At 74.3% G+C, this 55,672-nt stretch carries 59 protein-coding genes and 1 tRNA gene (2 of these 60 only partly in view); 33 read left to right on the top strand and 27 right to left on the bottom strand.

The genetic code is table 11. The annotated features are described in order from the left end of the window. On the bottom strand, positions 1-188 hold the 5' portion of the coding sequence (locus tag RTG05_RS16890) for a WhiB family transcriptional regulator (protein ID WP_166526083.1). 64 nt of this gene lie to the left of the window's left edge; only the first 188 of its 252 coding nucleotides appear in the window; it begins with the start codon at positions 186-188; the stop codon falls past the left edge of the window. Positions 189-605: 417 nt separating this feature from the next. Then, positions 606-1,628, bottom strand: a complete 1,023-nt coding sequence (locus RTG05_RS16885) for a diacylglycerol/lipid kinase family protein (RefSeq protein ID WP_315911977.1) — start codon at positions 1,626-1,628, stop codon at positions 606-608. Between the two features lie 132 nt (positions 1,629-1,760). Between RTG05_RS16885 and RTG05_RS16880 the strand changes: the two genes are divergently transcribed. Next, complete coding sequence (locus RTG05_RS16880) at positions 1,761-2,243, top strand: hypothetical protein (protein ID WP_315911976.1); 483 nt, start codon at positions 1,761-1,763, stop codon at positions 2,241-2,243. Between the two features lie 8 nt (positions 2,244-2,251). On the opposite strand, the gene RTG05_RS16875 is transcribed toward RTG05_RS16880, so the two are convergent. From RTG05_RS16875 to sodN, 6 genes are all read right to left on the bottom strand, one after another. Next, entirely contained in the window at positions 2,252-2,695 is a 444-nt protein-coding gene (locus RTG05_RS16875) for a GNAT family N-acetyltransferase (RefSeq protein ID WP_166526082.1), read from the bottom strand. Positions 2,696-2,718: 23 nt separating this feature from the next. After that, positions 2,719-3,501, bottom strand: coding sequence for an HAD-IIA family hydrolase (locus RTG05_RS16870; RefSeq protein ID WP_166526081.1), 783 nt, complete (start codon positions 3,499-3,501; stop codon positions 2,719-2,721). A 54-nt stretch (positions 3,502-3,555) separates the two neighbouring features. After that, positions 3,556-4,116 (bottom strand): GNAT family N-acetyltransferase, encoded by a 561-nt coding sequence (locus tag RTG05_RS16865; protein WP_208104624.1) that lies wholly within the window; start codon positions 4,114-4,116, stop codon positions 3,556-3,558. Then, positions 4,113-4,940, bottom strand: a complete 828-nt coding sequence (pssA, locus tag RTG05_RS16860) for a CDP-diacylglycerol--serine O-phosphatidyltransferase (RefSeq protein ID WP_166526080.1) — start codon at positions 4,938-4,940, stop codon at positions 4,113-4,115. Before pssA ends, RTG05_RS16865 begins: the two co-directional genes overlap by 4 nt. A gap of 11 nt (positions 4,941-4,951) precedes the next feature. Further along, positions 4,952-5,629, bottom strand: coding sequence for a phosphatidylserine decarboxylase (locus RTG05_RS16855; protein ID WP_166526079.1), 678 nt, complete (start codon positions 5,627-5,629; stop codon positions 4,952-4,954). Between the two features lie 119 nt (positions 5,630-5,748). Beyond that, positions 5,749-6,150: a superoxide dismutase, Ni gene (gene sodN / locus RTG05_RS16850; RefSeq protein WP_166526078.1), complete on the bottom strand. Its 402-nt coding sequence runs from the start codon at positions 6,148-6,150 to the stop codon at positions 5,749-5,751. Between the two features lie 51 nt (positions 6,151-6,201). On the opposite strand from sodN, the gene RTG05_RS16845 reads away from it, so the two are divergent. Next, the gene (locus RTG05_RS16845) at positions 6,202-6,576 is read left to right on the top strand and encodes a S26 family signal peptidase (RefSeq protein WP_315911975.1); all 375 of its coding nucleotides are present in this window, start codon (positions 6,202-6,204) and stop codon (positions 6,574-6,576) included. Here the strand turns inward: RTG05_RS16845 and RTG05_RS16840 are convergent. Continuing rightward, entirely contained in the window at positions 6,567-7,178 is a 612-nt protein-coding gene (locus RTG05_RS16840) for a dTDP-4-dehydrorhamnose 3,5-epimerase family protein (protein WP_166526077.1), read from the bottom strand. The two genes, RTG05_RS16845 and RTG05_RS16840, sit on opposite strands and share 10 nt — an antisense overlap. A gap of 77 nt (positions 7,179-7,255) precedes the next feature. Here RTG05_RS16840 and RTG05_RS16835 point away from each other — a divergent pair, with 77 nt between their 5' ends. After that, on the top strand, positions 7,256-8,443 hold the full coding sequence (locus RTG05_RS16835; RefSeq protein WP_166526076.1) for an NAD(P)-dependent malic enzyme: 1,188 nt from the start codon (positions 7,256-7,258) through the stop codon (positions 8,441-8,443). On the opposite strand, the gene RTG05_RS16830 is transcribed toward RTG05_RS16835, so the two are convergent. The 6 genes from RTG05_RS16830 to RTG05_RS16805 form a co-directional block, all read right to left on the bottom strand. Beyond that, entirely contained in the window at positions 8,433-9,149 is a 717-nt protein-coding gene (locus RTG05_RS16830; protein ID WP_166526075.1) for a metal-dependent hydrolase, read from the bottom strand. The genes RTG05_RS16835 and RTG05_RS16830 overlap by 11 nt on opposite strands. A 174-nt stretch (positions 9,150-9,323) precedes the next feature. Further along, a complete protein-coding gene (locus RTG05_RS16825; protein WP_166526074.1) occupies positions 9,324-9,506 on the bottom strand; it encodes a DUF6104 family protein in 183 nt (60 codons plus the stop codon). Between the two features lie 5 nt (positions 9,507-9,511). Further along, positions 9,512-13,414, bottom strand: a complete 3,903-nt coding sequence (locus RTG05_RS16820) for a multifunctional oxoglutarate decarboxylase/oxoglutarate dehydrogenase thiamine pyrophosphate-binding subunit/dihydrolipoyllysine-residue succinyltransferase subunit (protein ID WP_315911974.1) — start codon at positions 13,412-13,414, stop codon at positions 9,512-9,514. A 184-nt stretch (positions 13,415-13,598) separates the two neighbouring features. Further along, on the bottom strand, positions 13,599-14,408 hold the full coding sequence (locus tag RTG05_RS16815) for an ankyrin repeat domain-containing protein (protein ID WP_166526072.1): 810 nt from the start codon (positions 14,406-14,408) through the stop codon (positions 13,599-13,601). A 56-nt stretch (positions 14,409-14,464) separates the two neighbouring features. Continuing rightward, entirely contained in the window at positions 14,465-15,247 is a 783-nt protein-coding gene (locus RTG05_RS16810) for an ABC transporter permease (protein WP_315911973.1), read from the bottom strand. Next, positions 15,244-16,278 (bottom strand): ABC transporter ATP-binding protein, encoded by a 1,035-nt coding sequence (locus RTG05_RS16805; protein WP_315911972.1) that lies wholly within the window; start codon positions 16,276-16,278, stop codon positions 15,244-15,246. Before RTG05_RS16805 ends, RTG05_RS16810 begins: the two co-directional genes overlap by 4 nt. A 133-nt stretch (positions 16,279-16,411) precedes the next feature. Here RTG05_RS16805 and RTG05_RS16800 point away from each other — a divergent pair, with 133 nt between their 5' ends. The 3 genes from RTG05_RS16800 to RTG05_RS16790 all read left to right on the top strand — a co-directional run bounded on the left by RTG05_RS16800 (position 16,412) and on the right by RTG05_RS16790 (position 19,717). Then, positions 16,412-16,870 carry a universal stress protein gene (locus tag RTG05_RS16800; RefSeq protein WP_166526070.1) on the top strand — a complete coding sequence of 153 codons (459 nt, stop codon included), beginning with the start codon at positions 16,412-16,414 and terminating at the stop codon, positions 16,868-16,870. A 35-nt stretch (positions 16,871-16,905) separates the two neighbouring features. Then, positions 16,906-18,003 carry an adenylate/guanylate cyclase domain-containing protein gene (locus RTG05_RS16795; RefSeq protein ID WP_315911971.1) on the top strand — a complete coding sequence of 366 codons (1,098 nt, stop codon included), beginning with the start codon at positions 16,906-16,908 and terminating at the stop codon, positions 18,001-18,003. A 76-nt stretch (positions 18,004-18,079) separates the two neighbouring features. Beyond that, positions 18,080-19,717: an ABC-F family ATP-binding cassette domain-containing protein gene (locus RTG05_RS16790; RefSeq protein WP_166526069.1), complete on the top strand. Its 1,638-nt coding sequence runs from the start codon at positions 18,080-18,082 to the stop codon at positions 19,715-19,717. On the opposite strand, the gene RTG05_RS16785 is transcribed toward RTG05_RS16790, so the two are convergent. The 4 genes from RTG05_RS16785 to RTG05_RS16770 form a co-directional block, all read right to left on the bottom strand. Then, on the bottom strand, positions 19,701-20,423 hold the full coding sequence (locus RTG05_RS16785; RefSeq protein ID WP_166526068.1) for a hypothetical protein: 723 nt from the start codon (positions 20,421-20,423) through the stop codon (positions 19,701-19,703). The two genes, RTG05_RS16790 and RTG05_RS16785, sit on opposite strands and share 17 nt — an antisense overlap. Positions 20,424-20,550: 127 nt before the next feature. Next, positions 20,551-21,090, bottom strand: coding sequence for a GNAT family N-acetyltransferase (locus RTG05_RS16780; RefSeq protein ID WP_166526067.1), 540 nt, complete (start codon positions 21,088-21,090; stop codon positions 20,551-20,553). Beyond that, a complete protein-coding gene (locus RTG05_RS16775; RefSeq protein ID WP_315911970.1) occupies positions 21,083-22,213 on the bottom strand; it encodes an alpha/beta fold hydrolase in 1,131 nt (376 codons plus the stop codon). Before RTG05_RS16775 ends, RTG05_RS16780 begins: the two co-directional genes overlap by 8 nt. Next, positions 22,119-22,535, bottom strand: a complete 417-nt coding sequence (locus RTG05_RS16770) for a hypothetical protein (protein ID WP_166526066.1) — start codon at positions 22,533-22,535, stop codon at positions 22,119-22,121. The genes RTG05_RS16775 and RTG05_RS16770 overlap by 95 nt, the downstream gene beginning before the upstream one ends. A 155-nt stretch (positions 22,536-22,690) precedes the next feature. Between RTG05_RS16770 and RTG05_RS16765 the strand changes: the two genes are divergently transcribed. Continuing rightward, entirely contained in the window at positions 22,691-23,461 is a 771-nt protein-coding gene (locus RTG05_RS16765) for an SDR family NAD(P)-dependent oxidoreductase (protein WP_208104623.1), read from the top strand. Positions 23,462-23,726: 265 nt separating this feature from the next. Then, positions 23,727-24,116, top strand: coding sequence for a hypothetical protein (locus tag RTG05_RS16760; protein ID WP_166526065.1), 390 nt, complete (start codon positions 23,727-23,729; stop codon positions 24,114-24,116). Here RTG05_RS16760 and RTG05_RS16755 read toward each other — a convergent pair. From RTG05_RS16755 to RTG05_RS16735, 5 genes are all read right to left on the bottom strand, one after another. Further along, entirely contained in the window at positions 24,073-25,368 is a 1,296-nt protein-coding gene (locus RTG05_RS16755) for a hypothetical protein (RefSeq protein WP_166526064.1), read from the bottom strand. The genes RTG05_RS16760 and RTG05_RS16755 overlap by 44 nt on opposite strands. A gap of 154 nt (positions 25,369-25,522) precedes the next feature. After that, entirely contained in the window at positions 25,523-25,789 is a 267-nt protein-coding gene (locus RTG05_RS16750; RefSeq protein ID WP_166526063.1) for a hypothetical protein, read from the bottom strand. A gap of 213 nt (positions 25,790-26,002) precedes the next feature. After that, positions 26,003-26,077, bottom strand: a tRNA-Arg gene (locus RTG05_RS16745). 59 nt (positions 26,078-26,136) lie between these two features. Beyond that, the gene (locus RTG05_RS16740) at positions 26,137-26,820 is read right to left on the bottom strand and encodes a DUF305 domain-containing protein (RefSeq protein ID WP_166526062.1); all 684 of its coding nucleotides are present in this window, start codon (positions 26,818-26,820) and stop codon (positions 26,137-26,139) included. Next, complete coding sequence (locus RTG05_RS16735) at positions 26,817-27,590, bottom strand: thioredoxin-like domain-containing protein (RefSeq protein ID WP_166526061.1); 774 nt, start codon at positions 27,588-27,590, stop codon at positions 26,817-26,819. The genes RTG05_RS16740 and RTG05_RS16735 overlap by 4 nt, the downstream gene beginning before the upstream one ends. A 204-nt stretch (positions 27,591-27,794) precedes the next feature. Between RTG05_RS16735 and argS the strand changes: the two genes are divergently transcribed. The 23 genes from argS to RTG05_RS16620 all read left to right on the top strand — a co-directional run bounded on the left by argS (position 27,795) and on the right by RTG05_RS16620 (position 50,336). Beyond that, on the top strand, positions 27,795-29,456 hold the full coding sequence (gene argS / locus RTG05_RS16730; protein ID WP_166526060.1) for an arginine--tRNA ligase: 1,662 nt from the start codon (positions 27,795-27,797) through the stop codon (positions 29,454-29,456). Further along, positions 29,453-30,943, top strand: a complete 1,491-nt coding sequence (lysA, locus tag RTG05_RS16725; RefSeq protein WP_208104622.1) for a diaminopimelate decarboxylase — start codon at positions 29,453-29,455, stop codon at positions 30,941-30,943. The genes argS and lysA overlap by 4 nt, the downstream gene beginning before the upstream one ends. Further along, positions 30,940-32,235: a homoserine dehydrogenase gene (locus RTG05_RS16720; protein ID WP_208104621.1), complete on the top strand. Its 1,296-nt coding sequence runs from the start codon at positions 30,940-30,942 to the stop codon at positions 32,233-32,235. Before lysA ends, RTG05_RS16720 begins: the two co-directional genes overlap by 4 nt. Continuing rightward, on the top strand, positions 32,232-33,317 hold the full coding sequence (thrC, locus tag RTG05_RS16715; protein ID WP_166526059.1) for a threonine synthase: 1,086 nt from the start codon (positions 32,232-32,234) through the stop codon (positions 33,315-33,317). Before RTG05_RS16720 ends, thrC begins: the two co-directional genes overlap by 4 nt. Continuing rightward, complete coding sequence (gene thrB, locus RTG05_RS16710; RefSeq protein ID WP_166526058.1) at positions 33,314-34,276, top strand: homoserine kinase; 963 nt, start codon at positions 33,314-33,316, stop codon at positions 34,274-34,276. Before thrC ends, thrB begins: the two co-directional genes overlap by 4 nt. A 245-nt stretch (positions 34,277-34,521) precedes the next feature. After that, positions 34,522-36,666 carry a transcription termination factor Rho gene (gene rho / locus RTG05_RS16705; protein ID WP_315911969.1) on the top strand — a complete coding sequence of 715 codons (2,145 nt, stop codon included), beginning with the start codon at positions 34,522-34,524 and terminating at the stop codon, positions 36,664-36,666. 175 nt (positions 36,667-36,841) lie between these two features. Beyond that, complete coding sequence (rpmE, locus tag RTG05_RS16700; protein ID WP_166526057.1) at positions 36,842-37,066, top strand: 50S ribosomal protein L31; 225 nt, start codon at positions 36,842-36,844, stop codon at positions 37,064-37,066. An 82-nt stretch (positions 37,067-37,148) separates the two neighbouring features. Continuing rightward, on the top strand, positions 37,149-38,228 hold the full coding sequence (prfA, locus tag RTG05_RS16695; RefSeq protein WP_166526056.1) for a peptide chain release factor 1: 1,080 nt from the start codon (positions 37,149-37,151) through the stop codon (positions 38,226-38,228). Next, the gene (gene prmC / locus RTG05_RS16690; protein ID WP_208104965.1) at positions 38,225-39,085 is read left to right on the top strand and encodes a peptide chain release factor N(5)-glutamine methyltransferase; all 861 of its coding nucleotides are present in this window, start codon (positions 38,225-38,227) and stop codon (positions 39,083-39,085) included. Before prfA ends, prmC begins: the two co-directional genes overlap by 4 nt. A gap of 14 nt (positions 39,086-39,099) precedes the next feature. Continuing rightward, positions 39,100-39,741: an L-threonylcarbamoyladenylate synthase gene (locus RTG05_RS16685; RefSeq protein WP_208104620.1), complete on the top strand. Its 642-nt coding sequence runs from the start codon at positions 39,100-39,102 to the stop codon at positions 39,739-39,741. A 285-nt stretch (positions 39,742-40,026) separates the two neighbouring features. Then, a complete protein-coding gene (locus RTG05_RS16680; protein WP_166526054.1) occupies positions 40,027-41,295 on the top strand; it encodes a glycosyltransferase family 4 protein in 1,269 nt (422 codons plus the stop codon). After that, complete coding sequence (locus RTG05_RS16675) at positions 41,292-41,768, top strand: Cg1360 family ATP-synthase-associated protein (RefSeq protein ID WP_166526053.1); 477 nt, start codon at positions 41,292-41,294, stop codon at positions 41,766-41,768. Before RTG05_RS16680 ends, RTG05_RS16675 begins: the two co-directional genes overlap by 4 nt. Before the next feature lie 71 nt (positions 41,769-41,839). After that, a complete protein-coding gene (locus RTG05_RS16670; RefSeq protein WP_315911968.1) occupies positions 41,840-42,112 on the top strand; it encodes an AtpZ/AtpI family protein in 273 nt (90 codons plus the stop codon). Further along, a complete protein-coding gene (gene atpB, locus RTG05_RS16665) occupies positions 42,109-42,936 on the top strand; it encodes a F0F1 ATP synthase subunit A (protein WP_166526051.1) in 828 nt (275 codons plus the stop codon). The genes RTG05_RS16670 and atpB overlap by 4 nt, the downstream gene beginning before the upstream one ends. Positions 42,937-43,012: 76 nt before the next feature. Next, positions 43,013-43,249: an ATP synthase F0 subunit C gene (gene atpE, locus RTG05_RS16660; protein ID WP_166526050.1), complete on the top strand. Its 237-nt coding sequence runs from the start codon at positions 43,013-43,015 to the stop codon at positions 43,247-43,249. 46 nt (positions 43,250-43,295) lie between these two features. After that, positions 43,296-43,886, top strand: a complete 591-nt coding sequence (locus RTG05_RS16655; RefSeq protein WP_166526049.1) for a F0F1 ATP synthase subunit B — start codon at positions 43,296-43,298, stop codon at positions 43,884-43,886. Then, on the top strand, positions 43,886-44,758 hold the full coding sequence (locus RTG05_RS16650) for a F0F1 ATP synthase subunit delta (RefSeq protein ID WP_166526048.1): 873 nt from the start codon (positions 43,886-43,888) through the stop codon (positions 44,756-44,758). The genes RTG05_RS16655 and RTG05_RS16650 overlap by 1 nt, the downstream gene beginning before the upstream one ends. 49 nt (positions 44,759-44,807) lie before the next feature. Beyond that, positions 44,808-46,445, top strand: coding sequence for a F0F1 ATP synthase subunit alpha (atpA, locus tag RTG05_RS16645; RefSeq protein WP_166526047.1), 1,638 nt, complete (start codon positions 44,808-44,810; stop codon positions 46,443-46,445). A 2-nt stretch (positions 46,446-46,447) separates the two neighbouring features. Further along, positions 46,448-47,419, top strand: a complete 972-nt coding sequence (locus tag RTG05_RS16640) for a F0F1 ATP synthase subunit gamma (RefSeq protein WP_166526046.1) — start codon at positions 46,448-46,450, stop codon at positions 47,417-47,419. A gap of 49 nt (positions 47,420-47,468) precedes the next feature. Next, positions 47,469-48,905: a F0F1 ATP synthase subunit beta gene (atpD, locus tag RTG05_RS16635; RefSeq protein ID WP_166526045.1), complete on the top strand. Its 1,437-nt coding sequence runs from the start codon at positions 47,469-47,471 to the stop codon at positions 48,903-48,905. 219 nt (positions 48,906-49,124) lie between these two features. After that, the gene (locus RTG05_RS16630; RefSeq protein WP_166526044.1) at positions 49,125-49,304 is read left to right on the top strand and encodes a hypothetical protein; all 180 of its coding nucleotides are present in this window, start codon (positions 49,125-49,127) and stop codon (positions 49,302-49,304) included. 201 nt (positions 49,305-49,505) lie between these two features. After that, positions 49,506-49,895, top strand: coding sequence for a F0F1 ATP synthase subunit epsilon (locus RTG05_RS16625; protein WP_166526043.1), 390 nt, complete (start codon positions 49,506-49,508; stop codon positions 49,893-49,895). Between the two features lie 36 nt (positions 49,896-49,931). Next, the gene (locus RTG05_RS16620) at positions 49,932-50,336 is read left to right on the top strand and encodes a DUF2550 domain-containing protein (RefSeq protein ID WP_166526042.1); all 405 of its coding nucleotides are present in this window, start codon (positions 49,932-49,934) and stop codon (positions 50,334-50,336) included. Between the two features lie 64 nt (positions 50,337-50,400). On the opposite strand, the gene RTG05_RS16615 is transcribed toward RTG05_RS16620, so the two are convergent. After that, positions 50,401-51,009, bottom strand: coding sequence for a cob(I)yrinic acid a,c-diamide adenosyltransferase (locus RTG05_RS16615; RefSeq protein WP_166526041.1), 609 nt, complete (start codon positions 51,007-51,009; stop codon positions 50,401-50,403). A gap of 148 nt (positions 51,010-51,157) precedes the next feature. Here RTG05_RS16615 and murA point away from each other — a divergent pair, with 148 nt between their 5' ends. Further along, the gene (murA, locus tag RTG05_RS16610) at positions 51,158-52,432 is read left to right on the top strand and encodes a UDP-N-acetylglucosamine 1-carboxyvinyltransferase (RefSeq protein WP_166526040.1); all 1,275 of its coding nucleotides are present in this window, start codon (positions 51,158-51,160) and stop codon (positions 52,430-52,432) included. Here murA and RTG05_RS16605 read toward each other — a convergent pair. After that, positions 52,429-52,761, bottom strand: a complete 333-nt coding sequence (locus RTG05_RS16605; protein ID WP_166526039.1) for a hypothetical protein — start codon at positions 52,759-52,761, stop codon at positions 52,429-52,431. The two genes, murA and RTG05_RS16605, sit on opposite strands and share 4 nt — an antisense overlap. A gap of 78 nt (positions 52,762-52,839) precedes the next feature. On the opposite strand from RTG05_RS16605, the gene RTG05_RS16600 reads away from it, so the two are divergent. Continuing rightward, complete coding sequence (locus RTG05_RS16600) at positions 52,840-54,867, top strand: ethylmalonyl-CoA mutase (protein ID WP_166526038.1); 2,028 nt, start codon at positions 52,840-52,842, stop codon at positions 54,865-54,867. On the opposite strand, the gene RTG05_RS16595 is transcribed toward RTG05_RS16600, so the two are convergent. Continuing rightward, positions 54,854-55,672 carry the 3' portion of a Gfo/Idh/MocA family protein gene (locus RTG05_RS16595; protein WP_166526037.1) on the bottom strand. It continues 207 nt past the right edge of the window, so the window shows 819 of its 1,026 coding nt (coding positions 208-1,026); its start codon lies beyond the right edge, outside the window; its stop codon occupies positions 54,854-54,856. The genes RTG05_RS16600 and RTG05_RS16595 overlap by 14 nt on opposite strands.

Genomic DNA, 55,672 nt, shown 5'->3' with positions numbered 1-55,672 from the left:
AGTCCGCCCCAGACACCGGAGTCCTGCCCCGCGCGCAGTGCCCAGTCCAGGCACGACTCGACGACGGGGCAGCGCCGGCACACGGCCTTGGCCTGCTCGATCTGCACGAGGGCGGGGCCGGTCGTCCCGATGGGGAAGAACAGCTCCGGGTCCTCGTCGCGGCACAGGGCGCGGTGGCGCCAGTCCATGGCCGTGTTCTCCTCGATGTCGTCTACGGTCTGGTGCAGCCGTCGTCGGCCGTGGGCCGATCCGCGGGCCGGCACCGGGGTGGCCGGCGCCCTGGCACGGCGACTTCATGCACGTGTTACCGACAGGTTGCTTTCTCCCGCGATGTTTTCACGGCGAGGGGGACTGTCAAGCTGAACGCCGGGATCGGTCGACCCCTCGTGAGCAAGCTCACCATGGGCGTGGTAGGGCTGCCACTCGACCCGTCGGTCACCCCGCGCGCTGCGTTGACAGACCCGTCCACCGCGTGCGAAGCCGCAGGTCCCGGGCCGGTAGCGGAACCGCCCGGTCCACCGGCCCGTCGGCGTCAGACGACGGTGCCCTCAGGTCGTCTTCCGCCGCCGGTCCGCTCCTCGCTCGCTGCGATGCTCGCGTCGGCGTCAGACGAAGACGGCGAGCGCGTCGGGCACGCTGCGCACCCGCAGCCCGGTCGCCGTCCCGAGGTGGTCCCCGTCCAGCTGCCAGCCCTGCGGCCGGCGCGCAGTGAGCGTCAGCTCGGTCAGGTCGTGCCAGCGGTGCACGCCGTCCCCCCGGACGTCCGGGCGCGGGCCGAACGCCTCCCGCACGTGGCGCAGCATCCGCAGGACACCGGTGCGCCCCAGCGCGAAGACGTCCAGGCCGGAGTCGAAGGAGGCGTCCGGCGTCGGGTTGACCGCGCGGGCACCCAGGTAGGTCCACGGCGAGACGTTGGAGACCAGGCAGAGGAATAACCCGTCGACGGCCGGTCGGCCGGGCAGCTGCGCCGTCATCGCCGGGTCGCGGCGCTCCCGGCCGAACACGAACGCGCCGGTCGCCTCCTGGACGTACAGCAGCCCGGTCGAGCGGCGCCCGCGGGCGCGGTGGGCCTCCACCCGGCCGATCACGTCGGCGTCGAAGCCGAGGCCCGCCGAGAAGACGAACCAGCGCGGCTCGGCCCACCCCGGGGAGGCCGCGGCCCCCGCGTCGGCGGCCGCGCGGGCCGCCACCGGGTCCGGCAGCCGGGCCGGTGCCGCGCTGACGCCGCGGGCGCTGGCCGTCGCCAGGGAGATCCGCCGGACCCGCCCGGCGCGCACGGACTCCACCACCTCGGTGGCCGCGGCGACCGGGTCCCGGGAGCGGCCCAGGGCCCGGGCGAACACGTTGGTCGACCCACCCGGGACGACGGCCAGCGGCGGCACGTCCTGGCCGGGCCCGTCGTGCAGCAACCCGTTGACCACCTCGTTGACCGTGCCGTCACCGCCGAGGGTGACCACGACGTCGACGCCGTCCACGCCGGCCTTGCGGGCCAGCTCGGCGCCGTGGCCGCGGTGCGTGGTCTCGGCGAGCTGGACGTCGAGCGAGCCGGCGAGGGCGGCGAGCACGCGGTCGCGCACCCCGCGGCTGGTCGTGGTCGCCACCGGGTTGGCCACCACGAGCGCGCGCATGCCCGTCAGGCTAGCCAGCGGGGACGCCCGTCCCGGCCCCGGCGGAAGCGGGCCGGGCAGCCGGCCGCCGGGCCCGCGGGCGCAGCGTCTCGGGACGGCGGCCCGCCCGGTCCCGGCGCGTACCCTCCGACCGTGACCGAGCAGTCCGGAGCCAGGCCGCCGCGGGACCGCCGCCGGGCCGAGCGGCTGCTCGGGGGCGCCGCCGAGCCGGCCGCGCCGCGCCCGCAGCGGGCACGCCCGGAGGCGCCCCCCGCCGTCCGCCGGGCCGCGCTGGTGGCCGGCCTCGAGGCGGCCGCGCTGGCCGCGGTCGCGCTGTGGCTGCTCGTGCTCACGGTGACCTCCGCGCCCGACAGCGTCTCCCGGGCCCTGGCCGAGGTCGTCTACGTGGGCTTCTTCGCCGCCCTGCTGGGGGCCGCCGCGGTGGGTCTGTGGCGGCTCTCGCCGTGGTCCCGCGGCCCGGTGGTCTTCCTGCAGCTGCTGCTGGGCCTGTTCGGCTGGTACTCGGCCACCGAGTGGGGCGGTGAGTGGGTCGGCGTCCCGCTCCTGGTGCTGGTGGCCACCGAGCTGTACCTGCTGGCCACCCCGGAGGCCCGGCTGGCCTTCCTCGAGCGCTGACCGGGGCCTCACAGCCGCAGCTTGAACCCCTCGTGGGTCGCGGTGAACCCGTGCCGGGCGTAGAAGCGGTGCGCGTCCCCGCGGGTCTTGTCGCTGGTCAGCTGCACGCGGTAGCACCCCCACGCCCGGGCCTGCGCGACGGCCGCGTCGAGCAGCACCGAGCCGACCCCGCCCCCGCGGACGTCGGGGTGCACGTGCACCGACTCCACCTCCGCGCACAGGCCGCCCCGCTCCTGCAGGTGCCGGACGGCGAAGACCTGGCAGACGCCGACGACCTCCCCGCCGACGACGGCCACCAGCACCTCGTCGTGCGGGGCGGCGTCGATCTCGGCGAGCGCCCGCCGGTAGCCGGCCTGGTCGCTGCGGTCCTCCTTGCCCGCGCGGGTGGCGCCGAGGTCGATCAGCTCCACCAGGCGGGGCAGGTCGTCGACGGCCGCCGGCCGCACGGTCACGTCCGGTCGGTGCCCCCCGGCGGTCACACCAGGTCCACGACGTCGGCGATGGAGTCCAGCACCCGCCCCGGCCGGAACGGGAAGCGGGCGACGTCGGCGGCCCGGGTGGAGCCGGTGAGCACCAGGATGGTGTCCAGGCCGGCCTCGATGCCGGCGACCACGTCGGTGTCCATCCGGTCGCCGATCATGACGGTGGTCTCCGAGTGCGCCTCGATGCGGCGCATCGCGCTGCGGAACATCATCGGGTTGGGCTTGCCGACGAAGTAGGGCTCGGCGCCCGTGGCGCGGGTGATCATCGCCGCGACCGACCCGGTGGCCGGCAGCGGGCCCTCGGGGGAGGGGCCGGTGACGTCGGGGTTGGTGGCGATGAACCGTGCCCCCGCGCCGATCAGCCGGACCGCCCGGGTGATCGCCTCGAAGGAGTAGGTGCGGGTCTCCCCGAGGACGACGTAGTCCGGGTTGGTGTCGGTGAGCGTGTAGCCGGCCTCGTGCAGCGCGGTGGTCAGCCCCGCCTCGCCGACGACGAACGCCGAGCCGCCGGGCAGCTGGGTGGCCAGGAAGTCCGCGGTGGCCAGCGCGGAGGTCCAGATCGAGGCCTCGGGCACCTGCAGGCCGGAGCGGGCCAGCCGCGCGGACAGGTCCCGCGGCGTGAAGATCGAGTTGTTGGTGAGGACGAGGAACCGCCGGCCGGCCTCGGTCAGGCGCTGCAGGAAGTCCGCGGCGCCCGGCAGCGCCTGCCCCTCGTGCACCAGGACGCCGTCCATGTCGGTCAGCCAGCACTCCGCGGGCTTGCGCTCGTTCGTCATCGCGTCCTCCACCTCCGCGGCGACCCGGCCGGCCGTCCAGCACCCGGCGTCACCCTAGGAGGGCGCGCGGCCTCCGGCTGCCCACCCACCTGCCGCGGGGCCTCCGCGCACCGCGGCGGCGAAGTGCTCGAGGGCGTCGTCGGTGAGCCGGAAGACCGACCACCCGTCCATCGGCACCGCTCCGGCGGCCCGGTAGAACTCGATCGACGGGGTGTTCCAGTCCAGCACCGACCACTCCAGCCGGGAGTACCCGCGCTGCACGCACAGGTCGGCCAGCGTGCGCAGCAGCTCGCGGCCCAGCCCGCGGCCGCGGTGGGCCGGCTGCACGTAGAGGTCCTCGAGGTGGATGCCGTGGGTGCCGCGCCAGGTGGAGAAGGTGCGGAACCACAGCGCCGTGCCGACAACCTCGCCCTCGACCACGGCGACGTGGCCGAACACCGCCGGTGCCTCTCCGAAGAGGGCCCCGGCCAGCTGCGCCTCGGTCATCCGCGCCTCGTCGGGTGCCCGCTCGTACTCGGCCAGCTCGCGCACCAGGGCCACGACGGCGGGGACGTCGTCCGGGCGCACCGGCCGCACGGTGCCCTGTCCCGCGCGGGAGCTCGCACGCTCGCTCACGTGAGCAGCTCCTTGAGCCGGGCCGGCACCAGGCGGCCGAGCGGGGAGAGGACCGGCACGAGCACCGGTGCCAGCAGGTAGCCGTAGGCCAGCACGCAGCCGGTGACGACGGGGACGGTGGCGAGCCCGGCGACGAGGGCGAGTGCGGCGGCGACCAGGCCGTAGGGTCGCCCGCTCCTCGGGCTGACCAGTGACCGGAAGGAGCGGAACCGGATGGTGCTGACCATGAGCACCGCGGGCACCGCGACGATCAGCAGCACCCACAACCGGTCGCGGCCCTGCATCTGACTCCCGAACGCGGACACCGAGGCCAGCACGACGCCGGCGGCGCCGGGGCTGGGCAGGCCGGTGAAGTACCGCTTGTCCGCGGTCGGGTCGATGGTGGTGTTGAAGCGGGCCAGGCGGATGGCGGCGCAGGCCACCCACAGGCCGCAGACCACCCAGCCCAGCGGGTCCCAGGCGTCACGGCCCTCGGAGAACAGCGTGAAGGCCAGCAGCGCCGGGGCCAGGCCGAAGGAGACCAGGTCGGCCAGGGAGTCGAACTGCAGGCCGAACGGGGTCACCGCGCCGACCAGGCGGGCGACGGCGCCGTCGGCGATGTCGAAGACGACGGAGAACCCGATCAGGACGGCGGCCAGCGTGTACTGGCCCCGGATGGAGACCAGGATCGCCACGAAGCCGCACATCATGTTGGCCAGCGTGAACAGGCTGGGCAGGGTGGCCCGCGCGCGCCGCCGGGAGCCCCGCACCGAGCCCCGCACGAACTCGACGGTGGCCGTCCGCCGGGTCTGCGGGACGCGCGCTCCGGACGCCGAACTGGGCACCGTCGTCCCCCTCACCCGCGGTCGGACCAGCGGGCGATGACGGTCTCACCGCCGCGCACCCGCTGGCCGACCCGCACGAGCACGGTGCACTCCCGGGGGAGGAAGACGTCCATCCGGGAGCCGAACTTCATCAGGCCCATCCGCTCGCCGGTGGCCAGGTGCCGGCCCACGCCGGTGCGGGTGACGATGCGCCGGGCGAGCACGCCGACCAGCTGCCGGAACACCACGGTGCGCCCGCCGTCGCGCAGCCACAGCTCGCTGCGCTCGTTGCGGTGCGCGGACTCCCTGCGGTAGGCGGCCAGGAAGCTGCCCGGGCGGTAGGAGCTCTGCACGACCTCACCGCGGTACGGGGAGCGGTTGACGTGCACGTCGACGACGGACAGGAACACGCTGACCTGCTGCCAGCCGCCCTCGGGGACCGGTTCGGGGGCGACGCCCTCCTGGGCTGCTCCGGCGACCGTCACCAGGCCGTCCGCGGGGGCGAGGACGTCGTCCGGGGCCGCCGGCTCGACGTCGCAGCGGCGGTCCGGGTCGCGGAAGAACAGCGCCATGTAGGCCGACAGGAGTGCGAAGGGCCAGGCGGCGAGCCGCAGCCCGCGCCGGCCGGCGGCCCACCCGGCGGCGGCCAGGACCGCGGCGGGTGCCAGGGGCCCGGTGACGAACGGCCACCCGGCCGGGTCGATACGCATCGAGGTCAGACGGTACCGGGGAGGAGTCGTCACCACCGACGGGTCCGGCGGCGGGCCGGGGACGGCGACGGCCGGCGAGCACGTGCTCGCCGGCCGTCGTCGCGGTGCTGCGTCGTGCGCTATGCCGCGGCCTTGGTCTCCCAGAAGATCTTGTCGATCTCCGCGATGTGGTCGAGGAGCTTCTGGCCCTCGGCGGGGTCCATGCTGCCCTTGGCGCCCGCGGCGCCGGCCTGCTTGGTCGCCTTGTTGAACAGCTCGTGCAGCTGCGGGTACTTCTCGAAGTGCGGCGGCTTGAAGTAGTCGGTCCACAGCACCCACAGGTGGTGCTTGACCAGGTCCGCCCGCTGCTCCTTGATCAGGATCGCGCGGGTGCGGAAGGCCGGGTCGTCGTTGGCCTGGTACTTCTCCTGGAGCGCCTTGACGGACTCCGCTTCGATGCGGGCCTGGGCCGGGTCGTACACGCCACAGGGGAGGTCGCAGTGAGCGGTGGCCTCCACGGCGGAGAACATGCGCAGACGCATGAGCTGAGCCTCCGGTTCTGGGATGGTCGGTCGTCTGCGACCCTACTCCCGGTGAGCAGCGGGGACACGGCCGAGCCGGGGGGCCCGGGAGCGGTCCCGCCGCTGGTCACGCCGTGGGTGCTGGCCCGCGTGCGCGGTCCCTCGATGTCCCCCACGGTGCGCTCCGGCGACCGGCTGCTGGTCCGCCGTGCCGGCGCGGGACGCCCGGTCGTCGACGGTGACGTCGTGCTGGCCCGGTTCCCGTCCCGGCCGGGGCTGCTGGTCGTCAAGCGGGTGCGCCGGGCGGTCCGGGGCGGGCACTGGGTGGAGGGTGACAACGCGTTCGTCACCGACGACAGCCGCGCGTACGGCCCGGCCGTCGTCGTCGGGCGGGTGGTCGCCCGGCTGTGGCCGCGGCCGGGCCGGCTGCCCGGTCCTCAGCGCTGAGCCGACGCGCGCAGTTCCGCGTAGCGGGCCCGGCACTCCTCGTACGTCGGCAGCAGGCCCTGGTCCCGGGCCTCGGCCAGCGTGGGTGCCTGGCGGTCCTTGGCCGACAGCTCGAACTGCACGTCGGCGGGCCACGGCAGGCCCAGGGCCGGGTCCACCGGCGAGACACCGAACTCCCGGGCCGGGTCGTAGCCGCTGGACACCAGGTAGGTGACCGAGCTGCCGTCGGCCAGCGACAGGAACGCGTGCCCGAGACCCTCCGCGAGGTAGACCGCCCGCGGCTGTTCGCTGTCCAGGACGACGGCGTCGTGCGCGCCGAAGGTGGGGGAGCCGACCCGGACGTCGACGACGACGTCGAGCACCCGCCCGGCCGGGCAGTACACGTACTTGGCCTGCCCCGGCGGCACCAGCGCGAAGTGCACCCCGCGCAGCACCCCGCGCGCGGACACGCTGTGGTTGGCCTGGGCCAGCGGCAGGGCGTGGCCGACGGCCTGCGCGAGTGCGTCGGCGCGGTACCACTCGGTGAACCGGCCGCGGGCGTCGCCGTGGGGCACGAGGTCGAGGACGTGGGCGTCGCCGACGGCGAGCGGGCGGGTCTGCACCCCTGGACGGTAGCCAGCCCGTCCCCGGCCGGACCGAGGACGTGCCCGGGTCACGATTCGGTTACGCTCCCGGGCCCATGAGCACCCAGCAGCTGGACGGGACGGCCGACCGGTTCGCCGACGACCCGGCGTTCGCGGTGCACGAGGGCGGCAAGCTGGTCGTCCGCCCCACCCGCGGCATCGAGTCGGTGGCCGACCTGGCGCTGACCTACACCCCGGGGGTCGCCCGGGTGTCCAGCGCGATCGCCGCGGAGCCCGCCCTCGCCGACCGGTTCACCTGGGCCCCGCGCGTGGTCGCGGTGGTCTCCGACGGCACCGCCGTGCTGGGGCTCGGTGACATCGGACCCGCCGCCGCGCTGCCGGTGATGGAGGGCAAGGCCTGCCTGTTCAGCGAGTTCGCCGGTCTGTCGTCGGTGCCGGTGGTGCTGTCGACGACCGACGTGGACGCCATCGTGGAGACGGTCGTGGCGATCGCGCCGTCCTTCGGCGGCATCAACCTCGAGGACATCAGCGCCCCCCGCTGCTTCGAGATCGAGGACCGGCTGCGCGAGCGGCTGGACATCCCGGTCATGCACGACGACCAGCACGGGACGGCGATCGTCGTGCTGGCCGCGCTGCGCAACGCCGCCCGGGTCGTGGGTCGCGAGCTGGCCGACCTGCGGGTCGTCGTCTCCGGCGCCGGTGCGGCCGGGGTCGCCTGCACCAAGATCCTGCTGGGGGCCGGCGTGGGGGAGCTCGCCGTGGCCGACTCCCGGGGCGTGCTGCACACCGGCCGGGAGGACCTCACCCCGGTCAAGCGCTGGCTCGCCGAGAACACCAACGGCTCCGGCTACGCCGGCACGATGGTCGGGGCGCTGGAGGGCGCCGACGTCTACCTGGGGTTGTCCGGCGGCTCGGTGCCCGAGTCGGCGATCGCCTCGATGGCGCGGGACTGCATCGTGTTCTCGCTGGCCAACCCGATCCCCGAGGTCGACCCGGAGATGGCGGCCCGGTACGCCGCGGTGGTGGCCACCGGGCGCAGCAACGAGCCCAACCAGATCAACAACGTGCTCGCCTTCCCCGGCGTCTTCCGCGGCGCCATCGACGCCGGCGCCACCGGCATCACCGAGGAGATGAAGCTGGCCGCGGCGACCGCCATCGCCGACGTCGTGGGCGAGGAGGTGCGCGCCGACTACGTGGTGCCCAGCCCGCTGGACCGGCGGGTCGCCGAGGCCGTCGCGGCCGCCGTCGCCGACCGGGCCCGCGAGCAGGGCGTCACCCGCTGAGGCCGGGCAGGGCCTGCAGCAGCGGGTCGACCGCCCCGCGGACGTCGGTGTTGAGGTAGACGCACCACAGCGTGGCCAGCACGAAGGCCGGCACCAGGACACCGGTCTCCAGCGCCGTCCCGGTGCGCATCGGCGTCAGCGCCACGCGGGCGCGCCGGACCACCCACAGCAGGGGCACCGGTACGCCCTGCGTGGTGATCGCGTCGCCGCCGATGTGGGTGAGCACCCCCAGCGCCACCGCCCACGGCAGCCACCCGGGCTGGGCGGTGTGCTCCAGCAGCAGCCACGCCCCGCACCAGGAGAGCACCAGGTTGCCCACGACGGTGTTCTCTGCGCGTCCGGGGATGACGAAGTGCAGCGCGCGCAGCGCCAGCCCGATCGCCAGGCTCAGCAGCAGCAGGCTGGACCAGTAGGCGTCGGCCGCGGCCAGGGCCAGCGCACCGAAGACGAGGGGCGCGAGGACGGCGTCGTGGGTACCCCAGCGGTGCCCCCGGGCCAGCCGGCCGATCGCACCGGAGGGGACGTCGGTGAGCGGGCCCCACATGTCCGAGACGGTGGACCCGCTGTGGTCCAGGTCGGGCAGCATGGCCATCCCGCCGACGGCGGCGATCCAGGCGACCTGCCCGACGGTGCCGCCGACCGGGGCCCAGGGCAGCGTGGCGGCACCGGCGGCGAGCCCCGACAGCGCGTGCGAGTGACCGAGCACCGACCGAGCGTGCCGGTGCGGGCCGCCGTCCCCCGGGAGGCGCGCCCCTGGAGGGCGAGATCGGCGATCTCGCACGCCTGGACCTGCGCACGCGTGCGAGATCGCCGATCTCGCGGCCCCCTCGCAGGATCCGGCCCCGAGCGTGCGAGGCGCTGGGGGCGAGGGGGTCCTTCGTCAGTCCTCGTCGTCGTCGGTGCCGCCGCGGGCCAGCCAGGTGGCCAGCCGCTCGACCGGCACCTCGAAGTCGGGGTGCTGGTCGACGAAGGCCTGCAGCTGGCCGGCCAGCCAGGCGAGGGTCACCTGCTCCTCGCCCCGCCGGTCGGCCAGCTCCTCCAGGCCCCGATCGGTGGAGTACACGTGCGTCAGTCGGCGAGGGCCTGCGCGACCAGCTGCTTCTGCTCGGCCTCGTGCACCTTCGCCGAGCCCACGGCGGGGCTGGCGGAGGCGCGGCGGGTGACCGGGCGCAGCCGGCGTCCGGCCGGCAGGTGCTCGGGCAGGTTGACGGCCATGAACTGCCAGGCGCCCATGTTGGCCGGCTCCTCCTGCACCCAGACGACGTCGTCGGCCGACGGGTAGCGCTCCAGCTGCCGCACGACCTCCTCGGCGGGCAGCGGGTAGAGCTGCTCGACGCGGACGACCGCGGTGTCGGCGGTGCCGGTGGCCTCGCGCGCGGCGACCAGGTCGTAGGCGACCTTGCCGCTGCACAGCAGCACCCGGCGCACCGCACCCTCGTCCAGCGGCTCGCCGCCCACGCCCGGGTCGGGCAGCACCGGCCGGAAGGACTCGTCGGTGAAGTCCGACACCGGGCTGACCGCGGCCTTGGCCCGCAGCAGCGACTTCGGGGTGAACACGACCAGCGGCCGGTGCACGTCCGACAGCGCCTGGCGGCGCAGCAGGTGGAAGTAGTTGCCCGGCGTCGAGCAGTTGGCGACGGTCATGTTGTTCTCCGCCGACAGCTGCAGGAACCGCTCGATCCGGCCGCTGGAGTGGTCGGGGCCCTGGCCCTCGAGGCCGTGCGGCAGCAGCAGCACGACGCCGGAGCGCTGACCCCACTTGGCCTCACCGGAGCTGATGAACTCGTCGATGACCATCTGGGCGCCGTCGACGAAGTCGCCGAACTGCGCCTCCCACAGCACGAGCGCCCCCGGGTCGGCCACCGAGTAGCCGTACTCGAAGCCCAGGGCCGCGTACTCGGAGAGCAGCGAGTCGTAGACGAAGAACTTCGCCTGGTCCTCGGACAGGTTGGCCAGCGGCGTGTGCTCCGCCGCGGTCTCCCGGTCGATGAGCACCGAGTGCCGCTGCACGAAGGTGCCGCGGCGGGAGTCCTGGCCGGCCAGCCGCACCGGGACGCCCTGCACGAGCAGCGACCCGAAGGCCAGCAGCTCGCCCATGGCCCAGTCGATGCCGCCCTCGCTGACCATCGCCGCGCGCCGCTCGAGCATCCGCTGCAGCTTCGGGTGCACGGTGAACGACGGCGGCAGGGAGACGTGCGCGTCACCGATGGCCTTCATGACCTCGGGGCTGATGGCGGTGGCCACCTGCGTCTCCTGCGCGGCCGGCTGGTCCATGAGCGGCTGGGCCTTGGGCGTGTCGGTCGAGTCGTGGGTCTCGGAGAACGCGCGCTCCAGCTGGTCCCGGTAGTCGCGCAGCGCCTCCTCGGCCTCCTGCAGCGTGATGTCGCCGCGGCCGATGAGCGACTCGGTGTACAGCTTCCGGACCGAGCGCTTGCGGTCGATGATGTCGTACATCAGCGGCTGGGTCATCGACGGGTCGTCGCCCTCGTTGTGCCCGCGCCGGCGGTAGCAGACCAGGTCGATGACGACGTCCTTCTTGAACGCCTGCCGGTAGTCCACCGCCAGCCGCGCCATCCGCACGCAGGCCTCCGGGTCGTCGCCGTTGACGTGGAAGACCGGGGCGCCGATCATCCGCGCGACGTCGGTGGAGTACAGGCTCGAGCGGGCCGCGGCCGGGCTGGTGGTGAAGCCGACCTGGTTGTTGATGACCACGTGCACGGTGCCGCCGGTGCGGTAGCCGCGCAGCTGGGACAGGTTCAGCGTCTCGGCGACGACGCCCTGCCCGGCGAAGGCGGAGTCGCCGTGCAGCAGCACCGGCATGACGGTGAAGCCCTGCTCGCCCTTGTCGATCCGGTCCTGCTTGGCGCGCACGATCCCCTCGAGGACGGGGTTGACCGTCTCCAGGTGCGAGGGGTTGCTGGCCAGCGACACGGCGATCGTCGCCCCCGGGCGCAGCGGGTTCTCGAACGTGCCCTCGGCGCCGAGGTGGTACTTGACGTCGCCGGAGCCCTGCACGGTGCCGGGGTCGATGTTGCCCTCGAACTCGCCGAAGATCTTGGCGTAGCTCTTGCCGAGCACGTTGGCCAGCACGTTGAGCCGCCCGCGGTGCGCCATGCCGATCGCGACCTCCTCCAGGCCGTGGTCGGTGCCGGCGACGAGGACCTCGTCCAGCAGCGGGATGACCGACTCGCCGCCCTCGAGGCTGAACCGCTTCTGGCCGACGTACTTCGTCTGCAGGAAGGTCTCGAACGCCTCGGCGGCGTTCAGCCGGCCCAGCACGTGCTTCTGCTTCTCCCGGTCCGGCTGCTCGGCCTTGAGCTCGACCCGCTGCTGGATCCACTCCCGCTCTTCGGGGTCGGTGATGTACATGTACTCCACGCCGACGGTGCGGCAGTAGGAGTTGCGCAGCACCCCGAGCACGTCCCGCAGGGCCATGACCTTCTCGCCGGCGAAGCCGCCGACGGGGAACCTGCGGTCGAGGTCCCACAGCGTCAGGCCGTGCTGGAGGATGTCCAGGTCGGGGTGGCTGCGGACCTTGAACTCCAGCGGGTCGGTGTCGGCCATGAGGTGGCCGTTGCGCCGGTAGGAGTCGATGACCTCGATGACCCGGGCTTCCTTGTCGATCTGCCCCTCGCGGCTGACCCGCACGTCGGGCATCCAGCGCACCGGCTCGTAGGGGATGCGCAGCGACCGGAAGACCTCGTCGTAGAAGCCGTCCTCACCCAGCAGCAGGGAGTGCAGGCGGCGCAGGAAGTCGCCGGACTCCGCGCCCTGGATGATCCGGTGGTCGTAGGTCGACGTCAGCGTGATGATCTTGCTGACCGCCATGTCGGTGAGCGCCTCGGGGCTCATCCCCTGGAACTCCGCCGGGTAGTCCATGGCGCCCACGCCGATGATGGCGCCCTGGCCGGCGGTCAGCCGCGGCACCGAGTGGTTGGTGCCGATCGTGCCCGGGTTGGTCAGGCTGACGGTGGTGCCGGAGAAGTCCTCCAGCGTCAGCTTGCCCGCGCGGGCGCGGCGGATGACGTCCTCGTAGGCGCCCCAGAACCGGGCGAAGTCCATCTCCTCGGCGGCCTTGATCGAGGCGACGACGAGGGTGCGGGAGCCGTCGGCCTTGGGCAGGTCGATGGCCAGGCCGAAGTTGACGTGCTCGGGCTGCACCAGGGTCGGCTTGCCGTCGACCTCGGCGTAGGAGGCGTTCATGTTGGGGAAGTCGTCGAGCGCCCGGACCAGCGCGTAGCCGATCAGGTGCGTGAAGGACACCTTGCCGCCGCGGGAGCGGGCCAGGTGGTTGTTGACGACGATGCGGTTGTCGGCCAGCAGCTTCGCCGGTACGGCGCGCACGCTGGTGGCCGTCGGCACGGTCAGCGAGGCGTTCATGTTCTTCACGACGCTGGCCGCCGCGCCGCGCAGCGGCACGCGCCGCGGACCCTCGTCCGCGGACTCCCGCGCGGTGGCCGCCTTCTCGGCGGCGGGCCCAGCGGCCGGCTTCGCGGCGGGCTTCGCGGCGGGCTTCGCGGCGGGCGTGGCCGCCCTGGCGGCCGGCTGCTGCTGCTCGGCGCGCTCGGCGGCCCGTCCCACGACGGTGTCCTCGGTGCGTTCCTCGACGCGGGTGGCCCGCGAGGGGGCACCGGCGTCCCGGGTGGGCTCCTGCTCGGGTGCCGGCGACCGGTCGGACCGGTCCGGCGTCGGGGCCGGCGGGGCCGGCGCGGCGGCGGGGCGGGCCGGCGCGTCGGCGGGTTCCCCGGCCGGCGCGGGCGCGGCGGTCTCGGGGGCCGGTGTCTCCCGGTCGTCGCTGGCGGCCACCGGGCTGCCCGGCCGGTAGTCGGCGAAGAAGTCGTGCCACGCCTGGTCCACGCTGGCGGGATCGGCGAGGTACTGCTGGTACATCTCCTCGACCAGCCACTCGTTGGTGCCGAAGCCGGCCACCGCGGAGGAGGAGGAGGTGGCGGACGGCCGGGATGAGCTCACGCTGGACACGGGGTCGAGTGCCTTCTTCGTCGTCGGTGCACGTCTCAGGACCGGGGACGGAGTCTACGCCCGCCCCCGTCGGCCCACGGGGTGTCGGACGGCCGCGCCGGCGCTCCCGGGCGGAACGGCCACCGTGCAGGGGCCCGCGCCGAGCTCGCGAGGCGTGGGGGGGCAGGGTGGTCCTTCACCCCGTGGCGCCGCGGGTCACCAGGAGTTCGGTCAGCGCGTCGTGCGCGGTCGCCCGACCGGCGTCCCCCCGGCGGTTGCGGGCCGCGGCCACCCGGCTGATGTCCAGGGCGCTGGCCCCGTCGGCGGTGGTGGCGTCGACGTCGGCGCCCGCGTCGAGCAGCGCGCCCACCACCTCGGGGACGTCCCCGTCCGCGCCGGCCGACACGGCGGCGTGCAGCGGGCACCGGCCGGTGTCGGGGTCGCGGCGGTTGACGTCGGCGCCGGCGGCCAGCAGCAGGCGGACCAGCTCCAGCCGGGTGCCGGCCGCGGCGGCGTGCAGCGCGCCGCCGTCGGCGTCGGCGCCCCGGTCCAGCAGCACCCGCGCGGTGCCGGCCGCGCCACCGGTCGCGGCGATCACCAGCAGGTCCACCCCGGTGACCGGGTCGACCAGCGGCGCCCCGCCGGCCAGCTCGGCGTCCAGCCGTGCGCAGTCGTCGAGGTAGGCGGCGCTGGCGGCGTCCACCGGCGCGCCCAGCTCGCGCAGCAGCGGGACGAGGTGGGGGGCGCACTCCAGGGCGGTGTGCAGCGGGTCCCGGCCGTGCTCGGTGCGCGCGCGGAGGTCCGCGCCCGCCTCGACCAGCAGCCGCACGAGCTCGGCCCGGCCCTCCGCGACCGCCAGGTGCAGCGGCGTCCAGCCGCCCTGGCCGTCCCGCTCGACGGTGGCCGTCAGCAGCCGCGGGGCGTCGCGGACGGCGGTGCGGACGGCGGTGGCGTCGCCGTCGGCGATCAGCCGGCCCAGCCGGGGGGCGGTCATGCGCGTGGTCATCGGGGTCCTCGTGGGGTCGGGGAGACGGTGTCCGGTCAGGCGGGCGTCGCCCGCTGTCACACGACGTCGCGGCGGACGGCGAGCAGCGTCCCCAGCACGGCCGCCGCGATCCCGTAGCCCAGCAGCACCAGGCCGCCCTGCCAGGGCTCGAGCAGGTCGGTGAGTCCGATCGTGGCCGTCATCGCCTCCAGGGCACCGCCGGGCAGCCACTTGTAGGCGTCGGACAGGGCCGGGACCAGCTGCACGATCGCCTCGACGACGAACAGGTAGACCAGGGCGCCCACGATGGCGCCGACCTGGTTGCGCACGAGCGCGCCGACCCCGACGCCGATCACCGTGTAGACGACCAGGGCCGCCCCGACCCCGGCGAGCACGCGGAGGTTGTCCCCGGACAGCTCCGGGGCGTCCCCGCGCGCGCCGGCGTAGAGCAGGACGACGGCGACGTTGACGCAGATGACCACCACGGCCAGGGGCACCGCGGCCAGCGCGTAGGCGAGCAGCTTGGCCGTGACCACCCGCCCGCGCCGGGGCGTGGTGAGGAAGGTCGGCGTGGCCGTGCGGTGCCGGAACTCCTGGGTGGTCCCGATGATGCCGAGGATGAGGAACAGCACCGTGACGTTGGCACCGGTGGCCAGGGCCAGCTGCTCGTACTCCGGGGTGCCCACCGGGGGCAGCGGTGGGCCGCCCCCGCCGGGGCCGCCCCCCTCGTCGGCGCTGCCGGCGAAGGCGGTGAACAGCGCGGTGAAGCCGGCGACCAGGACACAGGCGCCGAGCAGCAGCCCGATCCAGACGCGGGTGGTGAACAGCTTGGTCCACTCGGCACGGACCAGCTTGGTCACGGTCGGCTCCCCTCGGGCGCGGCGTACTGCTCCTGGCCGGCGGTGAGCCGGAAGTACAGCTCCTCCAGACCGCTGCTCTCCGCGCGCAGCTCGTGCAGCTCCAGGCCCGCGCGGAAGGCCTGCGCGCCCACGGCGGCCGGCGTCGTGCCGGCCACGGCGATCCGGCCGTCGTCGTCGGGTGCGACGGAGAACCCGGCCGCGCGGAGGACCTCGGCCAGCCGGCCGGCCTCCGGGCTGCGCACCAGCACCGGCCCGGTGCCCTGGGCGCCGGAGCGCAGCTCGGCGATCGACCCCTCGCGGACCAGCCGCCCGGCGCCCACGATCACCACGCGGTCGGCGGTCTGCTCCATCTCCGCGAGCAGGTGGCTGGAGACCAGCACGGTGCGCCCCTCGTCGTGCGCGAGGTGGCGCAGGAAGCCGCGCAGCCACTGGATGCCCTCGGGGTCCAGCCCGTTGGCCGGCTCGTCGAGCACCAGCACCGCCGGGTCGCCGAGCAGCGCGGTGGCCAGCGCCAGCCGCTGGCGCATGCCCAGGGAGTACCCGCCCGCGCGGCGCCGGCCGGCGTCGGCCAGCCCGACCTGGGCGAGCACCTCGTCGGCGCGGCCGGGCGGCAGGCCCGCCGCCCGGCAGTAGACCCGCAGGTGGTTGCGCCCGGACCGGGCCGGGTGGAAGGCGGTCTCCAGCACCGCGCCGACGGTGCGCACGGGTGCCGGGAGCGCGGCGTAGGGGACGCCACCGAAGGTCGCCGTCCCCGCGTCGGGCCGCTCCAGGCCCAGGGCCATGCGCAGGGTCGTGGTCTTGCCGGCGCCGTTGGGGCCCAGGAAGCCGGTGATCGAGCCGGGCTCGACGCTGAAGCCGAGGTCGTCGACGGCGCGGACGGCGCCGAAGCTCTTGGTGAGGCCGCGGACCTCGACCCGGACCGGGCCTCGGGCGGGACTGCTGCCGGGGTGGCTGCCGGGGTGGATGGCGCTCTCCTCGTCGTCGGCCGTGCGACGCGTCCATCCAAGCGCACCGGGCGGTCCGCACGGCACCCCCGGGGCCGTCCGGCGAGCGCTCGGCGGGCGTGTCGCGGCGTGACCCCGGGCACACCGCTGACCGGGCACTTCGGTAGCTTGGGCCGGCCGGTGCCGCCCGGGCGGCGGGACGACCAGCGAGGAGGGGTGCGTGAGCGCCTACCGCACGGTGGTCGTCGGGACCGACGGGTCGCAGTCCTCGCTGCTCGCCGTCCAGCGCGCCGGGGCCCTGGCCGGGGCCTGCGGTGCCCGGCTGGTCATCGTCTGCGCCTACCTGCCCTCCCGCAGCGACGAGCGGGAGGTCCGCCGCGCCCGGGCCGAGCTCGCCGAGGGGATCCAGCCGGTCGTGGGCCCCGCGCCGGCGGAGCAGACCGTGCGCGCCGCGGCCGAGGCGGCGCTCGCCGCCGGCGCCGGGGAGGTCGACGAGGTCGCCGTGGTCGGCTCGCCGGTCGAGACCCTCATCGACGTGGTCACCCGGACCGACGCCGACCTGCTCGTCGTCGGCAACCGCGGGATCGACGGCACCAGGGGCCGGATCCTGGGGTCGGTGCCCGGCGACGTGACCCGCCGCTCGTCGGTCGACGTCCTGGTCGTGCACACCACGGGCTGACGACGCTGCCGGACCAACCTCGGGACCCCGACGCCGTGCCCGACACCGACGACCAGCGCGAGACGCTGATGCGCCTGCTGCTGGGCGGCCCACGTCGCTACACCCGCCTGCAGGTCGGCGAGCTGGCGGGCATGCCGCCCGAGCGCACCCGGCGGCTGTGGCGGGCGCTGGGCTTCGCGGACGCCGCCGACGACGAGCGGGTCTTCACCGACGCCGACGTGCAGGCGCTCTCCCTGCTCTCGTCGCTGATCGACACCGGCTTCGTCGACGAGGACTTCGAGGCCTCGATCATCCGGGCCATGGCCCAGTCGCTGTCCCGCCTGGCCGACTGGCAGACCGACCTGCTCGCCGACGCGCTCACCCGGGACGGGGCGACCGGGGACGGGGCGACCAGCGACGACGCGTCGATCGACCCCGAGCAGGCGGTGGCGGCGACCGGCCGGCTGCTGCCGCTGCTGCGCGCGCTGCAGGACTACGTGTGGCGGCGGCACCTGGCGGCCAACGCCGAGCGGTTGCTGGCCAGTGCCGGGGGCGACCGGCGCGAGCTGGCCGTGGGCTTCGCCGACCTGGTCGGCTACACCAGCCACAGCCGCGGCATGGGCGGCCGCGAGCTCGGCGAGATGGTGGAGGACTTCGAGGGCACCGCCGGTGAGGTCATCGCCCGTCACCACGGGCGGGTCGTCAAGACGGCGGGGGACGGCGTCCTCTACACCGCCGGCTCGGCGATCGACGCCGTGGAGATCGGGCTGGATCTCCCGGAGACCTGGCAGTCCGGCGACCGCCCGCCGCTGCGGGTCGGCGCCGCCTACGGGACGGTGCTCACCCACCTCGGGGACGTCTACTCGCCGGTGGTGAACCTGGCCAGCCGGCTGACCGCGCTGGCCCGGCCCGGCACGCTGCTGGTCGACCGCGAGCTCGCCCGCCGGCTGCGCGGGCTGCCCCGCTACCGGGTGCGCCCGCTGCGCCGGGTGTCGGTGCGCGGCTACGACGAGCTGCAGCCCTGGCTGGTGGGACGACGTCCCGCGGGCGCGGCAGACCTGGCGCTCGAGGGCATGCTCGACGAGATGGCCGACGACGTCCTGGACGACGCCGACGACCCGCCGCCCTCGGCCCCGTCCAGAGGCTCGCCGTGAGCGTGCGAACGGTGAGAGGGACGGGGTCCTTCTACCGGTCGCGCCGGGGCACGCGGGGTTGGCACCCTGGTGCCCCGTGAGTGCCACGCTGGTCGCCCGCGGCCTGGCCGCCGGCCACGGTGACCGTGTCCTGTTCTCCGACCTCGACCTCGTCGTCGCCCCCGGTGACGTCGTCGGGCTGGTCGGGGTCAACGGCGCGGGCAAGTCCACCCTGCTGCGCACGCTGGCCGGGGAGCTGCCCGCCGAGTCGGGCAGCGTCTCCGTCAGCCCGCCGACGGCGACGCTGGGGTACCTGCCGCAGGAGCACGAGCGCCGGCCGGGGGAGACGGTGCGCCAGGCGCTGGCCCGCCGCACCGGCGTCGCCGCCGCGCAGGTCGCGCTGGACGCCGCCACCGAGGCGCTGACCGCCGGGACCGACGGCGCCGACGACGCCTACGCCGACGCGCTGGAGCGCTGGCTGGCCCTCGGTGGCGCCGACCTCGACGAGCGCGCGGAGCAGGTGGTGGCCGAGGTCGCCCCCGGCGTCGCGCTCGACGTCCCGACGGCCGGGCTGTCCGGCGGCCAGGCGGCGCGGGTGGGGCTGGCCGGGCTGCTGCTGTCCCGCTACGACGTGCTGCTGCTCGACGAGCCCACCAACGACCTGGACCTGGCCGGCCTGGACCAGCTGGAGCGCTTGGTCGCCGGCCACCGCGCCGGCATCGTCGTGGTCAGCCACGACCGGGAGTTCCTGGCCCGGACCGTCACCCGCGTCGTCGAGCTCGACCTCGCCCAGCAGCTGGTGCGGGTCGTCGACGGCGGCTACGAGGCCTACCTGGCCGAGCGCGAGGTGGCCCGCCGGCACGCGCGCGAGGAGTACGAGGAGTACGCCGGGACCAGGGCCGGGCTGGAGGCACGGGCCCGCATGCAGCGCAACTGGATGGCCAAGGGCGTCCGCGACTCGATCAAGAGCAAGGAGAGCGACAAGCACATCCGGGCCCGCGACCGGGCGTCGTCGGAGAAGCAGGCGGCCAAGGCCCGGCAGACCGAACGGCGGATCGAGCGGCTGGAGGTGGTGGAGGAGCCGCGCAAGGAGTGGGAGCTGCGGATGGAGATCGCCACCGCACCGCGGGCCGGTGCGGTGGTCGCCACCCTCTCCGGCGCGGTCGTCCGCCGTGGCGGGTTCACCCTCGGTCCGGTGGACCTGCAGGTCGACTGGGGTGATCGCGTGGTCGTCACCGGCCCCAACGGCAGCGGAAAGTCCACCCTGCTGGCCGCCCTGCTGGGCCGGGTGCCGCTCGACGAGGGCCGCGGCGGGCTGGGCCCCTCGGTGCGCATCGGCGAGATCGACCAGGTCCGTGGGGCCTTCCTCGGTACCGAGCCGCTGCTGCACGCGTTCGCCGCGGAGGTGCCCGACCGGCCCACCGCCGAGGTGCGCACCCTGCTGGCCAAGTTCGGGCTGACCGCCGAGCACGTGCTCCGCCCGGCCGACAGCCTCTCGCCGGGCGAGCGGACCCGCGCCGGCCTGGCGCTGCTGCAGGCCCGCGGGGTCAACGTGCTGGTGCTCGACGAGCCGACCAACCACCTCGACCTGCCGGCGATCGAGCAGCTGGAGCAGGCGCTGGCGGGCTACCGGGGCACCCTGCTGCTGGTCACCCACGACCGGCGGATGCTGGCCGCGGTGCAGACCACCCGGCGGCTGGCCGTCGAGGACGGGCGGGTCACCGGCGAGTCGTGACCGACCCGGTGTCCTCCAGGACGGCGGCGACCGCGTACTCGGCCGTCGTGGCCAGCTCCTCCGCCGTCGCGCCGGCCGAGGACAGCGCGGGCAGCAGGTGCACCTCGACCACCGTGCCGGGGGCCGCGGCGGCCAGCCAGCGCACCGCCGCGACCGCCGAGCGGCCCACCGGCGGCGGGGACGCCGGACCTCGCCAGCGCACGGCCACCGGGCACACCGCGGCGCCGGTCTCCACGGCCGCGGCGAACAGCGCGGGAGAGAAGCGGCTCAGGCCCGCGCCGTCCGGCCGGCCGGTCCCCGGGCGGGCGCTGACCGGCGTCCCGCTGCGCAGGGCCGTGGCGACCCGCGCGGAGACGGCCGGCACGACGGGCACGGGCACGCCGGCGAGCCGCTCCGGGCCGCCGGCGACCGCGGCGGTGGGGACGGCGGTGAGCAGGGCCAGCGGGTCCAGCGCGGTGACGGCGTTGGACACCAGGAGCAGCCCGGTGCCGGTGCGCGGCCAGGCCGACGCGGGGGCGCGGACCTCGACGCGCACGCCCAGGCCGGTCAGCAGCCGGGCGGCGCCGCACACGCTGCGCCGGCGCCGGCCGCCCACCGCCGGGCGCAGCCGCCCGGCGGCGACGGTGGCCCCGACCCGGAACCAGCCGGGTCGGGGCCCAGCGGGACGGGACACCGCGGGACGGGAGCCGGCGGTGGGTGCGGTCACGGTGCCTCCCCGGACGCTCGGCGGGCCCGGCCGGGCCCGCTCACCGCCGAGCGTGCCGGGCGGAGGTGTCCGCGAGATGACGCTCAGTGGTCGGCCATGGGACGGTCCGTGGACGACCCGCCGCGAGTCAGGGGGTGCCGAGCGTGTCGGTCAGGCCGACCGCCTGCATCCCGGCCCAGGTGTCACCGACGTGGTGGGCCAGCACCATGAGGTCGCGCAGCCGCCCCTCGCGGTCGCGGATGTGGTCGACCAGCAGTGCCTCACCGGTGAACCCCAGCCCGCTGAACAGGGCCAGCGCCGCGGCCTGGTCGGCGACGACCTCGACGACCAGCTTGGTCAGCCCGGCCTCCAGCGCCTGCACCATCGCGTGCCGCGCCAGCTGCTGGCCCAGCCCGGCCCCGCGCCCGGCGGGGGCGACCACCAGCCGCACCTCGCCCACGTGGTCCGACCAGCCCGGCAGCCGCAGGACCGCGACGTAGCCGAGGACCCGCCCGCCGTCCACCGCCACCCAGCGGTGCACCCCGGGGGAACCGGCCGCCCAGCCGCGGACGACGGCGGCGTCGGCGACGTCCTCCCGGATGAAGGTCCGGTCGCCCTCGGGCAGCTCGGCGGTGAAGCGGACCAGCGCGTCGCCGTGCGTGGCGGTGAGCGGGACGACGTCAGCCACCGGCGGCCTCCCGCTCGGCGGCGCCGTTCAGCGGGTCGCTGCGCCGGCGCAGGAAGTCGATGATCGTCGGCACCGTCGTGCGGGCCGCCGTCCGGCCGACGACCAGGCCCATGTGCCCGGCCGGCAGCTGCAGCTCGTGCTTGTCCGGGGAGCCGACCAGGTCGATCAGCGGGGCGGTGGCCCCGGCCGGGACGATGTGGTCCCGCTCGGCGCGCACGGTCAGGAACGGCACCCGGACGTCGGACAGGTGCACCCGGTCACCGCCCACCGTCAGCCGGTCGGTGACCATCCCGTTGTCGCGGACCAGCATCCGCACCGTCTCCTCGGCGGCGGCGCCGGGGAACGGCACGTGGTCGTCGGCCCAGCCGGTCATGGCCTGGTAGCCGGCCACGTACTCGTCGTTCCAGAGCCGTTCCCACAGCGTCACGTAGCGGGTCACCTCCGCGGTCGGGGTCAGCGCGCGGAACCCCTGGACGACGACCCGCGGCGGCACGTTGCCGTCCGCGTCGAGCACGTCGGCCACCTCCAGCCCGCCCACTCGGAACAGGTCGGCCAGCGGCCCCATGTGCCGGAAGTCCACCGGCGTGGCCAGCACGGTCAGGCTGCGGATCGGGGCGTCGGGGTGGTGGGCGGCGTACAGCAGAGTGAGGTCGCCGCCGAAGCAGTAGCCGAACAGGGTGACCTCGTCGGCGCCGGAGACGTCCAGCACCCGCTGCACCGCGGCGGGGACGTAGTCGTCGACGTAGTCCTCGAGGGTGTTGGCCGCGTCCCGCTCGTCGGGCTCGCCCCAGTCCAGCAGGTAGACGTCGAAGCCGGCGTCCAGCAGCTGCTCGACGAAGCTGTTGCCCGGGGTGAGGTCCAGGATGTAGCTGCGGCTGACCAGGCTGAACACCACGAGCAGCGGTGGGGAGTACCGCACCCGGTCGCTGCGGTAGTGCCACAGCTGGGTCCGGCCCCGCTGCCACACGACGTCCTTGGGCGTCTGGCCGACGTTCGGCCGGTCGACGCCGCTGACCAGCTTCAGGCCGTTACGGGCGCGCAGGGCGTTGCGCTCGACGTCGCGCCGGACGCGGTCGAGGACCGTCTGGGGGGTCGGGACGGACGGCATCGGGATCGGGGGCACGGTTCTCCTCACTGCTGCGGCGACGCTCGGCCCGCCGCTCGTTCTCCAGCTGCAGGGTCAGCCGGCGGACCTCCCGGTCCAGGGCGCCGACCTGGGCCCGCAGCCGGTTGACGTCGGTCCCGGCCGGCAGGTCGATCAGGTGCCAGAAGCGGGTCGTCGCCCCGCGCGCGGTGTCCCGGGCCGCGGTGACCGCCCGGCGCGCCAGCGCGGCGCCCACGGCGAAGGTCTCGGTGCGGACGAACTCCTCGGCGTGCGGGGTCACCCGCTGCTCGACGGCGTCGAAGGCCTGCCGCCACAGCGGCACGCTCGGGTCCTCTGCCACGGTCGCTCCCCCCGGGTCCGGCACGGGTCCGGCCCCTACCCGGGTGTCGGGTGGTCTACCCCACGCTCCGGTGGGCGGTGCGGCGGCACGGCGTGGGGTGGCGGGCCGGCGTCCGGGGCGACAGGCTCGGCCTCCCGACGACGACAGGAGTGCAGGTGGCGAACAGCACGGTCCTCGACATGTTCCGGCTCGACGACCGGGTGGCGATCGTGACGGGGGCGTCCTCCGGTCTCGGCGCGGTCTTCGCCCGTGCGCTGGCGCAGGCCGGTGCCGACGTCGCCCTCGGCGCCCGCCGGGAGGACCGGCTGGCCGGCACGCGGGCGGCGGTGGAGGAGGCCGGGCGGCGGGCGGTCACCGTGCGCACCGACGTCTCCCGGCCCGAGGACTGCCAGGGTCTGGTGGACGCCGCGATGGCGGAGTTCGGGCGGGTCGACGTCCTGGTCAACAACGCCGGCGTCGGCACCGCCGTGCCGGCCACCCGCGAGACGCCCGAGCAGTTCCGCTCGGTCGTCGACGTCAACCTCAACGGCTGCTACTGGATGGCGCAGGCCTGCGCGCGGGTGATGCAGCCGGGCAGCTCCATCGTCAACATCTCCAGCGTCCTGGGGCTGACCACCGCCGGGCTGCCCCAGGCCGCCTATGCGGCGAGCAAGGCCGGCCTGATCGGGCTGACCCGCGACCTGGCCCAGCAGTGGACCGCCCGCAAGGGCATCCGGGTCAACGCGCTGGCTCCCGGCTTCTTCGAGTCCGAGATGACCGACCAGTACCCCGAGGGCTACCTGGAGGGGCAGCTGTCCCGGGTGCTGGCCGGGCGCAAAGGAGACCCGATGGAGCTCGCCGCGGCGCTGGTCTTCCTGGTCAGCGACGCCGGTGGGTACGTGACCGGGACGACGCTGCCGGTCGAGGGCGGCATGCTCACCAGCTGAGCCGCCGCTGCCCGTGATCATCGGTGGGTGGCTGCCCGGTACGCCGGTCGCGGCAGCCACCCGCCGATGGTCAGGGCTGGTCGGGCGGTGCGGGACCGCCCGGGGAGTCCGAGAGGCCCCGCCGTAGACGGCGGGGCCTCTGGGACGTGCTGGTGGTGCGCCTACAGAGGTATCTTTCCAGCGCATTGCCCCTGTTCAGACGCCTATCGCAGGAAGAGGATCGTATGCGAGGACGGTCCGGCGTGTTGGAAGATCGGCGCGGGTCGTGCTCAAGCAGCCCAACTGGAAGTTGTCGGCGACTGAGATCGACGACCTGGTAGCGGCCTACGAGTCAGGCATGCCCATCGCCCATCTCAGCAGCCAGTTCGAGATGCACCGACAGACGGTGCGCTTCCATCCGAAGCGGCGAGGCGTCGTGCTGCGATCGGAGACACCAGCACTGACGACGGTTCAGATCGACGAGGTCGCAGAGCTGTACGCCACGGGGCTGTCGACGGGAAAGATCGGCGGGCAATTCAGCGTCAGTGCCGGCACGGTTCGGAAGGCGCTGCGAGCGCGCGAGGTCAGGCTGCGTCCGCCGAGAGACGAGCGGCCACAAAATCCCGAGGCGTTCACGTCTTATCTTCTGGTAGCCACTCCTTCGATGAGCCAGTGAGGTGGTTCAGCCACTCCCTACCCTGTCCCGGAAAGCCCCTGGGCTCCTTGTGCCCGGCGTAGACCCATTGGTTGGGTGGTGGGCCATCAGCCCCGATGCCGAGGAACCAGCCGGTGATCGTCTGGCGGTAGGCGTACCAGCACTGGCCGTCCTTGCTGACCCGCATGTGGATGCCGTGCTCGGCAGGCAGGCTTTGCCTGTCGAAGTCGCCGAGCCGCTCAAGCAGGTCAGCCTGGTAGCGACTCTCGCGGCCGTACCAGCCCATGTGACTGGTCGCCAGCCACTCAAGGGCAGCCTTGGTCTCGGCGAACTCGCGGCGGTCGAGGCGCCGGTTGTCCTCGTCCGCGCCGGCGGCGCCGGCGTCCTGGAGCAGCCGGGTACGGGCGGCGGCGCGACGATCAAGATCGGCCTGTCGCTCGGCGCGGAACTGCGCAACGGCTGCTCGCGCCTCACGGAACGAGCCCGACTGCACGGCTGTGCGGAGATGATGTCCCGTGAACTGATTAATATCAACAAAATTGCTGCGCAGTGCGCTGAGGAGCCCGAGCAACGGTCGCCAGCCCGGTCGGTGCTTGTCGTTCAGGAAGAAGGCGCGCAGGAGCAAGGTCTCGTAGGCCGCCCACAAAGCCAGCAGAAAGATGAACGGGACAGAAGACAATGTGAGCCAGACCGGCAGGAGCAGCTTGCGGATAAGCAGTGCTTCATCCCCGGGCTGCCAGGCACTGATGAGGGTCGTCATGGTGTAGACGAGCAATCCGCCGACGATGAGTAGGAGTAGGCCGTCAACCAGGCGCTTTGCGGGGCGGAACTCGGGCTTCGAGCCGGCAACTACTTGCACCATGAGCAGAAAAGTCATGAAGATCTGGAGGACGATCTCCCACCCAAGCGCCAACGGTTTCAGGTTGATGAAGAACTCGAAGAAGGCGGCCAAGGTGAGTGTTCGCAGCACGCGCCCACGAATGAGATGTTCTTCCTTGCCGGCCTCGGTGATGCTGAAGAGCCAAACAATGCCGCTCAGGAAGAACCAAAAGATCGTGTCTGCCAGCAGGTCCGGCACCCACAACTCGACGCGCGCAGCCAGCCGGACGAATCCGGCCAGGCTTAGTGCATAGGCAAGGAGAGGCCCAGCAATCTTAGGATGCGACAGCTGACGAAGGATCGGCGGGAGGCTGGCTCGCGTCTTTGGGTAGACGATGACAAACATGAGAAATGCAGCCGCCAGAATGACGGTGGCCATCTCGCGGTTGTTCACTGGGTACTACTCCCATGAAAACGTTCTAGTGCGTGCCGAGATAAAGTTTCAGCACCGGTATACATTACCGGTGTCGAGTCTACTGAGGCAGCCCCAGAATCTGTGCGGCGGTACCGATAATCTGATCGCGGCTCTCGAGGAACAAGTCGATAATCTATACGCCGACGTCCAACTGCCGGCCGAGCTGCGCCTGTAGATCGAGCGTTTCCTGTGAGACGAGCTGGCCACTTCGCGGGCCGCGGCGGAACGCGAGCACGGGCAGCTCACTGCCCAGCGACAGCGACCGATGAACGAACGGGCCAAGCTGCTGCAGGCTCGCTACGTCGGTGCTGTCGCGATCGACCTGCTGAAGGCCGAACAGGACCGCATCGCCGCGGGGCTGGCCCGCATCGGTCTTCGCCGAACCGTTCCGGACGCTCATCGGGCCGGAGGTCGTCCAGGCCGCCCGGCATGGGTAGCCCCCCACGGCGACCGCCGAGGAGGGCGATGAGCCGTCCGATGACGCCGTGGACACGTTTCTGAACGCCTGGACGGCTGAGGATCTCCGCCTGATCCGGACCTGGGGGGTGCGGTCGGAACAGGCCAGAACTAAACCACCTGCGCCGCAATGGTCATGGGTACAGGTTGGAAACGTTGGTGCCCCCGGCAGGATTCGAACCTGCGCACCCGCCTCCGGAGGGCGGTGCTCTATCCCCTGAGCTACGGGGGCTCTGCGGTGGGGCGCGGACGAACCTACCAGCCCCGACCCGGCCTCCGGACGCCGGTTCCTCAGGGCGCGGGCAGGGGAGCGGCGCCCCGTCGGGCGAGCAGGTCCGCCATCACCGCGACCTCCCCGGCCTGGGACTCGGCGATGCTCCGGGCGAGGGTGCGCACCGCGGGCTCCGCCGCGTGCTGCTGGGCGTACCGCGCCATGTCGAAGCCGCCCTGGTGGTGTCGCGTCATGAGCTGCAGGAAGCGGACGTCGAACTCCGCGCCGGACAGCGAGGCGAGCTCGGCCAGCTCCTCGTCGGTCGCCATCCCGGGCATCAGGCCGCCCGGGGCGGTCATCGAGTGACCGGCGTGCTCGCCGGCGGACATCCAGGCCATGCGCTCGCCGCCGGTGACCGGGTGGCCCCACAGCGCCAGCCAGCCCTGCATCCGGCCCACCTGGTTCTGCTGCGCCTCGGCGATGTCGAAGGCCAGGCCGCGCACCGTCTCGTCGCCGGCGCGGGTCAGGGCCAGGTTGGCCATCGCGACGCCCTGCAGGTGGTGCTCGGCCATGTCGCGGGCGAAGCCCGCATCGACCGAGTCGGCCGCCGGCGGCTCGTCGCGCCCGATGCCCAGCGCGACCGCGAGCCCGCCGCCGAGCAGCAGCAGGCCGACGCCGATCACGGCGAGCAGCGCCGTGCGCAGACCGCGGCCCGTGGCGGTCGGGCCCGTCGCGGCTGCCTCGCGCTCGGCGGTGGCGGTCACTGGCTCTCCGTCGGCTCCGCACCGGGCGCCGGGGTCGCGCCGCCGTCGGTGGGCACTCCGGCGTCGACGGTCTCGAGCACCGGGTCCGCGGCGAAGACGGGGTTCTCGCAGCTGGCCCCGACCTCCGGGTAGAACTCCGGGTTGAGGGTGAGGAAGTCGGCGAACTGCTGGATCCGCGGGTCGGTGGCCGAGTCGACCGCCAGCTGGTGGTTCCACGACTGGATGCTGACGGGGGAGGTCAGCCCCTCGTAGGGCGACATCATCCGCCCCGACGTGCCCTCGACCAGCTCGGCCAGGGTGGCCACGCCGTCCTCGTCCACCCGGGCCGGGTCGTAGGTGATCCACACCGCGCCGTGCTCCAGGGAGTGGACGGCGTTCTCGTGCCGGATGTCCACGTCGTAGACGGTGCCGGTGCAGTCCGCCCAGTCGGGCGGAGGAGCGTGCGGCCCGCCCACCGGGGGTGACTGCTCGTAGGCGACCGGGGTGGTGACGTGCTGCTGGCCGGCGGCGTAGTCGAAGGTCGCGACGCCGGGGATCTCGTCGACGCTGTCCACCCGCGCGGCCTCGGCCTGGTTGACCTGCTGGACGGCGTACACCAGCACGGCGGCGGCGAACAGGGCGACGGCGACCGCGGCGGCGATCAGCCCCCACGGCCGCTGCGGCGCGACGACGTCGGTCACCGGGCGGGTGCGGCCACCCCGGGTGCCGGCCCCGCCCGGCCGGCTCCCGCCGCGCGGGCGGCCGTCTGCGGGCTTGCGGTCCTTGGCCAAGGCCTCTCCTCGGTGCTCGTGCTCGGTGCCCGCCGGTCGCGCCGGGGGGGCCGGGCGGCGGGGGCGCGCGGCGGCGGCGCGCCGGGGTGCCGCCTCCGGAGTCTAGGTCGGCACCCTGGAGGGACCCTGGGAACGCCGGGCGCGGCACGCGCGGGGTGAGCAAGGCCGCACCGGGCGCACAGGCGGCCTCAGTACGCTCGTGCGGTGACACCCGAGCAGCTGCGTGACGTCGTCCGGATCGCCGTGGCCGCCGCCGTCGAACGCGGCGTGCTGGCCGTGTCCGTCCCGGACGACGTCGTCGTCGAGCGCCCGCGGAACCCCGAGCACGGCGACTACGCGACCAACGTGGCGATGCGCCTGGCCAAGGCCGCCGGGCAGCCGCCGCGGGCGGTCGCGGAGGCGGTCGCCGGGCAGCTGCGCGCGCAGGCCGGCATCGGCTCGGTCGACGTCGCCGGCCCCGGCTTCCTCAACGTCACCCTCGCCCGGGGCGCGCTGGGGCGGATCGCGGTCGACGCGGTCACCGCCGGGTCCGCCTACGGGCGCACCGCCGCCCTCGCCGGGCAGCGGCTGAACCTGGAGTTCGTCTCGGCGAACCCCACCGGCCCCGTGCACATCGGCGGCACCCGGTGGGCGGCGGTCGGTGACGCGCTGGGCCGCCTGCTGGAGGCCGGTGGCGCCTCCGTGACCCGGGAGTACTACTTCAACGACGCCGGCGCGCAGGTGGACCGGTTCGCCCGCAGCCTGATGGCCGCGGCCGCCGGCCGCCCGGTGCCCGAGGACGGCTACGCCGGGGACTACGTCGGCGAGATCGCCGCCCAGGTCGTCGCCGCCGAGCCCGGCGTGCTGGAGCTGCCGGAGGACGAGCAGCAGGAGCGGTTCCGGGTCCGCGGCGTCGAGCTCATGTTCGCCGAGATCAAGCGCACCCTCGCCGCCTTCGGCGTCGAGTTCGACGTCTACTTCAGCGAGCGCACCCTGCACGACACCGGCGCCCTGGAGAAGGCGATCGCCCGGTTGCGCGACAACGGCCACGTCTACGAGGCCGACGGCGCCACCTGGCTGCGCACCACCGACTTCGGCGACGACAAGGACCGGCCGCTGGTCAAGAGCGACGGCGACCCCACCTACTTCGCGGCCGACTGCGCCTACTACCTCGACAAGCGCGCCCGCGGCTTCGACAAGGTCGTGATCATGCTCGGCGCCGACCACGCCGGCTACGTCGGCCGCTACCGGGCGCTGGTGGCCGCGGTCGGCGACGACCCCGACGCGAACCTGGAGATCCTGCTCGGCCAGCTGGTCAACCTGGTCCGCGACGGCGGGCCGGTGCGGATGAGCAAGCGGGCCGGCACCGTCGTCCTGCTCGAGGACCTCGTGGACGCCGTCGGTGCCGACGCCGCCCGGTACGCGCTGGCGCGGGCCTCGGTCGACCAGCAGATCGACCTGGACCTCGACCTGTGGAGCCGGCAGACCAGCGACAACCCGGTCTTCTACGTCCAGTACGCGCACGCCCGCATCTCCTCGGTGCTGCGCAACGCCGCCGACCTGGGCATCGCCCTCGGCGACCCGGGCGACGTCGACGCCGGGCAGTTGACCCACGAGCGGGAGAACGACCTGCTCCGGGCGCTGGGGGAGTTCCCGCGGGTGCTGACCTCGGCCGCGGAGCTGCGCGCCCCGCACCGGGTGGCCCGGTACCTGGAGGAGCTGGCCGGCACCTACCACCGGTTCTACGACTCCTGCCGGGTGCTGCCGCGTGGCGACGAGGAGACGACGCCGCTGACCGTCGCCCGGCTGTGGCTGTGCGCGGCGACCGCCGTGGTGCTGCGCAACGGCCTGGACGTGCTCGGCGTGAGTGCCCCGGAGCGGATGTGAGGGCGCACCCCGCGGGCCCGCTGCACGGCGCGATCTCCCCGCCCCCGTCCGTCGGCCTGCCCCCGGCCGACCTCGGCGTGCTCGACCCGGCCGTCTGGCCGCGCTCGGCGGTCCGGGTCGACGGCGAACTGCACCTGGGCGGGCGGCCGGTCACCGAGCTGGCGCGCGCGCACGGCACCCCGCTGTTCGTCCTGGACGAGGCCGACTTCCGCAGCCGGGCGGCGGACTTCGCGACCGCCTTCGACGACGCCGACGTGCACTACGCCTCCAAGGCGTTCCTCTGCGGGCAGGTCGCCCGGTGGATCGCCGACGACGGGCTGCACCTGGACGCCTGCTCGGGCAACGAGCTGGCCCTCGCCCTGGCCGCGGGCTTCCCGGCCGGGCGGATCGCGCTGCACGGCAACAACAAGTCCCTCGTGGAGCTGCAGCTGGCCGTCGACGCCGGCATCGGCCACGTCGTGCTGGACTCCTTCGACGAGATCGACCGGCTGGTGCCGCTGGCCGCCGCCCGGGTGGCCGCCGGCGGGGGGCCGGTGCCGGTGCTCATCCGCACCACCGTCGGCATCGAGGCGCACACGCACGAGTTCATCGCCACCGCCCACGAGGACCAGAAGTTCGGCTTCTCGCTGGCCACCGGTGACGCGCTGACCGCCGCCGTCCGGGTGATCCGCGAGCCGGCGCTGCGGCTGACCGGCCTGCACAGCCACATCGGCTCGCAGATCTTCGACACCGCCGGCTTCGAGGCCGCCGCGCACCGCGTCGTCGGCCTGCTCGGCCAGGTGCGCCAGGCCACCGGCCAGGTGCTGGGGGAGCTGAACCTCGGGGGCGGCTTCGGCATCGCCTACCTGCCGGAGGACGACCCGGTCGGTCCCGACGACATCGCCCGGCGGCTGCGCGCCGTGGTCGCCGCCGAGTGCGCGGCGCTGGACCTGCCGGTGCCCCGGCTGGCCGTCGAGCCCGGGCGGGCGATCGCCGGGCCCGGCACGGTCACGCTCTACGAGATCGGCACCATCAAGCCGGTGCGCCTGGGCAGCGGCGCCGCCGGCGCCCCGCAGGTCCGCAACTACGTCTCCGTGGACGGCGGGATGAGCGACAACATCCGCACCGCGCTGTACGACGCCAGCTACACCTGCGTGCTGGCCAACCGGTCCTCCGACGCCCCGCCGGCGCTGTGCCGGGTCGTCGGCAAGCACTGCGAGAGCGGCGACGTCCTGGTCCGCGACCTGTGGCTGCCGGCCGACGTCCAGCCCGGGGACCTGCTCGCGGTCGCCGCCACCGGCGCCTACTGCTGGTCGATGGCCAGCAACTACAACTACCTGCTCAAGCCGCCGGTGGTCGCCGTGCGGGACGGCGTCGCCACCGAGGTCGTCCGGCGGCAGACACTGGCCGACGTGTTCGCCCTCGACGCCGTCCTCGCCGACGTCCCGGCACCCGCGCCGGCGCCGTCCCAGCCCGCGCCGGAGCACGCCGCGGGGGTGACCTCGTGACGACCGCGCCGCTGCGGGTGGCCCTGCTGGGCTGCGGCACCGTGGGCAGCGCGGTGCTGCGGCTGCTGGCCGAGCAGGCCGGCGACCTCACCGCGCGCATCGGGCGGCCGGTCGAGGTCGTCGGGGTCGCCGTCCGCCGTCCCGACCGGCACCCCGACGTCCCCGCGGCCCTGCTCACCACCGATGCGCACGGGCTGGTCACCCGGCCCGACGTGGACCTGGTGGTGGAGGTCATCGGGGGCATCGAGCCGGTGCGCTCGCTGCTGATGGCCGCCTTCGAGGCCGGCAAGTCGGTGGTCAGCGCCAACAAGGCGCTGCTGGCCGACGAGGGCGGCGAGCTGCACGCCGCCGCGGCCAAGGCCGGCGTCGACCTCTACTACGAGGCCGCCGTCGCCGGCGCCATCCCGCTGCTGCGCCCGCTGCGCGAGTCGCTGGCCGGCGACCAGCTGCGCCGGGTGGTCGGCATCGTCAACGGCACGACCAACTACATCCTGTCCCGCATGGCCGAGACCGGGCACGGCTTCACCGAGGCGCTGGCCGAGGCCACCGAGCTGGGCTACGCCGAGGCCGACCCGACCGCGGACGTCGACGGCTTCGACGCCGCCGCCAAGGCCGCCATCCTCGCCTCGCTGGCCTTCCACACCCCGGTCACCGCCGGCGACGTCTACCGCGAGGGCATCTCCGCGGTCACCTCGACCGACGTCGCCCGCGCGGCAGAGATCGGCTGCACCGTCAAGCTGCTGGCCATCTGCGAGCGCGTGCCGGGGGAGGACGGGGACTCCGTCGCCGTCCGCGTGCACCCGGCGATGATCCCGACGTCGCACCCGCTGGCCGCCGTCGGCGGGGCGTTCAACGCGGTCTTCGTCGAGGCCGAGGCCGCCGGTCAGCTGATGTTCTACGGCCAGGGCGCCGGCGGCGACGCGACCGCGAGCGCCGTCCTGGGCGACCTGGTCGCCGTCGCCCGCAACCGGGCGGCCGGTGTCGCCGGCCCGGGGGTCACCACCTACGCGGGCCTGCCCGCGCGGCCCATCGCGGAGACCCCCACCCGCTACCACGTGAGCCTCGACGTCGCCGACCGGCCCGGCGTGCTGGCCACGGTGGCCCAGGAGTTCGCCCGGCACGGGGTCAGCATCGCCACCGTGCGCCAGGACGGGCACGGGGACGCCGCGACGCTGGTCATCGTCACGCACAGTGCGCCGGACGCCGCCCTGTCGGCCACGGTGTCCGCGCTCCGGGAGATGCCCGCCGTCCGCGGCGTCACCAGCATCCTGCGTGTGGAGGGACTGTCATGACGACGCAGCTGCCCGTCCGGGGCACCGTCTCCCCGCAGTGGCCCGGGCTCATCGAGGCCTACCGCTCCCGGCTCCCGGTGGGTCCGGAGACCCGGGTGGTCACCCTCCAGGAGGGCGCGACCCCGCTGGTGCCGGCGCAGGAGCTGTCCCGCCGCACCGGCTGCGACGTGTACCTCAAGGTCGAGGGGGCCAACCCGACCGGGTCGTTCAAGGACCGCGGCATGACGATGGCCATCACCAAGGCACTCGAGGAGGGCGCCGAGGCCGTCATCTGCGCCTCCACGGGCAACACCAGCGCGAGTGCGGCCGCCTACGCCGCCCGCGCCGGGCTGGTCTGCGCCGTCCTGGTGCCCACCGGGAAGATCGCGCTGGGCAAGCTGGCCCAGGCGCTGGTGCACGGCGCCAAGCTGCTGCAGGTCGACGGCAACTTCGACGACTGCCTCGCCCTGGCCAGCAAGCTGGCGATCGACTACCCGGTCAGCCTGGTCAACAGCGTCAACCAGTTCCGCATCGAGGGGCAGAAGACCGCCTCCTTCGAGGTGGTCGACGTCCTCGGCGACGCCCCCGACGTGCACTGCCTGCCGGTGGGCAACGCGGGCAACATCACCGCCTACTGGCAGGGGTACCGGGAGTACGCCGACGACGGCACCGCCTCCCGGACGCCGCGGATGTGGGGCTTCCAGGCCGCCGGCGCCGCGCCGATCGTCACCGGGCAGGTGGTGCACCAGCCGCAGACGATCGCCACCGCCATCCGCATCGGCAACCCGGCGTCCTGGACCAGGGCGCTGGCCGCCCGCGACGAGTCCGGCGGGCGCATCGACGCCGTCACCGACCGCGCCATCCTCGCCGCCTACCGGCTGCTGGCCCGCACCGAGGCCGTGTTCGTGGAGCCCGCGTCGGCGGCCTCGGTCGCCGGGCTGCTGCAGGTCGCGGAGGCCGGGGAGCTCGAGCCGGGTCAGCGGGTGGTGTGCACGGTGACCGGGAACGGCCTCAAGGACCCCGAGTGGGCGATCTCCGGCGCCCCGGCCCCGGTGACGGTGCCGGTCGACGCCGCGGTGGCCGCCGCGAAGCTGGGGCTGTGACGTCCCACTCCAGCCCCGGCCGGGTGCGGGTGCAGGTGCCGGCCACCAGCGCCAACCTCGGCCCCGTCTTCGACTGCGCGGGACTCGCCCTCACCCACCACGACGTGCTCGAGGTCGGCGTCGAGACCGACGGCCTGCGGGTCGAGGTGGGCGGTGTCGGCGCCGGTGAGCTGCCCACCGACGAGTCGCACCTGGTCGTCCGCGCCTTCCGGGCGGCCTGCGCCGAGCTGGACTGGACGCCGCCGGGCCTGCGGGTGCTCGCCCGGAACGCCATCCCGCAGGGGCGGGGGATGGGCTCGTCGGCCGCCGCGGTCGTCGCCGGTGTGGTGGCGGCGTGGGAGCTGTGCCCGGACGTCGGGTCCACCGACCTGGACGCCGTCCTCCGGCTCACCACGACGATGGAGGGCCACCCCGACAACGTGGCCGCCTGCCTGCTGGGCGGCCTGGTCCTCTCCTGGACCACCGACGCCGGTGTGTCGGCGACGAGGGTCGAGGTCGACGGCGACGTGCTGCCGGTCGTCCTGGTCCCCGACGCGACGCTGTCCACGCACGTCGCGCGCAGCCTGCTGCCCGACGCCGTCCCGCACGCCGACGCCTCCTTCACCGCCGGGCGGGCCGCGCTGCTGGTGCACGCGCTGACCCGGGAGCCGGGGCTGCTGTTCGCGGCCACCGAGGACCGGCTGCACCAGCGGCAGCGGGCCACCGCCATGCCGGCCTCCGCGCGGCTGCTCGAGCGGCTGCGCGCGGCCGGGCACGCCGCCGTCGTCTCGGGGGCGGGGCCGAGCCTGCTGGTGCTCACCCGACGCCACCCCGACGACCCCCCGGCGGACCCCGCTGGCGCCCTCCGGGTGCGGGAGGTGGCCGATCTCACCCCTCCGGGGTGGACCGTCCTGCCGCTGGGCGTCGATCTGCGGGGTGTCCGTGTGCACCGGCCTGGGCAGCGGGTATCGTCCGGATGACGAGGAACACACCGGTTCCGGTCGGTGTTGTCGTGTCCGGAGGCCCGCACTAGGCTGACGGCGTAGCCGCCCGGTCGGGCGAGCCTCGCGCGGGGCGTCGCAGACGATCTGATGTCCGTCGCCGCAGAAGCGCTCCGCACCCACTGATCCCGCACCTCTCGCCGTCCGCTCCACGACCGGGCCGGGAGGAGCCGGGTCACCCCCTGCGCCGGTAGGCGCAGGTCTCCGCAGGGAAGGACCTGTACGTGAGCGAGACCACCGACCTCGTCACCGCGCCGCAGAGCACGGGGAACGACGAGGCACCTGCCGCTCCTGGGACGACGGGGCGCACCCGTCGCCGCGGCAGCGGGCTCTCAGGCATGCTGCTGCCCGAGCTGCAGCGCCTGGCCGCCGAGCTCGGCATCTCCGGCACCGGCCGGATGCGCAAGGGCGACCTGGTCGCCGCCATCTCCGCCCGCCAGGTGAACGGGGACGGTCCGGCCGAGGCCGCCACCACCCCCCCGGCCCGTGAGGCCGAGGCGCCCCGCCCGGCCGCCGCCACGGCCCCGCCGGTCGAGGCCCCCGTCAGCGGCGGCGCCAACGGCGGTCCGGTCACCGCGCCGGCCGAGGTCGTCGGCGAGGCCGCGCCGCGCCGCCGCCGCGGGGCCAGCCGCCCCGCCGGCTCGCCGACCGCCCAGGGCACCGACACGGCGACCACCCCTGCAGCGACCAGCGCCGCCGCGCCCGCCAGCACGGCGCCGGCGGCGGCACCGGAGCCGCAGGTCGAGGCCCCCGCCACCGAGACCGCCGACACCGCCGCCCCGGCCCGCGAGCGCGCCGACGGCGAGCAGGCCGACGCGGAGCGCACCGGCGAGGACCGCCCGCAGCGCAACCGGGACCGCGGCCGCAACCGCGGTGACCGGGACGCCGCCGAGCGCACGCCGCGCGGCGACCGGGACGGCGCCGAGCGCGCGCCGCGCGGCGACCGGGACGGCGCCGAGCGCGGTCCCCGTGGTGAGCGCGACGGTCGTGGCGAGCGGGACGGCAACCGTGGTCCCGACCGCGGTGAGCGCGGCGGCCGGCCGGACAACCGGACCGACAACCGCAACGACCGGGGTACGGACACCCGTCCCGACCCGCGCAACGACGAGGACGACGACGACTTCGAGGGCGGCCGCGGCCGCCGGGGACGCCGGTACCGCGACCGCAACCGCCGCAACGGCACCGCCCCCCGCGAGCGGTTCGAGCAGACCGAGCCGACCGTCAGCGAGGACGACGTCCTGCTGCCCGTGGCCGGCATCCTCGACGTGCTGGACAACTACGCGTTCGTCCGCACGTCGGGCTACCTGACCGGCCCGAACGACGTCTACGTGTCGCTGTCCCAGGTGCGCCGCCACGGGCTGCGCCGCGGTGACGCGATCACCGGCGCCGTCCGCCAGCCGCGCGAGGGCGAGCGCAAGGACAAGTACAACGCGCTGGTCCGGCTCGACTCGGTCAACGGCCTGGACCCCGACCAGGCGCGCAACCGCCCGGACTTCACCAAGCTGACCCCGCTCTACCCGCAGGAGCGGCTGCGGCTGGAGACCGAGCCGCACCACCTGACCACCCGGGTCATGGACCTGGTCATGCCGATCGGCAAGGGTCAGCGCGCACTCATCGTCAGCCCGCCCAAGGCCGGCAAGACGATGGTGCTGCAGTCGATCGCCAACGCGATCACCACGAACAACCCCGAGTGCCACCTCATGGTCGTCCTCGTCGACGAGCGGCCCGAGGAGGTCACCGACATGCAGCGCTCGGTGAAGGGCGAGGTCATCGCCTCGACCTTCGACCGGCCGCCGTCGGACCACACCACGGTCGCGGAGCTGTCCATCGAGCGGGCCAAGCGCCTGGTCGAGATGGGCCACGACGTCGTCGTCCTGCTGGACTCGATCACCCGGCTGGGCCGCGCCTACAACCTGGCCGCCCCCGCCAGCGGGCGCATCCTGTCCGGCGGTGTGGACTCCACCGCGCTCTACCCGCCCAAGCGCTTCCTCGGCGCCGCCCGCAACATCGAGAACGGCGGCTCGCTGACCATCATCGCCTCGGCGCTGGTGGAGACCGGCTCCACGATGGACACGGTCATCTTCGAGGAGTTCAAGGGCACCGGGAACGCCGAGATCAAGCTGGACCGCCGGCTGGCGGACAAGCGGGTCTTCCCGGCCGTCGACGTCAACGCGTCGGGCACGCGCAAGGAGGAGATCCTCATGTCGCCCGACGAGCTGGCCATCGTGATCAAGCTGCGCCGGGTGCTCGCCGCGCTGGAGCCCCAGCAGGCGCTGGAGCTGCTGCTGGACAAGCTGCGCAAGACGCGAAACAACGTCGAGTTCCTCATGCAGATCCAGAAGACCACCCTCGGCCCCGAGCGCGATTGAGGACCCCTCTGCCCCCCACCACTCGCTCCGCTCGTGGCGGAACCCTGCAGAGGGGCCGGTTCCAGCACGTTCCGTGTCAGGGACACTGGACCACCGAGCAGTGCTGTGCGGCCGGAATGAGCGGCCGGCCGCCGGCGTTCGAGCACCTGGACGACACAGACCCGGAAGAGGCGACATGAAGCAGGGCATCCACCCCGACTACCACACCACCACGGTGACCTGTGGTTGCGGGAACACCTTCACCACCCGCAGCACGGCACCCGGCGGCACGCTGACGGTCGAGACCTGCTCGGCCTGCCACCCCTTCTACACCGGCAAGCAGCGCATCCTCGACACCGGCGGCCGCGTGGCCCGCTTCGAGAAGCGCTTCGGCAAGCGCAGCACCGGCGCCGGCCAGTAGCACCCCCGACGGCGCCCGTCCCACCTCGTGTGGGACGGGCGCCGTCGTCGTGTCCGCCCCCTCCCGAGATGAGCACCCCCGCATGAGCAGCGCTCCCGTGGCCGCACCCGACCGGCTGAGCGGGCTGCTGGCCGAGCACGCCGCGCTGGAGACCGAGCTGGCCGACCCGGCCGTGCACACCGACACCGCCCGCGCCCGCCGGCTGGGCCGCCGCTACGCGCAGCTGGCCCCGCTGGTGGAGACCAAGCGGGCGCTGGACGCCGTCCGCGACGACCTCGCCGCCGCGCGCGAACTGGCCGCCGACGACGCCTCCTTCGCCGCCGAGGCCGCCGAGCTCGAGCAGCGGGTGCCCGAGCTGGAGGAGCGGCTGCGCTCCCTGCTCGTGCCGCAGGACCCCGACGACGACAAGGACGTCATCCTGGAGATCAAGGCGGGGGAGGGCGGGGCGGAGTCGGCGCTGTTCGCCGGTGAGCTGCTGCGGATGTACCTGCGCTACGCCGAGCGGCGCGGCTGGGCCACCGAGGTGCTGGACGCCGTGCCCGCCGACCTCGGCGGCTACAAGGACGTCGCCATCGCGGTGAAGTCCCGCACCGACGAGGGCATCTGGTCCCGGCTGAAGTTCGAGGGCGGCGTGCACCGGGTGCAGCGGGTGCCGGTGACGGAGTCGCAGGGCCGCATCCACACCTCCGCCGTCGGCGTCCTCGTACTGCCCGAGGCCGAGGAGGTCGACGTCACCGTCGACCCGAACGACCTGCGCATCGACGTCTTCCGCTCCTCCGGGCCCGGCGGGCAGAGCGTCAACACCACCGACTCCGCCGTCCGGATCACCCACCTGCCCACCGGCATCGTGGTCAGCTCGCAGAACGAGAAGAGCCAGCTGCAGAACCGGGAGTCCGCGCTGCGCGTGCTGCGCTCCCGGCTGCTCGCCGCCGCCCGCGAGGAGGCCGCAGCCACCGCCAGCGACCAGCGCCGCAGCCAGGTGCGCACCGTGGACCGCAGCGAGCGGGTGCGCACCTACAACTTCCCGGAGAGCCGGATCTCCGACCACCGCGTCGGCTTCAAGGCGCACAACCTGGACGCCGTGCTGGACGGCGAGCTCGACCCGGTCATCGACGCGCTCACCCGCGCGCACACCGCCGAGCTCCTGGCGGCCGGGTCCTGAACACCCGGCACCTGCTGGCCGACGCCGCCCGCCGGCTCGCCGACGCCGGGGTCGAGTCCCCGCGGGTGGACGCCGACCTGCTGCTGGCCCACGTGCTCGGGACCACCCGCACCGGCCTGCTGACCCTCGCCGAGGTGCCCGACGGGGCGGCCGCGCGGTTCGCCGACCTCGTCGGCCAGCGCGCCGACCGGGTGCCGCTGCAGCACCTCACCGGCCGCGCCCCGTTCCGCCACCTGGAGCTGGCCGTGGGCCCCGGCGTCTTCGTGCCCCGGCCGGAGACCGAGCAGCTGGTCGGGTGGGCGCTGACCCGGCTGGCCACGGTCGCCGCCCCGGTGGTCGTCGACCTGGGCAGCGGCTCGGGGGCCATCGCGCTGTCCCTCGCCCAGGAGCACCCCGGCGCGCGGGTCACCGCCGTGGAGCGCGACCCCGTCGCCGCCGAGTGGACCCGGGCGAACGCCGCCGCCCGCGCCGCGGCGGGGGATACCCCGGTCGAGGTGGTCACCGGCGACATGACCGACCCCGGCCTGCTGCGCGACCTCGACGGCAGCGTCGACCTCGTCGTGTCCAACCCGCCCTACGTGCCCGACGGCGCCACCGTCCCGCGGGAGGTCGCCGACCACGACCCGCCGCTGGCGCTGTGGGGCGGACCCGACGGCCTCGACGTCGTCCGCGGGCTGCTGCGCACCGCCGCCCGGCTGCTACGTCCCGGCGGGGCGCTGGGCATCGAGCACGCCGACCAGCAGGGCAGCGCGCTGCCCGCGCTGGTGCGCGCCTCCGGCGGGTGGACCGACGTCGAGGACCACCCCGACCTGGCCGGCCGCCCCCGGTACACGACCGCCTCCCGCGCGGCGGGATGACACACTCGCCTCCCGTGGCCGACCTCTACGACTGCTCCGACCCCGCCGCCCGCGCTGCCGGGCTGGACGCCGCCGCGGCGGCCATCGGCGAGGGCGAGCTGGTGCTGGTGCCCACCGACACCGTCTACGGCATCGCCGCCGACGCCTTCACCCCGCCCGCGGTCGCCGCGCTGCTCGCGGCGAAGAACCGCGGCCGCACCATGCCGGTGCCGGTGCTCATCGGCGAGGCGTCCACCCTGGTGGGCCTGGTCACCGTCGTCCCGCCGGTCGCCACCCGGCTGGCCGAGGCGTTCTGGCCCGGCGGGCTGACGCTGGTGGTCGAGCACGCAGCATCCCTGGCCTGGGACCTGGGGGACGCCGAGGGCACCGTCGCCGTGCGGCTGCCCGACGACGCCGTGGCCCGCGACCTGCTGCGGCGCACCGGCCCGCTGGCGGTGTCCAGCGCCAACCGCTCCGGCCGCCCCGCCGCGACGACCGCGGAGGAGGCCGTCGCCCAGCTCGGCAGCCGGGCCGCCGTCGTGCTGGACGACGGACCCCGCGCCGGCTCCGCGGCCAGCACCATCGTCGACTGCACGGTGCCGGCCCCGCGGGTGCTGCGCGTCGGCGCGATCCCCGTCGACCGGCTGCGCGAGGTCGTGCCCGAGCTCGTCGACTGAGGAAGGACCCCGTCCTCCTCACCGCTCGCACGCTCGCGGCGAGCCTCTGGACGGGGCCACCTGCCCCCCACGCCTCGCAGGCTCGACGCGGGCCCCTGCACCGAGGCCACTCCGGCGGCCTTCCGCGCGCGGAAGGCCGCCCCGGGTGGCGCCGGGCGGTCGCCGGTTCGCGGTGACCCGGGGCCCGGGGCGATACCGTGGGACTCCAGCCCGTCATCGATCCCCGGGAGACCCGCCGCGATGAGCACGCCCTCCCGGGGTCCGGCCTCCGGCCTCGTCTGACCCATGCGCGAGTACGTCGTCGTCCTGCTCACGGCGGGGCTGGTCACCTTCCTGGCCACCCCGGTGGTGCGGCTCGCGGCGGTCCGGCTGCGCATGATGGCCGCGCCCCGCGAGCGCGACGTGCACACCATCCCCACACCGCGCGGCGGCGGGGTGGCGATGTACCTGGGCGTCGCCGCGGCGGTCCTGGTCGCCACCCGGCTGCCGGCCCTGCAGCGCACCTTCGACGACTCGCAGACCGCCGCCGTGCTGGTCGCCGGGGGGCTGATCTGCGCCCTGGGCGTGCTCGACGACAAGTTCGGCCTCGACGCGCTCACCAAGCTCACCGGCCAGATCGCGGCCGCCGGCGTGATGGTGCTGCTCGGCGTCCAGCTGGCCTTCGTCTTCCTGCCCGTCGCCGACATCGGCACGCTGTCCCTGGGCCCGGACATCGGCGTCCCGCTCACGCTGCTGCTCACCGTCGCCACCGTCAACGCGCTCAACTTCATCGACGGCCTCGACGGCCTGGCCGCCGGCGTCTCGGCGATCGCCGCGCTGGCGTTCTTCGCCTACAGCTACGACCTCGGCGTCGAGGGCTACGACGACATCGCCAGCGCCCCCACGCTCATCACCGCGGTGCTGGCCGGCGCCTGCCTGGGCTTCCTGCCGCACAACTTCAGCCCGGCCCGCATCTTCATGGGCGACTCCGGCTCGATGCTCGTCGGCCTCATGCTCGCCGCCGCGGCCGTCTCGGCGACGGGGCAGGCCGACCCGCAGACCTTCGACTCCGCGGCCACCCTGCTGCCGCTGGCCCTGCCGCTGCTGGTGCCGATCGCGGTCCTCTCCATCCCGTTCATCGACCTGGTCATGGCCGTGGTCCGCCGCAGCCTGCGCGGCCGCTCGCCGTTCTCGCCGGACAAGATGCACCTGCACCACCGGCTGCTGGCCATCGGCCACTCGCACCGGCGGGCGGTGCTCGTCATGTACTTCTGGGCGGCTCTGCTGTCCTTCGGCGCGGTCGGCCTGGCGATCACCGGTGGGCGGGTGGAACTGGTCGCCTCCATCGCGGTGTTGCTCGTGCTCGGCGTCGTCGTCGTGCTGAGCCCGCGCACCCGGCGGGCGGCCCGCGAGGCGCGCGCCGCCGAGCTGGCCGCCCAGCGGCAGCGCAGCCGGGCCGACCACCCCACCGCGCGCGCCGTCCGGGCCGCCGCCTCCGCCACCCCCGCCACCGCCTCCACCCCGGCCCGGCCCGGTGACCCGGCCGCCACACCGTCCCCCCAGGGAGTCCGATGACCGCCGCCGGGACCGACCGCGAGGCCCCGTGGGACCTGTCCTTCCTCGGCGTGGGGACGGCGGTCACCGCGGGCCTGACCGCCGTGGCCGCACCGGTCGCCGGGCTGCTGGGCGGGTCCGACGCCGCCGTGGGGGTGCTGCTCGGCGCCGCCGTCGTCACCTTCTTCTTCGCCCTGTCCGGCCTGGTGATCGCCTGGGCCGGCCGGCACGGCGACGCCTTCACGCTCCCGGCGGCGCTCGGGTCCTTCTTCGTGAAGATCCTCCTGCTGGCCGCGGTGCTGCAGTCCCTGCCCGCCGACGGCTGGGTCGACCGGCGCGCACTGGCCTGGACCGTGGTCGCCGGCGCCCTGGTGTGGAGCGTCGTCCAGCAGCGGTGGGTGTGGACCCGCCGGCTGTACTACGTCCCCCCGCCCGCCCCGCCCCCGCCCGCGGGGACGGCCCGGCCGCCGGGAGGCGGCGCGACACGCGGCTGATAGTGTCCCGGCCGATGGCCGAGGACAGCTCCTCCACCGGGGGTCCTCGACCCCGACCTGCACAGTCTGCCGTGCGTCCTCACAGTGGGGCCGACATCGGCTGGAGCATCACCGGGACCATGCTCTCGGGGATCGTCGTGTGGGGCGGGGTCGGGTTGGCGCTCGACCGCTGGTGGGGCACCCGCTTCGTCGCCCTGATCGGCGTGCTCCTCGGCCTGACGGTGGCCATCTACCTGGTGGTCGTCAAGTACGGCGTCCTGCCCCCGGACGAGGGGCCCGGGCGCACCGGCTCCACCCGGGGCGGGCACCGCAGCCCGACCAGGACGCAGAAGGGACAACGGTGACCTCCAGCGCCCACGCGCTCGCCGACGTGCTCGCCGTCGAGAGCGACCCGGGCGGCGGCTTCGTCGCCCCCAGCATCGCCGAGTTCTACCCGCCGGCGATCTTCGAGTTCTCCGTCCTCGGCATCGACTTCTCGATCACCCGGATCATCCTGATCTTCTGGATCGCCACGGCGGCCATGCTGGTCTTCCTGCTGCTGGCCGCCCGGAACGCCTCGATCGTGCCGAGCAAGCTGCAGTACATCGGCGAGAGCGGCTACTCGCTGATCCGCGACGGCATGGCCCGCGACGTCATCGGCCCCAAGGGCCTGCCGTTCGCGCCGTTCCTGGCCTCGCTGTTCTTCTTCATCCTGTTCAACAACTTCATGAGCATCTTCCCGTTCGCGCAGATCTCGCCGAACTCGAAGTTCGCGATCCCGCTGGTCCTCGCGGTGATCGTCTGGGTGCTCTACAACTACATCGGCATCAAGGAGCAGGGCGCCGCGCGCTACTTCAAGGACGCCGCCATCCCGCCGGGCGTGCCCGCGGCCGCGCTCATCCTGGTGACGCCGATCGAGCTGCTGCAGGTCTTCGTGATCCGGCCGTTCACCCTGGCCGTGCGGCTCTTCGCGAACATGTTCGCCGGCCACATGCTGCTGGTGGTGTTCTCCCTCGGTGCCGTCTACCTGTTCAGCGTGGGCAACTTCTCGGTGGTCTTCGCGCCGCTGTCGTTCCTGATGGCGCTGGTCATGACCTTCTTCGAGCTGCTGGTCATCTTCCTGCAGGCCTACGTGTTCACCGTGCTCACCGCGACCTACCTCAACGGCGCCGTCGAGCCGGCCCACTGACCGCACCACCCCGCACCACCCCCAGCCAGCCGCCCGGGAGCACCCCGGGCGACCGACACAGGAGGAACACCCCCGCATGGACGTCATGGCAGAGCTCGTCGGCAGCATCGGTTCGGTCGGCTACGGCCTGGCCGCCATCGGCCCGGGCATCGGCGTGGGCATCGTCTGGGCCGCCTACATCCAGGCGACCGCCCGGCAGCCCGAGTCCGCCGGCCTGACCCGGACCTACGCCTTCCTCGGTGCTGCCCTCTCCGAGGCGCTCGCGCTCATCGGTCTGGTGGTCCCCTTCATCTTCGGGCCCGGTCAGGCCTGATCCCCGGCCCCTGCAGGCCTCTCTCTGACGTAGGGACGTGCACAGCATGAACACCCTGGCTGCGGAGTCGGCCAACCCGCTGCTCCCCCCGGTCGGCGAGATCGTCATCGGGACGATCACCTTCGCCATCGCCTTCTTCGTGCTGGCGAGGTTCGTCTGGCCGCGCTTCGAGCAGGTCTTCCGGGCCCGCCGCGAGGCGATCGAGGGCGGCATCGAGCGGGCCGAGGCCATGCAGGCCGAGGCCAAGGCGGCGCTGGAGCGCTACCAGGCCCAGCTGGCCGAGGCCCGCACCGAGGCCGCGCAGATCCGCGACCAGGCACGCGCCGAGGGCCAGCAGATCCTCGAGGAGCTGCGGGCCCAGGCCCAGCAGGAGTCCGCCCGGATCGTCGCCCGGGGCGAGGAGCAGCTGGCCGCCAACCGCCAGCAGGTGGTCAACGAGCTGCGCGGGCAGATCGGCAAGCTCGCCGTCGACCTCGCCGGCCGCGTCGTCGGGGAGTCCCTGGAGGACCAGGCCCGCCGCAGCGGCACCGTCGACCGCTTCCTCGACCAGCTCGACGGCATGTCCGCCGGCGCCTCCGTGAACGGCCGGGGCGGGGCCACCGGCAGCTCGGTGTACGTCCCCCAGGGCGACCGCTGATGGACGCCTCCAGCCGCGGGGCGCTCACCGAGGTGCGCGAGCGCCTCGCCGAGCTCACCCGGCCGGCGTCCGGCCTGCTGGAGCGGGCCCGCGACCGCATCACCGGGCAGGACCGCGCCGCCACCAGCGACGAGATGGTGGCGCTGGCCGACGAGCTGTTCGCCGTCGCCCGGCTGCTCGACGGCCAGGTCTCGCTGCGCCGGGCGCTGTCGGACCCCTCGGGCTCCCCGGCCGACCGGGCCGGCGTGGTGCGGCGGCTGCTGTCCGGCCGGGTCTCCGACGTCACGCTCGACCTGGTCGAGACCGCGGCCCGGCAGCGCTGGTCGCGGCCGCTGGACCTGGTGGAGGCGACCGAGACCCTGGCCACGGACGCCGCGCTGGAGGCCGCCGAGGCCCGCGGGGAGCTCGACGGCGTCGAGGACGAGCTGTTCCGGTTCGGACGTATCGTCGGCGGCGATGCCCACCTGTCCCGGATCCTCAGCGACCGCACCGCCCCGGCCGAGGGCAAGGCCGCGCTGCTCGACCGGCTGCTCGCCGGCCGGGTCAGCCCGGTCACCGCGCTGCTGCTGCGCGGCCACCTCAGCGGCCGGGCCGTCGGCAACGCCGAGAACGTCGTCGAGCGGCTGTCGGAGGCGGCCTCCCGGCGCCGCGGGCAGTCGGTGGCCCGCGTGACCACCGCCGTCGAGCTCACCGCGGACCAGGAGCGGCGGCTGTCCGAGCTGCTGACCCGGCTGTACTCCCGCCCCATCGGCCTGCAGGTGATCGTCGACCCCGCCGTCCTCGGCGGCCTGGTCATCCGCGTCGGTGACGAGGTCATCGACGGCAGCGTCGCCCACCGCCTCGAGGCCGCCGGCCGACGACTCGTCGGTTGACCGGCGACCCACCCAGACACCACCCGAGCAGGGAAGAGGACACCACGCCATGGCCGAGCTGACGATCTCCGCGGACGAGATCCGCAGTGCCATCCAGAACTACGTCACCGAGTTCTCCCCCGACGTGTCTCGGGAGGAGGTCGGGATCGTCACCGAGGCCGGCGACGGCATCGCCCGCGTCGAGGGCCTGCCCTCGGTCATGACCAACGAGCTGCTCGAGTTCGAGAGCGGCGTCCGCGGTCTGGCGCTGAACCTCGACGTCCGCGAGGTCGGCGTCGTCATCCTCGGCGACTACGCCGGCATCGAGGAGGGCCAGCAGGTCCGCCGCACCGGCGAGGTCCTGTCCGTGCCAGTCGGCGACGACTACCTCGGCCGCGTGGTCGACCCGCTGGGCAACCCGATCGACGGCGCCGGCCCGGTCACCACCACCGGCCGTCGCGCCCTGGAGCTGCAGGCGCCGACCGTGGTGCAGCGGCAGTCGGTGCACGAGCCGATGCAGACCGGCATCAAGGCCATCGACGCCATGACCCCGATCGGCCGCGGCCAGCGCCAGCTGGTCATCGGCGACCGGCAGACCGGCAAGACCGCCATCGTCACCGACACGATCATCAACCAGAAGGCCGCCTGGGCCACCGGGGACCCGGCCCAGCAGGTCCGCTGCATCTACGTCGCCGTCGGCCAGAAGGGCTCGACGATCGCCGCCATCCGCGCCTCCCTGGAGGAGGCCGGCGCGATGGAGTACACGACGATCGTCGCCGCCCCCGCCTCGGAGGCCGCGGGCTTCAAGTACATCGCCCCCTACACCGGCTCGGCCATCGGCCAGCACTGGATGTACGAGGGCAAGCACGTGCTGATCGTGTTCGACGACCTGTCCAAGCAGGCCGAGGCCTACCGCGCCGTGTCGCTGCTGCTGCGCCGCCCGCCGGGCCGCGAGGCCTACCCCGGCGACGTCTTCTACCTCCACTCCCGGCTGCTGGAGCGCTGCGCGAAGCTCTCCGACGACCTGGGCGCGGGTTCCATGACCGGCCTGCCGCTGGTGGAGACCAAGGGCAACGACGTGTCGGCCTACATCCCGACCAACGTCATCTCGATCACCGACGGGCAGATCTTCCTGGAGACCGGTCTGTTCAACTCCGGTGTCCGCCCGGCGATCAACGTCGGCATCTCCGTCTCCCGGGTGGGCGGCTCGGCGCAGATCAAGGCGATGAAGTCCGTCGCCGGCCGGCTGCGCCTGGACCTCGCGCAGTACCGCGAGCTGGAGGCCTTCGCCTCGTTCTCCTCCGACCTGGACGCCTCCAGCCGGGCCACCCTCGAGCGGGGGCAGCGGCTGGTCGAGCTGCTCAAGCAGGGCCAGTACGAGCCCTACCCGGTGGAGCGCGAGGTCGTCTCCCTGTGGCTGGGCACCACCGGCAAGCTGGACCGGGTGCCGGTCGGCGAGGTCCGCCGCTTCGAGCGCGAGTTCCTCGACCACGTCGCCCGCAACCACGGCGGGGTCTACGACGGGATCCGGCAGAGCCGCACCCTCGGGGACGACGCCGTCCAGAGCCTGGAGACCGCCGTCGAGCAGTTCTACGGCCAGTTCCAGACCGCCGAGGGCGGCACGCTGCGGGTGCACGACGAGGAGGCCGAGGCGATGGACGCGTCCGAGCGCGGCCAGGAGCGCGTCCAGGTCAAGCGGAGCGCCTGACCGTGGCCAGCAACCTGCGCGCGCTGCGCCGCCGCATCCGCTCCACCAAGTCGACGAAGAAGATCTTCTCGGCCCAGGAGCTGATCGCCGGCGCCCGCATCGTGCGTGCCCAGGCCCGGGTGGAGGCCTCCAAGCCCTACGCCAGGGAGATCACCCGCGTGTTGTCGGCCCTGGCCGGGTCGGCGTCGCTGGACCACCCGCTGCTCACCGAGCGCCAGGGGGCCCGCCGGGCCGCGGTCCTCGTGATCACCTCCGACCGCGGGTTCGCCGGCTCCTACAACGTCAACGTGCTGCGCCGCACCGAGGAACTGCTCGCCCTGCTGCGCCAGGAGGGCAAGGAGCCGGTCCTCTACGTGGTCGGCCGCAAGGGCGAGACCTACTACTCCTTCCGCAGCCGCCCGGTGGCCGAGACCTTCACCGGGTTCTCCGAGCAGCCCGGCTACGCCGACGCCCAGCGCGTCGGGGAGCAGCTGATCGCCGCCTTCACCGCCGGTGAGGACGACGACGACGGCGGCGCCGGTGCCGACGGCGTGCTGGGCGTGGACGAGCTGCACATCGTCTACACCGAGTTCCGGTCGCTGCTGGCGCAGATCCCGGTCGCCAAGCGGATGGCCCCGCTGGAGGTCGAGGAGGTCGAGGAGTTCGACTACGAGCGCGAGGACCGCGACGCCGGGCGCACCGGTGACTCCGGCGTCCCGACGTCCTACGAGTTCGAGCCCTCCCCGGACGCCCTGCTCGACGCCCTGCTGCCCAAGTACGTGACGACGCGCATCTTCGCCGCGATGTTGGAGTCGGCGGCGTCGGAGTCCGCGTCCCGGCGCCGGGCCATGAAGTCGGCCTCGGACAACGCCGAGGAGCTGGCGAAGAACCTGTCCCGGCAGGCGAACCAGGCCCGCCAGGCGGAGATCACCCAGGAGATCAGCGAGATCGTCGGCGGCGCGGACGCACTGGTGTCCGCCGGCGCCGACGACTGATCCGACCCACACCCCAGACAGCCAGTCCCAGGGCAGGAGAGCACCACACATGACCGTCACCGAGGACCGTCCGACCACCCAGACGAGCGGTCGCGTCGTCCGGGTCACCGGTCCGGTCGTCGACGTCGAGTTCCCGCGCGACGCGATGCCCGACCTGTTCAACGCCCTGGAGGTGGAGGTCACCCTCGCCGACCTGGGCAAGACGCTGACCCTCGAGGTCGCCCAGCACCTCGGCGACAACGTGGTGCGCACCATCTCCATGGCGCCCACCGACGGCCTGGTCCGGGGCGCCGAGGTCCGCGACACCGGCTCGGCGATCTCCGTTCCCGTCGGCGACGTGACCACCGGCCACGTGTGGAACGCCCTCGGGCAGTGCCTGGACACCCCGGGTTACGGCCTGGACGCGCCGCGCTGGCAGATCCACCGGCACGCGCCGCGCTTCGACCAGCTCGAGGGCCGCACCGAGATGCTGGAGACCGGCATCAAGGTCATCGACCTGCTGACCCCCTACGTGGCCGGCGGGAAGATCGGCCTGTTCGGCGGCGCTGGGGTGGGCAAGACGGTGCTCATCCAGGAGATGATCCGCCGGGTCGCCCAGGAGTTCGGCGGCGTGTCGGTGTTCGCCGGCGTCGGTGAGCGCACCCGCGAGGGCAACGACCTGATCACCGAGATGACCGAGTCCGGGGTCATCGAGTCCACCGCGCTGGTGTTCGGCCAGATGGACGAGCCCCCGGGCACCCGGCTGCGGGTGGCCCTGTCGGCGCTGACGATGGCCGAGTACTTCCGGGACGAGAAGAACCAGGACGTGCTGCTCTTCATCGACAACATCTTCCGGTTCACCCAGGCCGGTTCCGAGGTCTCCACGCTGCTGGGCCGGATGCCCTCCGCGGTGGGCTACCAGCCGACCCTCGCCGACGAGATGGGCGAGCTGCAGGAGCGGATCACCTCGACGCGGGGCCACTCGATCACCTCGCTGCAGGCGATCTACGTGCCGGCCGACGACATCACCGACCCTGCGCCGCACACCACCTTCGCCCACCTCGACGCGACGACCGTGCTCAGCCGGCCGATCTCGGAGAAGGGCATCTACCCGGCGGTCGACCCGCTGGACTCCACCAGCCGGATCCTCGACCCGCAGTACGTGGGCCAGGAGCACTACCAGATCGCCCAGACGGTCAAGCAGGTCCTGCAGCGCTACCAGGAGCTGCAGGACATCATCGCCATCCTCGGCATCGACGAGCTGTCCGAGGAGGACAAGGTCACGGTCAACCGGGCCCGCCGCGTCGAGCGCTTCCTGTCGCAGAACATGTTCGTGGCCGAGGCGTTCACCGGGCAGCCCGGTTCCTACGTGCCGGTGGCCGAGACGCTGCAGGCGTTCAAGGCGATCACCGACGGCGAGTACGACAGCACCCCGGAGCAGGCCTTCTTCATGTGCGGCGGCCTCGAGGACCTCGAGCGCAACGCCGACAAGCTGAAGAAGGGGTGAACCCGGCCCCCTGACCAGGGGACACCGGGTACCGCGTCGGGACGGCCGGCTCCCCCTCTGGGGGGAGCCGGCCGTTCCCACGTGTCCCGGCGGTGCTGTGGGGTAGCCCCCGCCGGGCGGCGCGGACCCCGGGGTGCGCGCTGTTCAAGTGCCCGCAGCACCGTGCCGATCAGGGTCGGGGCGGCCGGGTAGGCCGGACGACGATCCAGGAGAGCGCACGTGGACGGCACGACGGTGAGCAGGACGGACGGCACCGACTGGAGCTGGCCGCCGTCGGCGTCCGTGCCCCACGTCGGGGGCCGCGCGTTCCACACCGACTCCTGGGCGCCGGCCTCCACCGTCCGCCGCCCCTGGGTGCGCGTGGGCCGCTGGACCCTGCTCTACCGCCGCTGCGCCTGAAACAGGACCCCCTCGCCCCCCACGCCTCGCCCCCCACGCCTCGCTCCGCTCGGCGCGGGACCCTGCGAGGGGGCCGTTCCAGCACGTCACCGGGCTCGGGTCGGGGCCGGACGAGGACGCCGTTAGAGTGGGCGCGACCCATCGCCGTGTCCGTCCCGGGCGTGGCGTCCGTACCGCCGGTCGGTGGACCCGAGGAGTGTCGTGGCGACCCTGCATGTCGAGTTGGTGGCCGTCGAGCGGATGATCTGGTCCGGCGAGGCCAGCATGGTCGTCGCGCGCACCACCGAGGGGGAGCTCGGCGTCCTGCCCGGCCACGCGCCGCTGCTGGGCCAGCTCGCCGAGGGGGGCGTCGTGACCGTCCGCACCGTCGAGGGCGAGGACATGGTCGTCGCGGCCCACGGCGGCTTCCTGTCGGTCACCGACCGCGGTGTGTCGATCCTGGCCGAGACCGCCGAGATCTCTGGCGAGATCGACGTCGAGCGCGCCCGTGAGGCGCTGCGCCGTGCCGAGTCCGCGGGGGACGACCCCGAGGCCCTGGCCGCCGCCCGGCGGGCCCAGTCGCGGCTGCGCGCCGCCGGTCAGGACGCCTGACCCGCTGCGGTCCCACCCGACCCCCCGGCGGCCCGGATGACGACCGAACTGCTCGTCCTGGCCACCGTGGTCGCCGTCGTCGCGCTGGTCGTGGCCTTCCTGCTGCGTCGCCGATTCCTGCTCTCCGGCCTCGGCGCGGTCACCATGTGGCTGCGCCCGGCCGGCTCACCCCGCTGGTCGGTGGGGGTGGCCTGGTACGGCGGTGACTCGCTGCTCTGGTACCGCGCGCTGTCGCTGTCGGTGCGCCCCCAGCAGCGGCTGTGCCGCTCGGAGTTCCAGGTGCAGAGCCGGCGCCGCGCCGCGGCCGCCGACGTCTCCCTGCCGCACGACGTCGTCGTCCTCGCCTGCCGGACCGCCGCCGGCCCCCGCGAGCTGGCGATGGACACCTCGACGGTGACCGGTTTCCTGTCCTGGGTGGAGTCCGCCCCGCCGGTGCGATGAAGGGCCGCCCTTCCCCCCACACCTCGCTCCGTTCGGCGCGGGCCCCTGAAGGGCGGCCGTTCCATCATGTTCCGTTTCGGGCGGCCCGCTGGGCGTGCGCGCCGCTGTGCGCGCCGGGCTCCCACAGCACGTCGCCGCCGGGGTTGGCCACGCGGGACAGGATGAACAGCAGGTCCGACAGCCGGTTGAGGTAGCGCGCGGTCTCCTCGTTGGTGCGCTCGCCGTCGACCTGCAGCAGCGCCCACACGCTGCGCTCGGCCCGGCGGACGACGACCCGCGCCTGGTGCAGCAGCGCGGCCAGTGCGGTGCCCCCGGGCAGGATGAAGCTGGTCAGCGCGGGCAGCGCCTCGTTGTGCCGGTCGCAGGCCGCCTCCAGCCGCTCGGTGTAGGCGGCGGTCACCCGCAGCGGTGGGTACTGCGGGTCCGGCACGACCGGCGTGGACAGGTCGGCGCCGACGTCGAAGAGGTCGTTCTGCACGCTGCGCAGCAGCTCGGTGAGCTCCGCGGACGGCGACCCCAGGGCGAGGGCCACCCCGATCACGCTGTTGGCCTCGTCGACGTCGGCGTAGGCGACCAGGCGCGGGTCGGTCTTGGTCACCCGGCTCATGTCGCCGAGGTGGGTCTCCCCGGCGTCACCGGTCTTCGTGTAGATGCGGGTCAGCCGGACGGTCATGTGACCGAGCGTAGAAGAAGGACCCTCCTGCCCCCCAGGAAGGACCTCCCGGCCCCCCCGTCCCTCGCAAGCTCGCGGCGGGACCCTGCCGGGAGGCCGTGCAGGCGTGCGGGCGGGAGCGGGCAGCGGGCCCCCGTAGGGTGGGCCGGTGGAGTGCTTCGAGGTCACCGGCGGCACGGCCCTGACCGGGCGGGTGCGGGTCACCGGCGCCAAGAACAGCGCCCTCAAGCTCATGGCCGCCGCGCTGCTGGCCGCCGGGCGGACCACCGTCGACGAGGTCCCCGACATCCTCGACGTGGCCATCATGAGCGAGGTGCTGCGGCGGCTGGGCTGCGAGGTCAGCTACGAGCGGCACCCGCAGGGCGGCGGGGGACGGCTGGTCGTCGACGTCCCCGACCAGCCGTCCACGGAGACCGACTACGACCTCGTCCGCCGGATGCGCGCATCGATCAGCGTGCTGGGGCCCCTGGTCGCCCGCTGCGGTTCGGCCCGGGTGGCCCTGCCCGGCGGTGACGCGATCGGGTCCCGCGGGCTGGACATGCACATCTCCGGCCTGGAGCGGCTGGGCGCGACCATCCACAGCGAGCACGGCTTCCTGGTCGCCTCCGCGCCCAAGCTGACGGGCACGAGCATCTGGCTGGACTTCCCCTCGGTCGGGGCCACGGAGAACCTGGTCATGGCCGCCGTCCTCGCCGAGGGCACGACGGTCATCGACAACGCCGCCCGCGAGCCGGAGATCACCGACATCTGCACGATGCTCACCGCGATGGGCGCGCAGATCGAGGGCGCCGGCACGTCGACGATCACCGTCGACGGGGTCTCGTCGCTCAAGCCCGTCACCTACACGACGGTGCCCGACCGGATCGTCGCCGGCACCTGGGCGATCGGCGCGGTGATGACCCGCGGGGACGTCGTCATCGAGCGCGCGGTCGCCGACCACCTCACCGTCGCACTGGCCAAGCTCACCGACGCCGGCGCGCACGTCGAGCCGCTGCCCGACGGGCTGCGGGTGGCGATGGAGGGCCGCCCGCGCTGCGTGGACGTCGTCACGCTGCCCTACCCGGGCTTCCCGACCGATCTGCAGCCCATGGCGGTCGCGCTGGCGGCGGTCTCCAGCGGCACCGCGCTGATCACCGAGAACGTGTTCGAGGGCCGCTTCATGTTCGCCAACGAACTCGTCCGGCTCGGCGCCTCGGTGCGCATCGACGGTCACCACGCCGTCGTCCGCGGCCGGGAACGGCTCTCCAGCGCGCCGGTGCTGGCCACCGACATCCGCGCGGGCGCCGGCCTGGTGCTCGCCGGTCTGGTCTCCGACGGCGTCACCGAGGTGCAGGACGTGCACCACGTCGACCGCGGTTACCCCGACTTCGTCACCCAGCTGCGCGGCCTGGGTGCGCAGATCGAGCGGGTGCAGCGGCCCTAGGCCGCAGGGAACGACGCGATCAGCGCCCGGGCGCGCGCGGCGTCCTGAGGGAAGACGAGCACCTCGGCACGGTTCGCCCGTGGGGTCCGGATGGTCGAGCGGATGCCGGCGTCGGAGAGCACGGCCCGCAGCGCGAGGGCCGACTCCCGCCGCGTGAGCGTCACGACGGGCACGAGCAAGCCGTCCTCCGGCGAGGGCGGGGTGGCCTTCACCCGCTTCACGGGTCCGCCCGGACCGGAGAAGGCCCACCGCATGAACAGCCCGATGAGCAGCAGCACTGCGCCGATGATCACGAAGCTGAGCGGCGCCCAGTCGCTGCCCGCGTACATGCTCCCGAGTGTGCCACCGGCGCGCGTGCCGGCGACGCACTCACTACTGGCCGGTAACAACACCTACACTCCGCGGCCATGCCGTTCCCGTCGACGCCGGGTGAGCGCGACCGCCCCTGGGTCATGCGCACCTACGCCGGTCACTCCTCACCGGCCGAGTCCAACGCGCTGTACCGGCGCAACCTCGCCAAGGGGCAGACCGGCCTGTCGGTGGCCTTCGACCTGCCGACCCAGACCGGCTACGACCCCGACTCCGAGCTGTCCGTCGGCGAGGTCGGCAAGGTCGGCGTGCCGGTCGCCCACCTCGGCGACGTGCGGGCGCTGTTCGACGGCATCCCGCTCGACGAAATGAACACGTCGATGACGATCAACGCCACCGCCATGTGGCTGCTCGGTCTCTACCAGGTGGTCGCCGAGGAGAACGGGCACGACGTCGCCCGGCTGGCCGGGACGACGCAGAACGACATCATCAAGGAGTACCTGTCGCGGGGCACCCACGTGTTCCCGCCGGGGCCGAGCATGCGGCTGGTCACCGACACGGTCGCCTACACGGTGACGGCGATGCCGCGGTGGAACCCGATCAACATCTGCAGCTACCACCTGCAGGAGGCCGGGGCGACGCCGGTGCAGGAGATCGCCTACGCGATGAGCACCGCGGTCGCCGTCCTGGACGCGGTGCGCGACTCCGGCCAGGTGCCGCCCGACCGCTTCGGGGACGTCGTCGCGCGGATGTCCTTCTTCGTCAACGCCGGCGTCCGCTTCGTCGAGGAGCTGTGCAAGATGCGCGCCTTCACCCGGCTGTGGGACGAGCTGACGCGCGACCGCTACGGCATCGAGGACCCCCGGAACCGCCGGTTCCGCTACGGCGTGCAGGTCAACTCGCTCGGCCTGACCGAGGCGCAGCCGGAGAACAACGTGCAGCGGATCGTGCTGGAGATGCTCGCCGTCACCCTCTCCCGGGACGCCCGCGCCCGCGCCGTCCAGCTGCCGGCGTGGAACGAGGCGCTCGGCCTGCCCCGCCCGTGGGACCAGCAGTGGTCGCTGCGGCTGCAGCAGGTGCTGGCCCACGAGACCGACCTGCTGGAGTACGACGACCTGTTCACCGGTTCGGTGGTCGTGGAGGCCAAGGTCGCCGAGCTGGTCGAGGGCGCACGGGAGGAGATGGCCCGGGTCGAGGAGCTCGGCGGGGCGGTCGCTGCGGTGGAGTCCGGCTACATGAAGGGCCGGCTGGTGGCCTCGCTGGCGCAGCGCCGCCGCCGGATCGAGAGCGGCGAGGACGTCGTCGTCGGCGTGAACCGGTTCGAGTCCACCGAGCCGAACCCGCTGCTGGCCGACCTCGACACCGCCATCCAGGTGGTCGACCCCGCGGTCGAGGCCGCCGCGTGCGCCTCGGTGCAGGAGTGGCGCGCCCGCCGCGAGCCCGAGCCGGTGCGCCGGGCGCTGGACCGGCTGCGCGCCGCCGCCGGCACTGACGAGAACCTCATGGCCGCCACCCTGGAGTGCGTCCGCGCCGGGGTGACGACGGGGGAGTGGGCCGGCGTGCTGCGCGAGGTGTTCGGCGAGTACCGGGCGCCCACGGGGGTCGCCGCGGCCGCCGTGGGTCCGGTGGCCGACGCCGCGCTGGCCGAGGTGCGGGAGCGGGTGCGGGCCACGGGCGCTGAGCTCGGCGGGCGGCTGCGGCTGCTGGTCGGCAAGCCCGGCCTGGACGGGCACTCCAACGGCGCCGAGCAGATCGCCGTCCGCGCCAGGGACGCCGGCTTCGAGGTCGTCTACCAGGGCATCCGGCTGACCCCCGCGCAGATCGTCCGGGCCGCCGTCGAGGAGGACGTGCACGTCGTCGGCCTGTCGGTGCTGTCCGGCTCGCACCTGCAGGTGGTGCCGGCGGTGCTGCGCGGGCTGCGCGAGGCCGGCCTGGACGACGTCCCGGTGGTGGTCGGCGGGATCGTGCCCGACGGCGACGCCCGCCGGCTGCGCGAGCAGGGCGTGGCCCGGGTGTTCACCCCCAAGGACGTCGGGTTGACCGGCATCATGGGCCAGATCGTCGACGTGGTCCGCCAGGCGAACGGCCTGGACCAGCAGGTGGAGGTCGCCGCTACAGCCGGATGACCCCGCCCCCGGTGGCGCTGCGGCGGGCGGCGTCGAGCACCGTGGCGGTGGCCACGGCGTCCCGCGGGTCGACCGGCACCGGCCCCCGCCCGCGGACGGCGGCGGCGAAGGCGGGGTGGAAGGTGTCCCAGCGGCCGCGCTCGGTCGGCACCACGACGCCCTCGTCGCCGCGGCGCAGCCGGCCCCAGCGACCCTCCGGCTCCGCGCCCCAGCGCCCGCCCAGCGTGGCCGGGGTGTGCCCGGCCAGCAGCGCGTCCTCCTGCCCGTCCATCGGCCCGCCCACCACGTAGGCGCCCTCGGTGCCGGCCACCCGGAAGCGGTCCCCGGGCGCGCCCTGGCTCCAGCTGCCCCACAGGTGCGCGCGGGCCCCGCCGGCGTGGGTGAGCGCGACGAAGACGTCGTCGTCCAGACCCGAGGCGCCCAGCCGCCACTCGGCGTAGACGGTGTCCACCGGGCCGAGCAGCACCAGCGCCTGGTCGACCAGGTGGCTGCCGAAGTCCAGCAGGGTGCCGCCGCCCGCGGCCGGCGGGCCGGGCTCGGGCGCAAACCGCTCGAAGCGCGACTCGAACCGGGTGACGGTGCCCAGCCGGCCGGCGTCGACCAGCGCCCGCACGGTGCGGAAGTCGGAGTCCCAGCGCCGGTTCTGGTACGGCGCCAGCGGCAGGCCGCGCTCGGCGGCGAGGGCCACCGACCGCCGCGCGGCCGCCGCGTCGAGGGCGAACGGCTTGTCGCAGACCACGGCCAGGCCCAGCTCCAGCGCCCGGTCGGTCAGCGCGCTGTGCGTGTCCGCCGGGGTGGAGATCGC

The organism is Geodermatophilus sp. DSM 44513, from assembly GCF_032460525.1.
In the GTDB taxonomy this organism is placed as follows: domain Bacteria; phylum Actinomycetota; class Actinomycetes; order Mycobacteriales; family Geodermatophilaceae; genus Geodermatophilus.
The sequence above is the reverse complement of the archived record's forward strand: the minus strand, read 5'-3'. Positions and strand labels throughout refer to the sequence as shown.

Excerpts from the sequence above, each read along its gene's own strand:
- RTG05_RS16885 (WP_315911977.1), bottom strand. The coding sequence starts at position 1,628 with ATGCGCGCGCTCGTGGTGGCCAACCCGGTGGCGACCACGACCAGCCGC.
- RTG05_RS16870 (WP_166526081.1), bottom strand. The coding sequence starts at position 3,501 with ATGACGAACGAGCGCAAGCCCGCGGAGTGCTGGCTGACCGACATGGAC.
- RTG05_RS16855 (WP_166526079.1), bottom strand. The coding sequence starts at position 5,629 with ATGCGTATCGACCCGGCCGGGTGGCCGTTCGTCACCGGGCCCCTGGCA.
- sodN (WP_166526078.1), bottom strand. The coding sequence starts at position 6,150 with ATGCGTCTGCGCATGTTCTCCGCCGTGGAGGCCACCGCTCACTGCGAC.
- RTG05_RS16835 (WP_166526076.1), top strand. The coding sequence starts at position 7,256 with ATGAGCACCCAGCAGCTGGACGGGACGGCCGACCGGTTCGCCGACGAC.
- RTG05_RS16815 (WP_166526072.1), bottom strand. The coding sequence starts at position 14,408 with ATGACCACGCGCATGACCGCCCCCCGGCTGGGCCGGCTGATCGCCGAC.
- RTG05_RS16750 (WP_166526063.1), bottom strand. The coding sequence starts at position 25,789 with ATGAGCGTCCGGAACGGTTCGGCGAAGACCGATGCGGGCCAGCCCCGC.
- thrC (WP_166526059.1), top strand. The coding sequence starts at position 32,232 with ATGACGACGCAGCTGCCCGTCCGGGGCACCGTCTCCCCGCAGTGGCCC.
- rpmE (WP_166526057.1), top strand. The coding sequence starts at position 36,842 with ATGAAGCAGGGCATCCACCCCGACTACCACACCACCACGGTGACCTGT.
- prfA (WP_166526056.1), top strand. The coding sequence starts at position 37,149 with ATGAGCAGCGCTCCCGTGGCCGCACCCGACCGGCTGAGCGGGCTGCTG.
- RTG05_RS16680 (WP_166526054.1), top strand. The coding sequence starts at position 40,027 with ATGCGCGAGTACGTCGTCGTCCTGCTCACGGCGGGGCTGGTCACCTTC.
- RTG05_RS16675 (WP_166526053.1), top strand. The coding sequence starts at position 41,292 with ATGACCGCCGCCGGGACCGACCGCGAGGCCCCGTGGGACCTGTCCTTC.
- atpE (WP_166526050.1), top strand. The coding sequence starts at position 43,013 with ATGGACGTCATGGCAGAGCTCGTCGGCAGCATCGGTTCGGTCGGCTAC.
- RTG05_RS16655 (WP_166526049.1), top strand. The coding sequence starts at position 43,296 with ATGAACACCCTGGCTGCGGAGTCGGCCAACCCGCTGCTCCCCCCGGTC.
- RTG05_RS16650 (WP_166526048.1), top strand. The coding sequence starts at position 43,886 with ATGGACGCCTCCAGCCGCGGGGCGCTCACCGAGGTGCGCGAGCGCCTC.
- atpA (WP_166526047.1), top strand. The coding sequence starts at position 44,808 with ATGGCCGAGCTGACGATCTCCGCGGACGAGATCCGCAGTGCCATCCAG.
- atpD (WP_166526045.1), top strand. The coding sequence starts at position 47,469 with ATGACCGTCACCGAGGACCGTCCGACCACCCAGACGAGCGGTCGCGTC.
- RTG05_RS16620 (WP_166526042.1), top strand. The coding sequence starts at position 49,932 with ATGACGACCGAACTGCTCGTCCTGGCCACCGTGGTCGCCGTCGTCGCG.
- RTG05_RS16615 (WP_166526041.1), bottom strand. The coding sequence starts at position 51,009 with ATGACCGTCCGGCTGACCCGCATCTACACGAAGACCGGTGACGCCGGG.
- RTG05_RS16605 (WP_166526039.1), bottom strand. The coding sequence starts at position 52,761 with ATGTACGCGGGCAGCGACTGGGCGCCGCTCAGCTTCGTGATCATCGGC.
- RTG05_RS16600 (WP_166526038.1), top strand. The coding sequence starts at position 52,840 with ATGCCGTTCCCGTCGACGCCGGGTGAGCGCGACCGCCCCTGGGTCATG.